Origin of the sequence: Massilia luteola (assembly GCF_034420155.1) — a bacterium.
In the GTDB taxonomy this organism is placed as follows: domain Bacteria; phylum Pseudomonadota; class Gammaproteobacteria; order Burkholderiales; family Burkholderiaceae_D; genus Telluria; species Telluria luteola.
This window is the reverse complement of sequence record NZ_JAXOFN010000002.1, coordinates 515,478-573,148: the sequence shown is the minus strand read 5'-3', so window position 1 is coordinate 573,148 and position 57,671 is coordinate 515,478. Positions and strand designations below refer to the sequence as shown.

The 57,671-nt window shown below is 68.8% G+C and carries 40 protein-coding genes (2 of these 40 cut by a window edge); 26 read left to right on the top strand and 14 right to left on the bottom strand.

Annotated features, from left to right (window positions below; translation table 11 throughout):
• Positions 1–863, bottom strand: partial view of an alanine racemase gene (gene alr / locus U9J41_RS05430; RefSeq protein WP_322400700.1) — the 5' portion only. It extends 271 nt beyond the left edge of the window; 863 of the gene's 1,134 nt are visible here — the first part of the coding sequence; its start codon is at positions 861–863; the stop codon falls past the left edge of the window.
• Positions 860–2,152, bottom strand: coding sequence for a D-amino acid dehydrogenase (locus tag U9J41_RS05425; protein ID WP_322400698.1), 1,293 nt, complete (start codon positions 2,150–2,152; stop codon positions 860–862). Before U9J41_RS05425 ends, alr begins: the two co-directional genes overlap by 4 nt.
• 107 nt (positions 2,153–2,259) lie before the next feature.
• Between U9J41_RS05425 and U9J41_RS05420 the strand changes: the two genes are divergently transcribed.
• Positions 2,260–2,745: a winged helix-turn-helix transcriptional regulator gene (locus U9J41_RS05420; protein WP_322400696.1), complete on the top strand. Its 486-nt coding sequence runs from the start codon at positions 2,260–2,262 to the stop codon at positions 2,743–2,745.
• A gap of 3 nt (positions 2,746–2,748) precedes the next feature.
• Here U9J41_RS05420 and U9J41_RS05415 read toward each other — a convergent pair whose 3' ends face one another.
• Positions 2,749–3,981, bottom strand: coding sequence for a cyanophycinase (locus tag U9J41_RS05415; protein ID WP_322400695.1), 1,233 nt, complete (start codon positions 3,979–3,981; stop codon positions 2,749–2,751).
• Positions 3,982–4,109: 128 nt separating this feature from the next.
• On the opposite strand from U9J41_RS05415, the gene U9J41_RS05410 reads away from it, so the two are divergent.
• From U9J41_RS05410 to U9J41_RS05400, 3 genes are all read left to right on the top strand, one after another.
• Entirely contained in the window at positions 4,110–5,078 is a 969-nt protein-coding gene (locus tag U9J41_RS05410; RefSeq protein WP_322400694.1) for an MYG1 family protein, read from the top strand.
• 416 nt (positions 5,079–5,494) lie between these two features.
• Positions 5,495–6,454: a chemotaxis protein gene (locus U9J41_RS05405; RefSeq protein WP_322400693.1), complete on the top strand. Its 960-nt coding sequence runs from the start codon at positions 5,495–5,497 to the stop codon at positions 6,452–6,454.
• A gap of 223 nt (positions 6,455–6,677) precedes the next feature.
• A complete protein-coding gene (locus U9J41_RS05400; protein WP_322400691.1) occupies positions 6,678–9,074 on the top strand; it encodes a putative bifunctional diguanylate cyclase/phosphodiesterase in 2,397 nt (798 codons plus the stop codon).
• Between the two features lies 1 nt (position 9,075).
• Here the strand turns inward: U9J41_RS05400 and U9J41_RS05395 are convergent, their stop codons facing one another.
• Positions 9,076–10,464, bottom strand: coding sequence for an MFS transporter (locus tag U9J41_RS05395; RefSeq protein WP_322400689.1), 1,389 nt, complete (start codon positions 10,462–10,464; stop codon positions 9,076–9,078).
• Positions 10,465–10,598: 134 nt separating this feature from the next.
• Between U9J41_RS05395 and U9J41_RS05390 the strand changes: the two genes are divergently transcribed.
• On the top strand, positions 10,599–11,507 hold the full coding sequence (locus U9J41_RS05390) for a LysR family transcriptional regulator (RefSeq protein WP_322400687.1): 909 nt from the start codon (positions 10,599–10,601) through the stop codon (positions 11,505–11,507).
• On the opposite strand, the gene U9J41_RS05385 is transcribed toward U9J41_RS05390, so the two are convergent.
• On the bottom strand, positions 11,504–12,871 hold the full coding sequence (locus U9J41_RS05385; protein ID WP_322400685.1) for an enolase C-terminal domain-like protein: 1,368 nt from the start codon (positions 12,869–12,871) through the stop codon (positions 11,504–11,506). The two genes, U9J41_RS05390 and U9J41_RS05385, sit on opposite strands and share 4 nt — an antisense overlap.
• Positions 12,872–12,985: 114 nt before the next feature.
• Between U9J41_RS05385 and U9J41_RS05380 the strand changes: the two genes are divergently transcribed.
• Both U9J41_RS05380 and U9J41_RS05375 read left to right on the top strand, forming a co-directional pair.
• A complete protein-coding gene (locus tag U9J41_RS05380) occupies positions 12,986–14,260 on the top strand; it encodes an SGNH/GDSL hydrolase family protein (protein ID WP_322400683.1) in 1,275 nt (424 codons plus the stop codon).
• 34 nt (positions 14,261–14,294) lie between these two features.
• On the top strand, positions 14,295–17,156 hold the full coding sequence (locus tag U9J41_RS05375) for a glycosyl hydrolase 115 family protein (protein WP_322400681.1): 2,862 nt from the start codon (positions 14,295–14,297) through the stop codon (positions 17,154–17,156).
• A 9-nt stretch (positions 17,157–17,165) separates the two neighbouring features.
• Here the strand turns inward: U9J41_RS05375 and U9J41_RS05370 are convergent, their stop codons facing one another.
• Positions 17,166–17,567, bottom strand: coding sequence for a hypothetical protein (locus tag U9J41_RS05370; RefSeq protein WP_322400680.1), 402 nt, complete (start codon positions 17,565–17,567; stop codon positions 17,166–17,168).
• A 111-nt stretch (positions 17,568–17,678) separates the two neighbouring features.
• Here U9J41_RS05370 and U9J41_RS05365 point away from each other — a divergent pair, with 111 nt between their 5' ends.
• From U9J41_RS05365 to U9J41_RS05345, 5 genes are all read left to right on the top strand, one after another.
• Entirely contained in the window at positions 17,679–18,956 is a 1,278-nt protein-coding gene (locus tag U9J41_RS05365) for a cyanophycinase (protein ID WP_322400679.1), read from the top strand.
• Between the two features lie 16 nt (positions 18,957–18,972).
• Complete coding sequence (gene arfB, locus U9J41_RS05360; RefSeq protein ID WP_322400678.1) at positions 18,973–19,371, top strand: alternative ribosome rescue aminoacyl-tRNA hydrolase ArfB; 399 nt, start codon at positions 18,973–18,975, stop codon at positions 19,369–19,371.
• Positions 19,372–19,608: 237 nt separating this feature from the next.
• The gene (locus tag U9J41_RS05355) at positions 19,609–20,316 is read left to right on the top strand and encodes a GH12 family glycosyl hydrolase domain-containing protein (protein ID WP_322400676.1); all 708 of its coding nucleotides are present in this window, start codon (positions 19,609–19,611) and stop codon (positions 20,314–20,316) included.
• Positions 20,317–20,382: 66 nt separating this feature from the next.
• A complete protein-coding gene (locus U9J41_RS05350) occupies positions 20,383–22,866 on the top strand; it encodes a cellulose binding domain-containing protein (RefSeq protein ID WP_322400674.1) in 2,484 nt (827 codons plus the stop codon).
• 21 nt (positions 22,867–22,887) lie between these two features.
• On the top strand, positions 22,888–23,475 hold the full coding sequence (locus tag U9J41_RS05345) for a PEP-CTERM sorting domain-containing protein (protein WP_322400672.1): 588 nt from the start codon (positions 22,888–22,890) through the stop codon (positions 23,473–23,475).
• A 38-nt stretch (positions 23,476–23,513) separates the two neighbouring features.
• Here U9J41_RS05345 and U9J41_RS05340 read toward each other — a convergent pair whose 3' ends face one another.
• The 4 genes from U9J41_RS05340 to U9J41_RS05325 form a co-directional block, all read right to left on the bottom strand.
• A complete protein-coding gene (locus U9J41_RS05340; protein WP_322400670.1) occupies positions 23,514–24,635 on the bottom strand; it encodes a GGDEF domain-containing protein in 1,122 nt (373 codons plus the stop codon).
• Positions 24,636–24,769: 134 nt separating this feature from the next.
• The gene (locus U9J41_RS05335) at positions 24,770–26,134 is read right to left on the bottom strand and encodes a glycoside hydrolase family 27 protein (RefSeq protein ID WP_322400668.1); all 1,365 of its coding nucleotides are present in this window, start codon (positions 26,132–26,134) and stop codon (positions 24,770–24,772) included.
• 106 nt (positions 26,135–26,240) lie between these two features.
• Positions 26,241–27,374 (bottom strand): endo-1,4-beta-xylanase, encoded by a 1,134-nt coding sequence (locus U9J41_RS05330; RefSeq protein ID WP_322400666.1) that lies wholly within the window; start codon positions 27,372–27,374, stop codon positions 26,241–26,243.
• Positions 27,375–27,426: 52 nt separating this feature from the next.
• On the bottom strand, positions 27,427–29,640 hold the full coding sequence (locus U9J41_RS05325) for an alpha-glucuronidase family glycosyl hydrolase (protein ID WP_322400664.1): 2,214 nt from the start codon (positions 29,638–29,640) through the stop codon (positions 27,427–27,429).
• 181 nt (positions 29,641–29,821) lie between these two features.
• Here U9J41_RS05325 and U9J41_RS05320 point away from each other — a divergent pair, with 181 nt between their 5' ends.
• The 7 genes from U9J41_RS05320 to U9J41_RS05290 all read left to right on the top strand — a co-directional run bounded on the left by U9J41_RS05320 (position 29,822) and on the right by U9J41_RS05290 (position 40,458).
• Positions 29,822–30,934, top strand: coding sequence for a LacI family DNA-binding transcriptional regulator (locus U9J41_RS05320; protein ID WP_322400662.1), 1,113 nt, complete (start codon positions 29,822–29,824; stop codon positions 30,932–30,934).
• 340 nt (positions 30,935–31,274) lie between these two features.
• Positions 31,275–33,665, top strand: a complete 2,391-nt coding sequence (locus U9J41_RS05315) for a glycoside hydrolase family 3 N-terminal domain-containing protein (RefSeq protein ID WP_322400660.1) — start codon at positions 31,275–31,277, stop codon at positions 33,663–33,665.
• Positions 33,666–33,681: 16 nt separating this feature from the next.
• Entirely contained in the window at positions 33,682–34,866 is a 1,185-nt protein-coding gene (locus tag U9J41_RS05310) for a fumarylacetoacetate hydrolase family protein (protein WP_322400658.1), read from the top strand.
• Positions 34,867–34,887: 21 nt separating this feature from the next.
• The gene (gene xylB / locus U9J41_RS05305) at positions 34,888–35,676 is read left to right on the top strand and encodes a D-xylose 1-dehydrogenase (RefSeq protein WP_322400656.1); all 789 of its coding nucleotides are present in this window, start codon (positions 34,888–34,890) and stop codon (positions 35,674–35,676) included.
• A complete protein-coding gene (locus tag U9J41_RS05300; RefSeq protein WP_322400655.1) occupies positions 35,673–36,554 on the top strand; it encodes an SMP-30/gluconolactonase/LRE family protein in 882 nt (293 codons plus the stop codon). The genes xylB and U9J41_RS05300 overlap by 4 nt, the downstream gene beginning before the upstream one ends.
• Positions 36,555–36,560: 6 nt before the next feature.
• Positions 36,561–38,345: an IlvD/Edd family dehydratase gene (locus U9J41_RS05295; RefSeq protein WP_322400654.1), complete on the top strand. Its 1,785-nt coding sequence runs from the start codon at positions 36,561–36,563 to the stop codon at positions 38,343–38,345.
• A 58-nt stretch (positions 38,346–38,403) separates the two neighbouring features.
• Positions 38,404–40,458, top strand: a complete 2,055-nt coding sequence (locus U9J41_RS05290; protein ID WP_322400653.1) for a glycoside hydrolase family 2 protein — start codon at positions 38,404–38,406, stop codon at positions 40,456–40,458.
• On the opposite strand, the gene U9J41_RS05285 is transcribed toward U9J41_RS05290, so the two are convergent.
• Positions 40,452–41,069 carry an NF038129 family PEP-CTERM protein gene (locus tag U9J41_RS05285; protein ID WP_322400652.1) on the bottom strand — a complete coding sequence of 206 codons (618 nt, stop codon included), beginning with the start codon at positions 41,067–41,069 and terminating at the stop codon, positions 40,452–40,454. The genes U9J41_RS05290 and U9J41_RS05285 overlap by 7 nt on opposite strands.
• A gap of 25 nt (positions 41,070–41,094) precedes the next feature.
• Entirely contained in the window at positions 41,095–43,212 is a 2,118-nt protein-coding gene (locus tag U9J41_RS05280) for a rhamnogalacturonan acetylesterase (protein ID WP_322400650.1), read from the bottom strand.
• 665 nt (positions 43,213–43,877) lie between these two features.
• Here U9J41_RS05280 and U9J41_RS05275 point away from each other — a divergent pair.
• The 5 genes from U9J41_RS05275 (at position 43,878) to U9J41_RS05255 (ending at position 50,699) form a co-directional block, all read left to right on the top strand.
• On the top strand, positions 43,878–46,625 hold the full coding sequence (locus U9J41_RS05275) for a glycosyl hydrolase 115 family protein (protein ID WP_322400649.1): 2,748 nt from the start codon (positions 43,878–43,880) through the stop codon (positions 46,623–46,625).
• A gap of 114 nt (positions 46,626–46,739) precedes the next feature.
• Positions 46,740–47,459, top strand: coding sequence for a GntR family transcriptional regulator (locus tag U9J41_RS05270; RefSeq protein WP_322400648.1), 720 nt, complete (start codon positions 46,740–46,742; stop codon positions 47,457–47,459).
• Complete coding sequence (locus U9J41_RS05265) at positions 47,456–48,154, top strand: GntR family transcriptional regulator (RefSeq protein WP_322400647.1); 699 nt, start codon at positions 47,456–47,458, stop codon at positions 48,152–48,154. Before U9J41_RS05270 ends, U9J41_RS05265 begins: the two co-directional genes overlap by 4 nt.
• 162 nt (positions 48,155–48,316) lie before the next feature.
• On the top strand, positions 48,317–49,687 hold the full coding sequence (locus U9J41_RS05260; RefSeq protein ID WP_322400646.1) for an enolase C-terminal domain-like protein: 1,371 nt from the start codon (positions 48,317–48,319) through the stop codon (positions 49,685–49,687).
• A gap of 178 nt (positions 49,688–49,865) precedes the next feature.
• Positions 49,866–50,699, top strand: a complete 834-nt coding sequence (locus U9J41_RS05255; protein ID WP_322400644.1) for a rhamnogalacturonan acetylesterase — start codon at positions 49,866–49,868, stop codon at positions 50,697–50,699.
• Positions 50,700–50,770: 71 nt separating this feature from the next.
• On the opposite strand, the gene nhaA is transcribed toward U9J41_RS05255, so the two are convergent.
• Positions 50,771–51,958: a Na+/H+ antiporter NhaA gene (gene nhaA, locus U9J41_RS05250; RefSeq protein ID WP_322400643.1), complete on the bottom strand. Its 1,188-nt coding sequence runs from the start codon at positions 51,956–51,958 to the stop codon at positions 50,771–50,773.
• Positions 51,959–52,435: 477 nt separating this feature from the next.
• Between nhaA and ggpS the strand changes: the two genes are divergently transcribed.
• Positions 52,436–54,754 (top strand): glucosylglycerol-phosphate synthase, encoded by a 2,319-nt coding sequence (ggpS, locus tag U9J41_RS05245; RefSeq protein WP_322400642.1) that lies wholly within the window; start codon positions 52,436–52,438, stop codon positions 54,752–54,754.
• Between the two features lie 189 nt (positions 54,755–54,943).
• Entirely contained in the window at positions 54,944–56,383 is a 1,440-nt protein-coding gene (locus U9J41_RS05240; protein WP_322400641.1) for a DUF389 domain-containing protein, read from the top strand.
• Between the two features lie 149 nt (positions 56,384–56,532).
• On the opposite strand, the gene U9J41_RS05235 is transcribed toward U9J41_RS05240, so the two are convergent.
• Positions 56,533–57,671, bottom strand: the 3' portion of a protein-coding gene (locus U9J41_RS05235; RefSeq protein WP_322400640.1) for an aldehyde dehydrogenase (NADP(+)). The gene runs 442 nt beyond the window's last position; 1,139 of the gene's 1,581 nt are visible here — the last part of the coding sequence; its start codon lies beyond the right edge, outside the window — the gene reads right to left on this strand; the stop codon is at positions 56,533–56,535.

Sequence of the window (57,671 nt, the reverse complement as noted above, 5' to 3'; positions counted from 1 at the left end):
TAGCCGATGGCGATGGTGGCGATGCGGCGCGTGCCGTCCGCCACGTAGCGGGCGCCGTAGCCGACGGCGTCGCCGGCCCCGATCGTCCGCACCTGCACGATGCGGGCATCCAGCGCCACCGCCCGGCGCAGCGGATTCGCCTGCCCCGGTTGCGGATTGATGCCATACAGCGCGGCGCCGGGACGCACGAGGTCATGGCGGAAGTCGGGTCCGAGGAAGATGGCCGACGAATTCGCGAGGCTCGCCGGCATCGCCGGGAGCCGTGCGCGGATGGCGTCGAAGCGCGCGCGCTGGCGCGCGTTCAGCGGATGGCCGGGCATGTCCGCGCAGGCCAGGTGGCTCATCAACAGGACCGGTTCGAATGCGGCGAGCCAGTCGCGTGGGTCGCCCAGCGCCTCCAGGTCGGCGGGCGCAAGCCCCATGCGCGACATGCCGCTGTCGACCTGCACCGCCGCCGCGAGGCGCCGGCCCGCGCGCACGCACGCGGCGCTCCACGCGCGCACCTGGCCCGGGTCGTTCAGCACCGGGATCAAACCGTGTTCGATGAAGTCGGCGGCGGTGCCCGGCGGCGGGCCGTGCAGCACGTAGATGGCGCTGCCTGGCGGGACGATGGCGCGCAGGCGGATGCCTTCCTCGACGTGGGCCGTGAAGAACACGCGGCAGCCCGCGCGCACGAGGGCCGGCGCCACGTGCGCCATGCCGAGGCCATACGCATCGGCCTTCATCACGCCGGCGACGACGGCGCCGCCGGCGCGTTCCACCAGCAGGCGATAATTGGCCGCGACGGCATCCAGGTCGATCGTCAGCACGGCGCCAGTGCGCGCAACCGGGGCCACGTGGGCGGGATGTGCGGCCGCGTTCATGCCTTGGCCAGCGCCGGGCGCATGGTGGGCGCGCGCGTGCCGGCGTAGCGGAACACGGCCAGGTCGTCGGCGTGGATCGCGGGGACCCTGCCGCTGACCAGGTCCGCGATGACGCTGGCCGAGCCGCATGCCATCGTCCAGCCGAGCGTGCCGTGGCCCGTGTTCAGGAATAGGTTCGACAGCGGCGTGGCGCCGACGATCGGCGTGCTGTCCGGCGTCATCGGCCGCAGGCCCGTCCAGAATTTCGCACGCGCGACGTCGCCGCCGCCCGGGAACAGGTCGTTCACGACCAGTTCCAGCGTCGCGCGGCGGCGCGGGTTCAGCGCGTGGCTGTAGCCCGCGATCTCCGCCATGCCGCCCACGCGGATGCGGTCGTCGAAGCGGGTGACGGCGATCTTATAGGTCTCGTCGAGGATCGTGGACACGGGCGCCCTGGCGGCGTCGACGATCGGCACGGTGATCGAATACCCCTTGAGCGGGTAGATCGGCACGCGGAACTGGCCCTGCAGCAGCAGGCGCGAATAGCTGCCCAGCGCCAGCACGTAGCGGTCGGCCGTCACGCGGCCTTTATCGGTTTGTACGCCGACGACCTGGCCGTTGGCGATGTCGAGGCGTTCGATCGCGGTGTCGAACTGGAAGCGCACGCCGAGTTCGCGCGCCATCTGCGCCAGGCGCGTCGTGAACAGCTGGCAGTCGCCCGTTTCGTCGTTCGGCAGGCGCAGGCCGCCGACCAGCTTGGCGCGCACGTGGCCCAGCGCCGGCTCGGCATTGGCCAGCTGGTCGCGGGTCAGCGCCTCGAACGGCACGCCGGCCTCCTTCAGCACCTCGATGTCCTTGGCGGCGCCGTCGAACTGCGCCTGCGTGCGGAACAGCTGCAGGGTGCCTTGCTGGCGGCCTTCGTACGCGATGCCCGTCTCGGCGCGCAGCGCACGGATGCGATCGCGGCTGTACTCCGCGAGGCGTACCATACGTTCCTTGTTGACGGCATAGCGGCCCGCGTCGCAATTTTTGAACATCTCCCACATCCATTGCAGCTGGAACAGGGAGCCGTCGGGCTGGATGGCCAGCGGCGCGTGGCGCTGGAACAGCCATTTGAAGGCTTTCAGCGGGATGCCCGGCGCGGCCCAGGGCGACGCATAGCCCGGCGAGATCTGGCCGGCGTTGGCGAAACTGGTCTCGAGGGCGGGACCCGGCTGGCGGTCGATGACGGTGACGTCGTGGCCGGCCCGGGCCAGGTAATAAGCGGTGGTCACGCCGACCACGCCGCTGCCGAGTACGATGACGCGCATAGCTTTCCCTGTGTCTCTGGTTGTTTAGGAATTAGAATATGTTTTCATTTTAGTTGTGGGACTGCCATAATAGTTTCGGTTTGCGATTTACTTTTTAGTGAAAAATCATGCGCGTGCAAAAAGACTCGAACCGTGTGCTGGACCGCATCGACCTGCACATCCTGTCCATCCTGCAGGACGACGGCCGCATCGTGATGAAGGACCTGGCGGAGCGCGTTGGCCTGTCGCTGACGCCCTGCATCGAACGGGTCAAGCGGATGGAGCGCGACGGCGTGATCGCCGGCTATCACGCGCACGTGGCGCCGCGCCTGCTCGGGCTGCAGATCCTCGTCTTCGTGGAGATCACGCTGCGCCAGAAATCGGAGCAGGCGTTCGAGCGCTTCCGGCGCGCGATGCTGGCGCTGCCCGAAGTGATGGAGTGCCACCTCGTGTCGGGCGATTTCGATTACCTGATCAAGGCGCGCATTCCGGAGATGACGGAATACCGCCGACTGCTGGGCGAGATCCTGCACGTGGCGGACGGCGGCCAGTCGAAGAGTTACGTCGTGATGGAAGAGGTCAAGGAAACGCTGGCCGTGTCGATCGCGCGCTGAGCGTCACTCGACGCGGTACAGCGGCAACGCCAGCCGCACCGGCCGCACGTCCATGCGCACGCGGTAGACGGAATAGGTGTCCGCCCGGTTCGACGCCCAGCCCTCGCTCTCCGGCGTGCGCGTGAAGGTGAATTCGAAACCGCGCTCGGGAGCGGCGCCCGCCGGGTCGCCGAACGCGATGCCGGTGGCCCGCACCTGGTCGCTGTCGCACAGCTTCATCAAGAGGTCGACGACCGCCGTGTTGCCGAGGATGTCCGGGGCGAACAGCGGGCCGCGGTACGTGGGGTCGGCCGCGTCGACGTGCTCCTTGTCCGGGCCTGGCGTGAAGCGGCCGCTGGCCGGGTCGTAGCGGTCGCCGCTGTCGAGATAGCTGATGCGGGCGCCGGCCACGTTGAAGCCGGCATGCGCCGCGTCGACGCTGGCCTGGCCGAGGTCGAGCAGCAGCGCGCCCTTGTAGCCGATGATCGCGATCGACCGGTCCGGCGCGACGACGGCCGCCGTGTTCTCGTCGATGCCCAGACCGAGCCGATAGTGCTTGGCCAGCATCGCGGGCAGCATGCGCGCGAAGCGGCCGCGGATGAGCAGGTGCTGGTCGACGAACACGTCGTCGCCGATGAAGCCGAGGCCCGGCGCGATGTCGCGGCCGTCCGTGACGCCGTCGCGCAGCGTGGGCAGGGGCGCGCGGCCCTCGTAGAACATCGTCGTGCTCATGATGGCGGCGCCGGCGCTCGTGCCGGCGATGACGCCGCCGCGCCGGTACATGTCCCACAGCGCGTCCAGCACGGCGCTGTCGGTGCCGTCGGCGTGGCGCAGCGCGGCCGTGATGCGGCCCTGGTCGCCCCCGACGAAGAACGCGCCGCCGGCCGCGCGCACGCTGGCCGCCAGCTGCGGATCGTCGGCGGCGCGCCGCACGTCGGTGCCGGCCAGGCGGGCGGACACCGGCACGACGAACGCCCTGGCGCCGTAGCCCGCCAGGATCTCGGCCGTGGCGCGGCCGGAGCGCTCCGGATTGGCGGACGCCGTCGGGAACACGGCGATGCGCGCGCCCGGGCCGCCGGCCAGCTCGACGATCTTGTTCCACACCGGGGCGTTGTCGGCGCGCAGGGCGCCGCCGGCGATCACGAGCGAGCCCTTCGCCGCGCCGGCGCCCGCCCGCGCGTCCGCGCGCGTGGCGGCGGGCGCCAGGCCGAACGCCAGCATGAAGGCAAGGGGCAGGACGGGTGAGCGGATCGGCATGGCGCCTCCTTTGCTGTCATCATACCCGTGCCCGGCGTTGCGGCCAAAGCCGGTATCATCTGGCATGCGGTGCGCATGCCGGGCGTGTGCACGACGGCGCGGTGCCGGGCATTCACACTGGAGCAAGCATGTTGATCGTGACCCATGGCGGCAAATTTCACGCGGACGACGCGTGGGCGGTGGCCGTCCTGATGTTGTTGTACCCCGAGGCCGAACTCGTGCGCACGCGCGACCCGGCCATCATCGCCACCGCCGACGTCGCGATCGACGTGGGCGGCGTGTGGGACCCGGCCGCGGGCCGTTTCGACCACCACCAGAAGGGATTCGACGGCGCCCGCGCCAGCGGCGTGCCGTACGCCAGCGCCGGCCTGGTGTGGCGCGAACACGGCGCGCGCTGCGTCGCCCTGCTGGCCGAGCGCCACGCGGGCCACAAGCTGTCGGACGAGGCGGCCCAGCAGATGGCGTATGCGATCGATGCCGACGTCGTGCAATACCTCGACCTGTCCGACGTCGGCGCGGCCCGCAACGCGCCCGGCAGCTACGGCCTGTCGGCCATCGTGTCCGGATTCAATCCGAACTGGATGGACGAGCAGCGCCTGGGCTATGGCGCCGCGGCGGAAGCGTATCGCGACGCGCAGTTCCGCCGCGTGCTGGGGCTGCTGACGGACCTGATGATCAATGCCGTCAAATACCGCGTGGGCGCGGTGCTCGCGGTCGAGCAGGTGCGCCATGCCCAGGTGCTCGAGGGCGGCCGCGTACTGTTCCTCAAGAATGCGGCCCTGCCGTGGACGGCCGTCGTGCGCAAGGAAATGCCCAAGGTCCTGTTCGTCATCAGCTACAGCCTGGCCGAGCAGCGCCACATGATCCACACGGTGCCCGTCAGCGCCGAGAGCTTCGACGCGCGCGCCGACCTGCCGCTGGCCTGGGCGGGCCTGCGCGACGCCGACCTGGCGGCCGTCACGGGCGTGCCGGACGCGGGCTTCTGCCACAACGGGCGCTTCATCGCGGCGGCCAAGTCGTTCGACGGCATCCTCGAGATGGCCCGCCAGGCGCTGCGCGAGGTCGACGCGGGCAGCGCCGTCGGGTCCGCGGCGTGACAATGTGGGCAACGCGACGTGGCGAACGCATTCGTCGCATCGGACGGGTTCAAGGCGACATACGCAGCGCTGACCAGCTACGCGGCGCTGGTCGGCCAGTTCTACGCCAACATCCTGCACCGCGCTGGACCAGCACCGGGCCACCGTCGCCGAGGTGCTCGTCAAGTTCAGCGAAAGCCCGGACAAGGTGGCGGCGCCCGTCGGCACCCTCGAAAGCGGCATCAGTTATCTGCCTTGCACGGGACATCGAGCGGAAAGCGGCTGCCGCCGCGCCGGCCCGTTACGATTTCGTCAAACGTCTGTGGTTTTTTGGAACGGAATCGCCAAAAAGTTACCAAGATTCAAGCTCGCATTTACACCGACGGCCGGTTCACGTCTAAAATTTCCCAAAAGAATCAACCATTTTAGGACGGGACATGAAATCGGTTCAGCAGGAAGTCGACGAGCGCAGCAACCTCACGGGCACGAACAAATTCGAGCTTTTGCTCTTCCGTCTCGGCGGCGACGCCAGCGGCGAGCACAGCGAGCTGTTCGGTATCAACGTCTTTAAAATCCGCGAGATCGTCGCCATGCCGACGATCACCAAGGTGGCCGGCGCGCCCGATCACGTGCTCGGCGTGGTCAACCTGCGCGGCCAGATCATCCAGGTCCTCGACCTGCCCGGCATCGCCGGCGTCACGCCCAAGACGGGCCTGAACATCATGCTGGTGACGGAATTCGCGCGCACCACGCAGGCGTTCGCCGTGGAAAGCGTGGAAGAGATCGTGCGCCTCGACTGGACCCAGGTGATGTCGGCCGAAAAGAGCGCCGGCAGCGGCATGGTCACGAGCATCGCGCGCCTGGAATCGGTGGACGGCCAGCCGGCCCGCCTCGCCCAGGTGCTGGACGTCGAGACGATCCTGCGCAACCTGAATCCGGAGGCGGACAGCGAGAACATCGAACAGGCCGTCGGCGCCAAGATGAAGCTCAAGCCGGGCGCCGTGATCCTGGCGGCGGACGATTCCGTCGTCGCGCGCGCGCTGATCGAGCAGGGCCTCGATGCGATGGGCCTGCCGTTCGTGATGACCAAGAGCGGCAAGGAATGCTGGGACCAGCTGAACCACATCGCCGCCGCCGCCGAGGCCGAAGGCAAGACCGTGCACGACAAGGTCGCGCTGGTGCTGACCGACCTCGAGATGCCGGAGATGGACGGCTTCACGCTGACCCGCAACATCAAGTCCAACGCGCGCTTCGGCAACATGCCGGTCGTGATCCACTCGTCGCTGTCCGGCACGACGAACGAGGAACACGTCAAGAACGTGCGCGCCGACGCGTACGTCGCCAAGTTCTCGGCCGAGGACCTGTCGCGCACGCTGCGCACGCTGCTGCGCCAGTAATCCTGTCCGTCACGCGGTGCCGGCCCCGGTGGCCGGGCCGCGCTTTTCCACGACGCCTCCCTCCGACCCCACGCCGTCGCGCCGGCGTGCGTCCGCGCGCCTTGCCTGTTGAGTTGTAGTCGGGCAACAGCTACCGCCGATTCTTGGTGAGAGTTTTCATGCGGCAACATCCCTGCCGCATAATGGTGGCTAAAACCTCCGGTTCCCACCTTTTTTGAATCCCATGGCACAGCCCACATCGTTCATCGCGAGCATCTGGACAACGGATCTCCACGGCATCTGCACGTCCGTCGTCGACCACGCACCGGACAGGTTGCCGCCGCTCGCTGCCGCGGCGAGCCTGCCGGACTGGCTGCGCGGCTGCGGCGACGCGGCCGGGGCCGAGGCCGCGCATGGCGTCGCGGATGCGCTGGCGCGGCATGCGCCGTTCCACCACGAAGTCCAGGTCCGGTGCGCGGACGGGCGCAGGCGCCGGGTCGTCGTGTCCGGCCTGCCGCGCGTCGCCGCCGACGGGCGTTGCGAGGGTTACAGCGGCGCCTTCGCCGACGTCACGGAACAGAAGGCGACGCTCGACCGCGCGCTCAGGAGCGAGGCGGAGCACCGGCTGATCGTGGACCACAGCATGGACCTGATCGCGCACTGCGGCGTCGACGGCCGCTACATCTACGTCTCGCCGTCGTACGAGACCGTGATCGGGCGCGAGGCGGCCGAGATGGTGGGGGAGCTGGTGACGTGCTTCCTGCATCCCGACGACCGGGGCGCGGCCACCGCGGCGCTCGCGCGCATCCTCGCCGGCGGCGACATCGACGACGTCATCGAGGTCCGCAAGCGGCACCGGGACGGCCACTATGTCTCGCTCGGCACGAAGGTGCGCAGGGTCACCGACCCCGCGACCGGCGCCGTGTTCGGCGCCGTGCTGGTCTCGCGCGACATCACGCGCGAACGGGAGATGCTGCACCGGGTCGAGCACGCGCACGCGCACGTGCGCACGGTCCTGGAAAGCATCGAGGACGGCTTTTTCTCCGTCAACCGCAACTGGGAGATCACGTACGCGAACACGCTGGCCGAGGTGTTCGCGGGGGTCACGCCCGGCACGTCGACGGGCCACGTGTTGTGGGACCTGGCGGAAGGACTTGCGGGCACCGAGATCGCCAGCACCTACCGGCGCGCGATGGAGCGGCGCGAGAACACGTCGTTCGAAGCGTTCTACGATCCCGCCGGCGTGTGGCTCAGCCTGCGCGTCTATGCCCGCGAGGACGGCCTGTCCGTGTTCTTCCACGATATCTCGGACCGCAAGCGCGCCGAAGAACGCCTCGAGCAGCTGGCCACGCGCGACGACCTCACGGGCCTGCCCAACCGGGCCTGGCTCAATGGCCACCTGAAGGCGATGCTGGGGCAGGCGCGCAGCCAGGCGGCGACGACCGTGATGTTCATCGACCTGAACCGCTTCAAGGAAGTCAACGATTCGCTGGGCCACGCGGCCGGCGACGTGCTGCTGCAGCAGGTGGGCCAGCGGCTGCAATCGTGCATGCGGCCGGGCGACGTGGTGGCGCGGCTGGGCGGCGACGAATTCGTCGTGGCCGCCCATTGCACCGGCCGCGACGCCGCCGCCGGCATCGCCCAGCGGCTGCTCACGACGCTGACCGTCCCGTTCTACATCGACGGCCTGGAGATGTGCGTCGGCGCCTCGATCGGCATCAGCCTGTCGGGCCAGGACGCCCCGACGCCCGAACTGCTGTTCCAGAACGCGGACACGGCGATGTACAAGGCGAAGGCGCTGGGCGAGAGCTCGTACCAGTTCTTCGAGCGCGAGATGAGCGTGGAAGCGAGGCGCCGACTGCAGATCGAGGCCGCGCTGCGGCGCGCGCTGGAACTGGGCCAGTTCGAACTCCACTACCAGCCGCGCATCGACGTGCGCACCCTGCGCCTGCGCGGCGTGGAAGTGCTGCTGCGCTGGAAGCATCCGGAGCTCGGCCAGGTGTCGCCCCTCGAATTCATCCCGATCGCGGAAGAGCGCGGGCACATCGAGGCGATCGGCAAATGGGTGCTGGCCGAAGCCTGCCGCGTGGGCAAGCGGCTCAGCGACAAATACGGCACGCAGCTGCACGTGTCCGTGAACGTGTCGGCCCGCCAGCTGCGCACGGCGAGCCTGGTGGGCGAGGTCGAGCAGGCGTTGCGCGATTCCGGTTTCCCGGCGCGCGCGCTGGAGCTGGAGCTGACGGAAAGCGCGCTGATCGAGGACACCGAGCAATCCGTCGACGTGCTGCGGCGCCTCAAGGGGCTCGGGCTGACGCTGGCGCTGGACGATTTCGGCACCGGCTATTCGAGCCTGTCGTACCTGAAGCGCTTTCCCGTCGACGTGCTCAAGCTGGACCGCTCGTTCTTCCTGGAGCAGTCGCAGGACGCCAACGGGGACGAAATCGTCGCGGCCCTCGTCCACATGGCCCACGCGCTCGGCCTGAAGGTGGTCGCGGAAGGCATCGAGACGGAAGAGGTGATGGAGACCCTGCGCGACTGCCGCTGCGACGAAGCGCAGGGCTATCTGTTCGCACGCCCGATGGCGCTGCCGGAATTCGACAAATTCCTGCAGTGCGAAATCCCGGGCAGCATGGCCGCCTGAGTCATTCCGCGCGCGCGCGCCGGCCCGGCCAGGCCGTGGCCAGCGCCAACAGCGCCAGCAGCGGTAGCAATGTCGCCAGCGCGAACGTCGCGTGGGTCGCGGCCGCGACTTCCACGGCCGTCCCGCGCGGACGGGCCGCGAACGCGGCGCCCAGCACGGCCGATCCGGCGATCATGCCCAGTTGGCGCGCGAGGTTCAGCAGCCCCGCCGCCACGCCGCGCCGCGCGCCGCCGGCGGCTTCCATCACGGTCGTGTTGTTCGCCGCCTGGAACAGGGCGTAGCCGGCCGTCAGCACGGCCAGCGGCGCGATCCAGCCGCCGACGCCTGTCCGCAGCGGCGCCAGCGCCAGCAGGCCAGCCCCCAACGCCATCGCCGCGAGCCCCGCCACGCACACCGCGTGCGCGCCGTGCCGGTCCACGAGGCGCCCGGCCGGCACGCCCGCCAGCGCCGCGACGAGCGGACCGGCCGCCAGCGTGAGCCCGACCCCGCCCGGCGCCAGCCCGAGCGCATGCCCGAGATAGAACGGGCCGACCAGCATCGTCGTCATCATCAATGCCATCGCCAGCGCGCTCATGGCGAAGCTCGGCGCCAGCACGCGGTCGCGTAGCAGCGCCAGCGGCACGAGCGGCGCCGCGGCGCGCGCCTCGGTCCGGACGAACAGCCCGGCGCCCAGCGCGGCGGCGCCGAACAGCCAGCCGCGCGCCAGCGTACCGGCGCCCGTGGCCGCGAGCGCGAACGCGAGCAGCGCCGCGACGAGCAGCAGCAGGCCGGCGAGGTCGAACGGGGGCCGCGGCGCGGACGCCCGGCCCGGCGCGTCGTCCGGCAGGTGCCGTACCAGCGCAAGGGCCAGCGCGGCCGGCGCCAAGGTCGCGGCGAACACGGCGCGCCAGCCCGGACCGGCCAGCAGCAGCCCGCCCAGCGCCGGGCCGAGCGCCGTGCCGACGGCCGACATGCTGCCCAGCAGGCCCATTGCGCTGCCCGTGCGGCCCTGCGGCAGGTTCGCGGCGGCCAGCGCCATGCCGAGCGCCAGCATCGCGGCGGCGCCCAGACCCTGCAGCGCGCGTGCGGCCACGAGCAGCGGCAGCGTGGGCGCCAGCGCGCACAGGCCGGACGCGGCAGCGAACAGCGCGATCCCGCCGCGCAGCACGCGGCGCCGGCCGATCATGTCGCCGAGGCGGCCCGCGCCCACGGCGGCGGCCGTCGCCGCCAGCAGGTAGGCGAGCACGATCCATTGCACGGCCGCGAAGCCGGTGCCGAACGCGTGCTGCAGCGCGGGCAGGGCGACGTTGGCGCTGCTCGCGCCGAACGACGCCAGCAGCACGCACAGCGCGAGGCCGGGCAGCGGCGTGCGTGTCCGCTCGGGCACGGAGAGGGTGGTCGATGTCGGCATATAGGCTCCTGGTCGGTGATGGCCTCCAGCGTAGGCCAGGCGGCGCGCGGGCGGAAGGCGCGCCGCACGCAATGACACCTTGCGCGCGGCGCCATGCCGCCGCCACGGCACCGCGGCTGTGCTATCGTGCGCGGATGACGATGCCCGACCTGAACCTGCTCGTGACACTCGACGTGCTGCTGTCCGAAGGCAGCGTGGCCGGCGCGGCGCGGCGCCTCAAACTGAGTCCGTCGGCGATGAGCCGCGCGCTGGCCCGGCTGCGCGCGGCGACGGGCGATCCGCTGCTCGTGCGTGCGGGCCGCGGCCTCGTGCTCACGCCGCGCGCGCTCGCGTTGCGCGACCAGGCCGCCCGCCTCGTGGAGGAAGCCGGCCACATGCTGCGGCCCTTCGACGACGTCGACCCGGCCACGATCGCGCGCGCGTTCGCGCTGCGCGTCACCGATGGTTTCGTGGAAAACTACGGACCGGCGCTGCTCGCCCGCCTGGAGCGCGACGCGCCCGGCGTGCGCCTGTGCTTCGTGCAAAAGGTGAACAAGGACAGCACGCCGCTGCGCGAGGGCCTCGTCGACCTGGAGATCGGCGTGATCGGGGAAGAAACGGGGCCGGAGATCCGCACCCGCGCGCTGTTCCGCGACCGCTTCGTCGGCGTCGTGCGGGGCGGCCATGCGCTGGCGAGCGGCGCGATGACGCCGGCAAGGTATGCGGCCTGCCGCCACGTCGCCGTGTCGCGCCGCGGGCGCGAGCGCGGCGCCATCGATGCGGCGCTGGCGCCGCTCGGGCTGGAGCGCCCGGTGGCCGTGATGGTCGGTTCGTTCGCGACGGCGCTCGCGCTGGCGCGCACGTCCGACCTCGTCGCCAGCGTGCCCGAACGGCACACGGCCCGCCTGCGCGACGGCATGCACACGTTCGGCCTGCCGGTGGCGACGCCGGCGGTCACCGTATCGATGATGTGGCACCCGCGCATGGAAGCCGACCCCGCGCACCGCTGGCTGCGGCGCTGGGTCTACGAGCTCTGTGCGGGCGGGCCGGCGGGCGAGTCCTAGCGCGCGAAGCTGGGCTTCTTGGGATCGTACGTCCAGCCGGGCACGAGGTAGCGCATCGCCATCGCATCGTCGCGCGCGCCGCCGGCGACCTTCTTGTACAACGCGTGCGCCGCCTCGATCTGCGCCATGTCCGGCGTGATACCCAGGCCCGGCGCTTCCGGCACGGCGACCTGGCCGCCGACGATCCGCAGCGGCTCGGTGGTGAGCCGTTCGCGGCCCTCCTGCCAGATCCAGTGCGTGTCGATCGCCGTGATGGCGCCCGGCGCGGCCGCGGCGCAATGCGTGAACATCGCCAGCGACACGTCGAAGTGGTTGTTCGAGTGCGAGCCCCAGGTCAGGCCCCAGTCGTGGCACAGCTGCGCGAGGCGCACCGAACCCTGCATGGTCCAGAAGTGCGGGTCGGCGAGCGGGATGTCGACGGCGCCCAGCAGGTGCGAATGGGCCATCTGGCGCCAGTCGGTGGCCACCATATTGGTCGCCGTGCGGATGCCGGTGGCGCGCCTGAACTCGGCCATGATCTCGCGGCCCGAGTAACCGTTCTCCGGTCCGCACGGGTCTTCCGCATACGCCAGCACGTGGCCCTGGCCCTTGCAGGCGACGACGGCTTCCGCCAGCGACCACGCGCCGTTCGGGTCGAGCGTCGCGCGCGCGTCCGGGAAGCGCCGCTTGATCGCCGCGACGGCCGCCACTTCTTCTTCCGGCCGCATCACGCCGCCCTTGAGCTTGAAGTCGCGGAAGCCGTATTTGTCGACGGCGGCGGACGCGAGGTCGGCGATCTGCTCGGGCGTCAACGCTTCCTCGTCGCGCGCGCGGTACCAGCCGTCCGGCGCGGCGCCGCCATCGTAGGGGAGGTCGGTGCGCGCGCGGTCGCCGATGTAGAACAGGTATGCGAGCATCGTCACGTGGGTGCGCTGCTGGCCGTCGCCGAGCAGTTCGCACAACGGCACACCCAGGTGCTGGCCCAGCAGGTCGAGCAGTGCCGCCTCGACAGCCGTGACGACGTTTTCCAGCCGCAGGTTGATCTCGTGCGGCTGCTTCATGACGGCTTCCTCGGCGCTCGACGTCACCTGGTGGCTGACGCCGGAGACGGCGGCGCGCAGCACGTTCAGCGTGCGGTTGTAGCGCGCCACCTCGGTGCCCGTGACGAGCGGCACGAGCCTTTCGAGCGTGCGCAGGATGCCGTCCGATCCGGGCACTTCGCCCATGCCGGTGTTGCCGGCGCTGTCCTTGAGCAGGACGAGGATGCGGGTGAAGTAGGGCGCGTGGGCGCCGCACAGGTTGAGCAGCATGCTGTCGCGGCCGGCCACGGGGATCACCCGCATTTCGGTGATGGTCGGGCTGGCGGCGCGCTGGATCGGGGTCATGGGGGTCTCCTGGGTAATAACCGGCATAAATGAGCGATATATCTGGTTGCTCGTAACATTTATCTACACTAGAATGGTAGCGCAACCATTTTTTCCCAGTGTGAAGGAATAACGATGTCGCGTCAATCGATTCTGGCCGCCAGCCTCCTCTCCGTGTCCCTCGCCGGCTGCGCCGCCGTCGCCGGCGGAACGGCTTCCCAACCACCCGCCGGCGAGCATTGGGTCGCCTCCTGGGGCAGTGCGCAACTGGTGCCGGAGGGCCAGAACGAGCTGCCCGCCGCGCAATGGCAGGATGCGAGCCTGCGCCAGGTCGTGCGCGTGTCGCTGGGCGCACGCCGTCTGCGCGTCAAACTCAGCAACGTGTTCGGCACGGCGCCCCTCGTGATCGACGCCGGCAGCGTCGCGCTGGCGACGGCGCCCGGCCGCGCCGACGTCGACGCGGCCAGCCTGCGCGCGCTGCGTTTCGGCGGCGCCGCGAGCGTGACGATTCCCGCCGGCGGCGAATACCTGAGCGATCCCGTCGACCTGCCGCATGCGGCCGGCGCCGACCTCGCCATCTCGCTGCACTTCGCCCAGGCGCCGGCGCGCCAGACCGGCCACCCGGGCGCCCGCGCGACGAGCTTCCGCGTGCCGGGCAACCAGGTGCAGGCCGCGAGCTGGCCGCATGCCGACACGTTCACGCGCTGGTACCAGATCGCTGGTGTCGAGGTGCTGGCAGGCGGCAGCGCGCACACGGTCGTCGCGATCGGCGATTCCATCACGGACGGCTACGGCGTCCAGCCCGATACCTATGCGCGCTGGACCGACGGCCTCGCCACGCGCCTGCGCGGCGCCGGCATGACGGACGTCGGCGTCGTCAACGCGGGCATTGGCGGCGGGCGCATGTTGCGCGACGGCCTGGGTCCGAATCTCGTCGCGCGCTTCGAGCGCGACGTGCTGGCGCGGCCGGGCGTGTCGCACGCCATCGTCATGATCGGCGTGAACGACTTCGGCGTGCAGCACCGCAGCAAGGAAGACACCCCGGCCGAACGGGCGCGCCTGGTGGGCGACCTGGAACAGGCGTACCGCCAGATCGTCGCGCGCGCCCACGAGCGCGGCGTGTGCGTGCTGGGCGCCACGATCACCCCGTACGGCGGCAGCGGCTATTACGCGCCCGGTCCGGACAACGAGGCCGACCGGCTCGCGTACAACCAGTGGATCCGCAGCGCGGGCGTCGTCGACGGCGTCGTCGACTTCGACGCGGCGCTGCGCGACCCGGCCCGGCCCGACCATCTGCGCAAGGCGCTGGACAACGACGGCCTGCATCCGTCGGCGCCGGCCGGCTACCAGGCGATGGCCGACGCCGTGCCGCTGGAGCAGCTCAAGGCATGCCACATCGGCGCGCGCTGACCGCAGCACGAACACTCATCACATCAGGAGACTTATGAAATCACTCGTCGCCGCCGCCGTGCTGGCCGTCGCCGGCGCGCATCCGGCCTGGGCGCTGGGGGAGCGCCCCTTCGTGACGTTCGCCGCGGCCAAGGACGCCATAGTGCTGGCGCGTGCCGGCCAGGCCGCGCGCATCGTCGTCGACCGCAACGATTTCCCGGGCGTGCGGCGGGCGGCGGCGGACCTGCAGGGCGATATCGCGCGCGTGTCCGGCGCCCGTCCCGCGCTGCTGGACGCGGGCGGCGCGGTCGCGCGCGGCGGCGACGTCGTCATCGTCGGCACGCTGGGCAAGAGCGCGCTGGTCGACAGCCTCGCGCGCGACGGCAAGATCGATGCGAAGCGCCTGCGCGGCAAATGGGAAGGCTATCTCGTGCAGGCCGTGCGCAATCCGCGGCCGGGCGTCGCGCGCGCCCTCGTCGTGGCGGGCAGCGACAAGCGCGGCACGATCTACGGGTTGTACACGGTGTCCGAGCAGATCGGCGTCTCGCCGTGGAACTGGTGGGCCGACGTGCCGGCGCCGCATCACGACGTGCTGGCCGTGGCGGCCGGCACGCGCGTGGCCGACGCGCCCGTCGTGCGCTACCGCGGCATCTTCCTGAACGACGAGGCGCCGGCGCTGTCCGGCTGGGCCAAGGAGAAATTCGGCGGCTTCAACCACAAGTTCTACGGCAAGCTGTTCGAGCTGATCCTGCGCATGCGCGGGAACTACCTGTGGCCCGCCATGTGGGGCAATGCGTTCTACGACGACGATCCGGAAAACGGCCCGCTGGCCGACGAGATGGGCATCGTGATGGGCACGTCGCACCACGAACCGCTCATGCGCGCCCACGCCGAATGGGCCAAGTACGGCAAGGGTCCGTGGGACTACAGCCGCAACGAGCAGGTGCTGCGCGACTTCTGGCAGCAGGGCCTGGACCGCTCGAAGGACTTCGAGAAGGTCATCACCCTGGGCATGCGCGGCGACGGCGACGAGCCGATGTCGGAACAGTCGAACGTCGCGCTGCTGGAAAAGATCGTGGGCGACCAGCGCGCCATGATCGCGAAAACGATGGGCAAGCCGCTGGCCCAGGTGCCGCAGGTGTGGGCACTGTACAAGGAAGTGCAGGAGTATTACGAGAAGGGCATGCGCGTGCCGGACGACGTCACCCTGCTGTGGTGCGACGACAACTGGGGCAATATCCGCCGCCTGCCGACGCCCGACGAGCGCAAGCGCAGCGGCGGCGCCGGCATCTATTACCACTTCGATTACGTCGGCGGCCCGCGTTCGTACAAGTGGATCAATGTCACGCCGCTGCCCAAGGTCTGGGAACAGATGCACCTGGCGTGGCGCCTCGGCGCGGACCGCCTGTGGGTGGTGAACGTGGGTGACCTCAAGCCGATGGAGGTGCCGACGGAATTCTTCCTCACGTACGCATGGAACCCGGCCGCGTGGCCGGCGGCGCGCCTGCCCGACTACCTGAAGCTGTGGGCGACGCGCGAATTCGGCGCCGACAATGCCGCGGAAATCGCCGACATCGTCGCGACGTACGCCCGCTACAACGGCCGCCGCAAACCGGAGCAGCTGGAGCCGGACACGTACAGCGCGACGAATTACCGCGAGTCCGAGCGCATCGTCGCCGACTGGCGCGACCTGGCCGCACGCACCGAGAAAGTGAAGGCGAAGCTGGCGCCGGCGCAGCGCGACGCCTTTTTCCAGCTCGTCGAACATCCCGTGCGCGCGGCCGGCACGCTCGGTGAACTGTATGCGACGGTGCAGGCCAACCGCATCCATGCCGCCCAGGGCCGCGCCGACACGAACGAGCTCGCGGCGCGCGCCCGCGACCTGTTCGCGCGCGACGCCGCGATCTCGCGCGAATACCATGAGATCAACGGCGGCAAGTGGAACCACATGATGGCGCAGACGCACATCGGCTACACCAGCTGGCGCGACCCCGCGACCAACATCATGCCGGACGTGCGCGAGATCACGCTGCCCGCCGCACCGGCGCTGGGCGTGGCGGTGGAAGGCAGCGAGGCCGCGTGGCCGGCCGCGGCCAGCCTGCGCCTGCCGGCGTTCGAGCCGTTCGACAAATCGGCGCGCTACGTCGAGGTATTCGACCGCGGCGCGGCGCCGCTGGCCTGGACCGCCCGCGCGGACCAGCCCTGGATCGTGCTGGGCGAGTCCGCCGGGACGACGGCCGGGACGAAGCGGATCCCGGTCGACGTGCGCTGGGACCAGGTGCCGGCCGGGGCGACGGCCGGCCACGTGATCGTGCGTGGTGCGGACGGGCAGGCCGCGACCATCGACGTCGCGCTGCGCCATGCGGAGGAGCGCGGCGCCAATGTGGCGGGCTTCGTGGAGACGGGCGGCACGGTCGCGATCGAGGCGGAGCACTACAGCCGCGCGTTCGCGCCGAGCGGCCGCGAATGGCTGCGCGTGCCGGGCCTGGGCCGCACCTTGTCCGGCATGACGACGCTGCCCGTCGATGCAGCCGCCGCGACGCTCGCCGACGGCATGCACCTGGAGTACGACGTGTACCTGTTCGAAGGGGGCAAGGTGAACGTGCAGGCGACGCTGGCGCCCACGCTGAAATTCCGGCCGGGCGCGGGCTTCCGGTATGCCGTCTCGATCGACGGCGACGCGCCGCGGATCGTCGACGTGCATGCCGACGAATCGTTGAAGCACTGGGAAACGATCGTGTCGGACGGCGTGGCCCAGTTCACGACGGCGCTCGACGTGAAGGCGCCGGGCCGCCACACGCTGAAGTTCTGGGCGCTCGACCCGGGCCTCGTGCTGCAGCGGCTCGTGATCGACGCGGGCGGCCTGAAGCCGAGCTATCTCGGACCGCAGGAGAGCCCGCGCGTCGGCGCGAATTGATCCGCGCGTTTAATCGGCATGCGCGATGCGCAGGCCGCCCTTGCGGTCGGGCAGCCACACTTCGCCGAGGTCGGAACTGACGTCGAAGAAGCCCAGTTCGTGCTTCGCCGCGAGGCGATGCACGGCTTCCCAGGCCGCGTCGACCCGGTCCCAGTCGACGAAGTTCATGTAGATCAGGCTCGGTGCGATCGTGTAGTCCGCCGCCCCGTCGGCATCGGTGCCGTCGTCGGGGATGGGTGGGAATTCGGCGGACAGGTCGGCGTAGAACGCCTGCAGGGCCGGCGTGGCGACGGCGGGATCGTCGTAGGCGAGATCGGCGTCCCACTCCGTCTGTTCGTCATACCAGTCGAGGAAGGCGGGGCGCTTCGACGGCGCGGCTTCCGGGGCAAATACCATCAGGTCGTAGCTCATCGTGTGGTGCTTTCGGTGAAAATGGGGCCAAACGTGACGATACATCGAAACGCTGGTTCCAGCGGTATGAAAAAGATAATATGCTGGGCCTGCCAACCACACGGAGCCCGCATGACATCCAATCTCAAAACGAAGGCAGGCCAGGCGTTGCTCGCGGCCGTGCCGTTCCTCGCCATCCAGCCCGCCGTCGCCGGCTCGACCTACACGTACAGCTATCTCGGCGCGCCGGCCGCGCCGGTGAGCGCGAAGCCGGCGTCGTGCTTCGACACGGCCTGCACCCCGTCGGTCGTGCTGATGGGCGGCGGCTACGACGTGGCCGAGGCGTTCCGCTGGATGATCGCCCGGGCGGGCATCACGCGCGCCACCGGCGGCAGGTTCGTCATCATCCGCGCGACGGGGACCGATGCGTACAATCCTTACGTCTACAGCCGGCTCGGGCAGATCGATACGACGACGCCCAGGCATTACGAGTCGGTCGGCGGCATCGACCTGGGCGTGACGTCCGTCGAAACGCTCGTGATCCCCACCCGCAAGGGGGCCGCGGACCCGTTCGTGCTGGGCGTGATCGCGAGGGCCAGCGCGATCTTCATCGCCGGCGGCGACCAGGCGGATTACTATGACAACTGGCAGGGCACCGCGCTGGACACGGCGCTGCAGCGGGCGGTGAACGCGGGCATTCCGGTCGGCGGCACCAGCGCCGGCAACGCGATGCTGGGACAGTACGCATTCGCCGCGTTGAACGGCAGCGTGACGTCGGACCAGGCGCTGGCCGACCCGTTCAACAAATACATGACGATCGATCCCCTCAATACCGCGTCGAAGAAGTTCGTCCAGACCGGGAGCTTCCTCGCCATTCCGACGCTGGAAAAGACGATCACGGACGACCATTTCAACACGCGCGACCGCCTGGGCCGGCTGTTCGGCTTCGTCGCCCGCATCGGCAACGGTTGTCCCGGCGGGCTGGAGGCGTCCGGTTCGGTGCTGGGCATCGGCATCGACGAGGAGACGGCCGTGCTGGTGTCCGGCCCGCGCGGGAGCGCGAAGGCGCAGCTGGTCGCCAACCCGTACAACGCGGAGAACACCACTGCGCCCTACACGCCGCAGAACTCCGCCTATTTCGCGAAGATCGTGCGGGCGCCGTCGCAGTGTGCCGCCAAGCTGCCCTTGAACGACAACGGCGGCATCCAGGTCTACCGCCTCAGCGCCCAGCCCACGCAGCCGTCGCCGTATCCGGCCGCGCCCCTGTACAGCTTCAAGGTGCAGGCGGCGTTCAACCTGTCGGACTGGGCGCGGCAAAGCGCGCAGACCTTCGGCGACGGCTCGTCGCTGAACGGCCCGTACGTCTACGGCACGGCGAACGGCGCGATCCTGGGCACGCAGGTCCGTTGACGCGGGGGAGCCGGGCATGGCCATCGTGATCGATCCGGACGACGTCGAGTTCAGCGCGATCCGTGCCCAGGGCCCGGGCGGCCAGAACGTGAACAAGGTGTCGAATGCCGTGCAGGCGCGCTTCGACATCGGCGCGTCGTCGCTGCCTTTGTTCGTGAAGGAGCGCCTGCGCGCGCAGGCGGACGCGCGCATCACGCGCGAGGGCGTCGTCGTCATCAAGGCGCAGCGCGCGCGCAGCCTGGAGCGCAACCGCGAGGACGCGCTCGCGCGGCTGCAAGCCATGGTCGACGCGGCCGCCGCGGTGCCGACGGTGCGCAAGCCGACGCGTCCCACACGCGGCTCGCAGCGGCGCAGGCTCGAGGCCAAGTCGCGCAGCGGCGAGGTCAAGGCGCTGCGCGGCAAGGTGCGCGAGTAACCGTTCCATTCAGCCATATCGAAATCCGCATTTGCCATACGAAGATGGCATGTCTCGATGATAGCGGTTAACAAAACTGTTAGTTCGATTGACTCCCCGTATCAGTGTCCTTACGATGAAATCGATATCATAAGAATGCGGCGTCAACGCCCCCGGCGCCGCCCGCGGACACCGGCACGCCCGGCCCGCCCTATGCGGGGCGAACATCAAGGAGACTATATGAAGAAGACATTTTGCATGTCCGCTGTAGCACTTGCAGCAATCCTGGCCGCCCCGGCGCAGGCGGCAACCTGGGCGACCTCCGCGCAATACGGGTCGACCACGATGGGCGCGTACAGCTTCAACAACGACGTGTGGGGCGCCGGCGCCGGTCCGCAGACGTTGTGGGTCAACTCGCCCAGCGACTGGGGCGTGTGGTCGAACCAGCCGAACACCGGCGGCATCAAGTCCTATCCGCATATCGGCTACTACGTCGGCAAGTCCCTGGGTTCGCTGTCGCGCCTGACGTCCGTCGTGTCGGCCACGACGCCGTCCGGCGGCGCGTGGGAATCGACGTACGACATCTGGGACTCGAACCACGCCAACGAGATCATGCTGTGGCTGAACTACACGGGCACGTCGGCCGGCTGCGGCAACGTCAAGCCGGTGTCGTACAACTGGACGGCGCAAGGTTGTGCGATCCCCGTGTACACGAACGTGAACGTCGGCGGCGCCACGTGGAATGTCTATCGCGGCAATAACGGCGGCAACATGGTGTTCTCGTTCCTGCGCACGTCGAAGACCAACAACACGACCGTCGACGTCCTGGCCATCATGCGCTATCTGCAGAACCTCGGCTGGATGGGCAACGTCACCGTCGGCGACGTCCAGTACGGGTTCGAGATCACGTCGTCGTCGGGCGGCATGGATTACGCCGCGCGTAATTTCTCGGTCACCGCCTATTGACCGGGCCGGGCGGCGCGGGCCAGGCCGTGTCGCCCATTCAAAAAATACAATAAACAAGGGGACAGGATGAAATCGAAACGGATCGCGGCGTTGCTGGCGGCGGGGTTGTTGTGCAGCGGAGCCGCCATGGCGGAAAACTACCACTGGGGCAGCGTGGCCATCGGAGGAGGCGGATACGTGACCGGCGTGGTCGCCAGCAAGGCCGAGCGGGGTGTCGTCTACGCCCGCACCGACGTGGGCGGCGCCTACCGGCGCGATGCCGGTGGCAACCGGTGGGAACCCTTGCTGGACTGGGTGTCCGACGGTGAGACAGGCTACCTCGGTGTCGAATCGCTGGCCGTCGATCCGAACGACGCCGCCAACGTGTACCTGCTGGCCGGTACCAGTTATCTCAGCGGCGGCAAGACGATCGTCCTGCATTCCACCGACTACGGCAAGACGTTCGCGAAGACCGACGTCTCGGCACAGTTCAAGGCGCACGGCAACGGCATGGGACGCCAGTCCGGCGAAAAACTGCAGGTCGATCCGGGCGACGGCACCGTCGTCTATGCCGGCACGCGGCGCGACGGCCTGTTCCGCAGCACGGACGCCGGTGCCACGTGGGAGCTGCTGGCCGGACTGCCCGTCACCAGCACGCCGAACGACAACGGCATCAGTTTCGTGCTGCTCGATCCGACCAGCGTGGACAGCGGCCGGGCCCAGCGCATCTTCGTGGGCGTGTCGCGCTACGGCTCGGTCGGCCCGAACCTGTATTTCAGCTATGACGGCGGGGTCACGTTCGACCCGGTCGAAGGCGGACCGTCCGGCCTGATGCCGCAGCGTGCCGTGCTGTCGCCGGACGGCCTGCTCGTGGTCACCTACGCGAACGGCGCCGGTCCGTACGGCACCGGGTCGGAACCGATGGACCAGGGCCAGATCTGGGCCTACGACGCGGCCGGCGGCAACTGGACCAATATCACGCCGCCCGGCATCACGAGCGCGTTCGGCGGCGTGAGCATGGATCCGAACGATCCGAAACACCTGGTCGCATCGACGATCAACACGTGGCGGCTACAGCACGACAGTGCATACGGCGACCGTATCTACAGCACCCGCGACGGCGGACAGACGTGGAGCGACGTCGTGCAGCGCGGCTTCAGCATGGACAGCCAGGGCGCCGACTGGATCCGCACGGAAGCGATCCACTGGGCCGGCGACATCGAGTTCGATCCGTTCGACACGCGCCAGGTCTGGGTCACGTCCGGCAACGGCCTGTTCAAGAGTGCCGACATCGACGCGGCCACGCCGACCTGGACGTTCGACGTGAAGGGCCTGGAGGAAACCGTCCCGCTGAACGCCGCGAGCGTGGCGGGCGCGCCCCTGGTGTCGGCGATCGGCGATTACGACGGCTTCATCCACCCCGACGTCGATACCTATGGCGCGATCCACACGCCGCGCATGGGGACCACGTCCGGCCTCGCGGTGGCCGCGCTGAACCCGCAGGTGATGGCGCGCGCGGGCAACGCCTTGTATTACACGACCAACGGCGGCGCCAGCTGGAACCAGGCGGGGACGATGAATGGCACCCAGGGGCAGCTCGCGCTGTCCGCCGACGGCTACGTCCTGCTGCACAGCCCCGCCAACGGCACGACGACGTACCGTTCGACGAATTTCGGCACGAGCTGGACCCCGGTCGCGGGCCTCACGGCGAACAGCGCCCGCCCGGTCGCGGACGCGGTCAATCCGGCGAAATTCTATGCCTACGATAACGGCAAATTCCTCGTCAGTACGGACGGCGGCGCCTCGTTCGCCGTCGCGTCGGCGCTGGCAGGCGGCGGCTCGAACGTGATCCGTGCGGTACCTGCGCACGAAGGCGACGTCTGGGTGTGCCTGAACGGTGGCGGTCTCGCGCACACCGTCGATGGCGGCGCCAACTTCGCCAAGGTGGATACCGTCGCGGCATGCGGTGCGATCGGCATCGGCAAGGCGGCGCCGGGAACGAATTATCCGGCGCTGTACATGTGGGGCACGGTCGGGACGGTGCACGGCATGCTGCGCTCGACGGATAAAGGCGTGACGTGGGTCCGCGTCAACGACGACGAGCACGAATACGGCGGTCCGGGCAACGGCCAGTTCGTCGTCGGCGACATGAACACGTACGGCGCGGTGTACATGGGCACCTCCGGCCGCGGTCTCGTGTACGGCATGACGGCCGAGGGCGGCGAGGTGCCAGTCGTGCCGGTGACGTCCACGACGCCGCCGGCCACGGGACCCGTCAACCGGTGCGACTACGTCGTGACGGCGTCCTGGAGCGGCGGCTACAACGCGGCGATCCGGATCACGAACAACGGCACGGCCCCGGTCAACGGCTGGACCGTGAACTGGACCTACACCGACGGCTCCGTCGTGCAGAGCTCGTGGAACGCTCTGGTGACCGGCACGCCGCCCACCTATACCGCGACCGCGAACCAGAGCTGGAACACGGTCATCTACCCCGGCTCGACGGTGGAATTCGGCATCACCGTCAGCGGCAGCGCGCTCCCCGTCGTCACCGGCGACGTCTGCAACTGAACCACGCACCCAAGGAATGATATGAAAGTACGCTATTTCGCCACGCTCGCCACCCTCGCCGTCGGCGTCCTGATGGGCGTCCAGGCCCACGCCACCGTACTGGGCTTCGACGATCTCGATGCCAAGGGCAAGCTCGCATCCATCGGCGCCAACAATCCGTACGGTGGCCTCACCTGGGACAAGAACTGGTTCCTGGGTGTGACTACGGTCGGCGGCTACGACAACGGGGCCCATTCCGGCAGCAATTTCGTCAACAACGGCTTCAGCGTGAAAAGCGTGGCCGTGTCGAGCAGCGCCGGGTTCGACTTTGCCGGCGCCTGGTTCGCGGCGCCGGACATCAACGGCACCCGCGCCACGTCGATCAATATCAGCGCCTACGACGCAGCCAATCAGCTGATCGGCACGACGGGCGACGTGGGCATCACGAACAGCATGGCGTTCGTCGCGGCCCGGTTCGACGACGTGGCGCGCCTCGTGATCACGCGCGACAAAGGCTTTTTCGTGATGGACGACTTCACACTGGCCGATACGGCGCTGCCGGAACCGGGCGGCCTGTTCGCACTCGGCCTCGGACTGGTCGGATGGATGGGGCGGCGCCGCGCGGCGTGAGCCTGAGCGTCCGGCGCGAGAGCATCGCGCCGGAAAAATCAGCCTAGTTGCAGCGCGCGGACGCAGTCACGTCCCGCACGCTTGGCGTCGTACATGAGCTTGTCGGCGACCGCGATCAGGTCACGTAGCGCGTGGCGCATGTCCGGCGCCACGTGGAGGCAGGCCACGCCGAAGCTGGCGGTCGTGGCCACGTTGCCCAGACCGTCCGGGGCCGGGATGCTCGTGGCGGCGACGTGGGTACGCAGGCGTTCGGCCAGCCGGACGCCTCCCTCGAGGTCGGTGCCCGGCAGGACGACCAGGAATTCCTCGCCGCCATAGCGCACGACACGGTCGACCTCCTCGCGCGTCATCCGGCCGAGGGCCGCCGCGAAGCTGCGCAACACCGCGTCGCCGCACGCATGGCCATAGGTATCGTTGATGCGCTTGAAGTGGTCGATGTCGCATAACACCACCGTCAACTGGCCGTCCGGCATCTGTTCCGGCCGCATCAGGTTCTCGTGCAGGTAGCGCCGGTTGAAGCAGCCCGTGAGGTGGTCGCGCGCGGCCGCGTGCTGCAACTGCGTGCGCGCCTCGAATTCTTCGCGCGACACCTGGTTGAAGCGCCGCGCCGCGAGCGCGCCGAAGGCGTTCGCCAGCACCAGCAGCATGATCATCGTGACGACGTCGGCCGCCGTCAGCCGCCCGTATTTCAGGGCCAGCGCGAGAAAGGTGGCCGTTGCGACCGCGGCCAGCGCGAAGGCGCCCATGAAACTGTTCGGGATGTACAGGTAGATCACGATCAGCATGATCGCGAGCGACATCGCGTGCCAGTGGAATTCGCCGGGCCGGTGCACGGCGATGAACATGAAGCACGCCAGCGCGACGGCTTCCGCGGCGGATGCCGCGCGGCGCGTCGCGGCGACGGAGAGCGGCCGCCGGTAGGCGAGCCACGCGCAGGTGCCGGCCGTCGCGGCGACGACCGCGCGCGCCGCGCACAACCGCAGGAAGGCGGCGCCGTAGCCCAGCGCGGCCAGGTCCGAGGCGGCGAATGCCAGGTAGAACACCGTGCAGAACACGAGCGTGAAGCCGAGCAGGGCGCGGGTCTGCGGCAGTTTGTGGACGAGGAACGCGGCTTCGTTCGCGGGCAGCGCGAACTCGCCGGAGAGCGGGTGGAATCTCATGAGTCGACGGACGGAACGGTGATGGCCGGCTGATCTTATCAGGGGACGGTGTCCCGCACAGCCATCATGTTCCAGTTTTTATACCGTCGCTATTCTCGCATGATCATGCGGTGTGAATAGTCACCCTTTCTCACTCAAGCCGTGATGCCCAGCAGCGTCGACCCGTGCGGCGGCAGGGTCGCGCGGATGGCGCCCTTGACCGTGCCATGGTCGTGCCGCGCCCACAGGTCGCGCACATTGACGGTGCGGTCGCCGAGGTCGAGGCGCGACAGGTCGAACACGATGTCGGCCGGCGCATCCGCCGTGTTGAACAGCGCCAGGTACTGCACGCCGCGCTTGTCGGCGGGCCGTGCGCTCCAGATGCGCGTGCCGGCATCCGCGCGGTGCGGACGGTTGTCGCGGCTGCGCTGGTTCACGGCCAGCACCTCCGGGTTCGTCAGCAAGGCGAGCGTCTTCGCGTCCAGGTGGCGCAGGTCGCCGCCCATGATCAGCGGCGAGCGGGCGATGCTCCACAGGGTCATCAGGGTCTGCTGCTCGTCGGGCGTGAACTTGGTGTCGCGCGCGCCGAGCGCGAGACGGCCGAGCGGCAGCATGTCGGCGTCGGGCCACGCGTTCTCGCGCATGGTCGGGTTCCAGTTTTCCAGGCGCTGGAACTGTTCGGCGAGCAGGCGCCACTCGTCCCAGAAGTCGTCCGAGATGCGCCACATCTGGGCGTAGTGCGGCACGTGGCTGGCCCAGCGCAGGTCGGTCTCGCCCGGCGACAGCGACAGGACGATGGGACGGCCGCTGGCCACGATGGCCTTGTGCGCGCCCTCGATCTCGCGCCAGTTCTTTTCGTAGGGGCGCGACATGTCGTCCATCTTGACGAAGTCGACGCCCCACGCCGCGAACTGCTTGAACACCGAGTCGTAATAGGCCTGCGCGCCCGGCTTCGTCATGTCGACGCCGTACATGTCGCCGTTCCACGCGCAGACGGATTCGGTGTCGGCGATGTCGCGCGCGTGCAGGTTCGTGCCGAGGATCGGCGTGTTCAGGCGCACGGCCTGGCGCGGGATACCGCGCATGACGTGGATGCCGAACTTCATGCCGCGCGCGTGGATCTGGTCGGCGAGCTTCCTGAAGCCGGCGCCGTCGCGCGCCGACGGGAACCGGTTCGGCGCGGGCAGCAGGCGGCCGTACTTGTCCATCGTCAGCTCGGCATCCTTGCGGTATTCATAGCTGGTCGCATTCGGCTCGTACCACTGGATGTCCACGGTCAGCACGTTGTACCCGAACGGCAGCAGCTTGGCGGCCATGATGTCCGCGGTCTCCAGCGTCTGCGCTTCGGTGATCGTCGTGGCGAACGAGTTCCAGCTGTTCCAGCCCATGGGCGGCGTGGGCGCGAGGCCCGCGCCGGGTGAAGCGGTCCTGGACGCCGCGGCGGCGGCGAGGGAGGGCACGCTCGCCGCGGCGGCGGTGGCGAGGGAGGCGGTGAGCAGGCGGCGGCGGTTGGAATCCATAGGTAGGTCAGGTGGTTGAAAGGGTTCGCGCGAGTATAGGGATGGGTCGGCCGGCGCACCAATCACTTGTTTGCGCCGACCGATCCCGAAACCGGTATCGCTCCGCTCACGCCTGGCGCGCCGGCGCCGCCTTGATCGCGTCGATGATCGCCTGGCGCATCGGCTTGGCCTTGAGGTGGTCGTCGAACGGCGTCGGGCGCATCGGCAGCTTGTCCTTGCGCGGCGCCTCGTCCCAGGTCTGGAGCCAGCTGACGTTGTCGGCGAGGCCCCACACGAGGATGTCGTGCAGGCGCGGGTAGGACAGCGTCACGTCCAGGTAGTCGCGGGTGGCGGCGGCCACGCCGGCGTCGCGCTTGGCGATGTCGGCCGGCAGGCGGCGGTCGTTCACGTCCAGCTCCGTGATCAGGAGACCGTAGCCCATGGCGCTCACCTCGTCGAGGAATTTGCGCCATTCCACGAGGTCGGCGCGGCCCCGGTCCGTTTCATCCCACGAGCCGATGTGGCTCTGCAGGCCCAGCGCCCCCACGGGCGTGCCGCGCTTTTTCAGCGCCGCCAGCAGGGACAGGACGCCCGCGCGATGGCGCGCGCTGCCGGCGTCGCCGCGCATGTAGTCGTTGTAGACCAGCTGCGCCTGCGGCGCGTACTCGCGCGCCAGGCGGAATGCGAGGTCGATCTGTTCGACGGCGCCCAGCGGCCGCGTGAGCGCGTTCTGGCGCAGCTTGCCGTCGGCCGGGTCGACGGCTTCGTTGACGACGTCCCAGCTCTGGATCGCCTTGCCGAAGTGGCCGCACACGGTGCTCACGTGCGTGCGCATCAGCTGCTCGACGGCCTTGCCCGGCTGGGGGCCGAAGTTCTGCTTCGCGACCCACGCCGGCAGCCATTTTTCCGCCTGCCAGAACAGGTTGTGGCCGCGCACGGCGATGCCCTTGTCCTTGGCCCATGCGATCACGTCGTCGGCCGCGCCGAAGTTCGGCTTGCCCGGCGCCGGCTCGACGGCCTGCCATTTCATCTCGTTTTCCAGGACGATCAGGTTGCACTCGCGTTCGACGAGGGCGCGGTAGGCCGGGTCGCCGAACTGGTTGCGGCCGTGGCTGATGGCGGTGCCGAAGCGCATGCCCTTGTGGGCGGCGGCGTCCTTCAGCGTCTCGCCCGCGGGCCCCTGCGCGCGCGCGAAGGGCGCGGCGGCGGGCAGCAGGGCGGCGCCGGCGAGCGCCTTGATGATCTCTCGTCTCGATGTCATTGTGTGTAGTCCTTCTGTTTTGTGTGGTGGTATGACGGTGGCAATTGCGTGTTTATCCGTGGCCGGGCGCGAACGGGAATTCCAGCTTGCGGTAATAGTCGAGCGATTGCGCCGGCGCGCGCACGCCGGCCGGCAGCGGCAGGCCGGACTGGTGCTGGAAATAGGCGATGCACGCGTCGCGCCACCACTGCGCTTCGCGACGCTGCTGGGCCAGGCGCTGGGCGACGTCGTCGAAGCGGCGCGCGTCGACGAACGGGCGCAGGCGCTGCCACTCGGCCTGCATGGCATCGACTTCGGCCACGCCGTGGTCGTAGTGCGCGACCAGCTCGTCCCACAGGGTGCGGCCGGACGGCATGCGGTAGTCCCACGGCAGGTGATGGAACCACAGCAGCAGTTCGGGCGGCGTGGTGGCCGGGTCGGCGAAGCGGCGCGCGACTTCCGGCGCATATTGGGCCACGGCGTTGCTGCCCGTGGCGGTGCGGTCGAAGCCGATGCCGTCCTTGCCCGCGCGGTGGTAATACACGGGGTTCCAGTCGGCGCGCGCCAGGTCGTCGACCCAGGGCGCGGGGCCGTAGTGGTGGCCGGTACCCATCATGTGGTGCAGGCCGAGGGGCGTCATGTAGTCGACGGCCGCCTCGCGCGAGCGCATCATCATGTCGACGACCGGATCGACCACGCGCGCGTCCGGCGCGAACGTCTGGCCCGCCCATTCGCGCGCGATGGCGCGGCTGTCGAGGTCCGGGTTCCAGGCGAGGCGGCCGTAGGCATACCAGTTGGCCTGGTCGAACGTCGACCCCGTCCAGTTACGGCTGCTGCCGATGTTCGCGACACCGGCGATGCCGCCCACGCGGCCGGCCTGGGCGCCTTCCAGCACGCGCGCGACCGTCATCGGCTTGTTCCCGGCGCGGGTGTCGAAGCGCAGCGTTTCCTGGAACAGGGCGCCGAGATAGACGAGGTGCGTGGCGAAGCCGAGGTATTCCTTCGTCACCTGGAATTCCATCATCAGCGGCGTGGCGGGCATGGCGCCGAACAGCGGATGCGCCGGTTCGCGCGGCTGGAAGTCGATGGCGCCGTTCTTCACCTGCACGAGCACGTTCTTGTCGAACTTCCCGTCCAGCGGCTTGAACTGGTCGTAGGCCTGCGCGGCGCGGTCGCTGACCTGGTTCGGTTGCGCAGGCGGGCTGTAGACGAAGGCGCGCCACATGACGATGCCCTTGTGCGGCGCGAGGGCGCGCGCCAGCATGTTGGCGCCGTCCGCGTGGTTGCGGCCATAGTCCTGCGGGCCGGGCTGGCCCTCCGAATTGGCCTTGACGAGGAACCCGCCGAAGTCGGGAATGCTGCGGTAGATCTCGTCGGCCTTGCGCGCCCACCAGGCGGCGACCGCCGGATCGAGCGGATCGGCCGTCTTCGTCTCCTTGAGTTCCAGCGGCGTCGACCAGCGCACGGACAGGTACACGCGGATGCCGTATGGCCGGAGCACGGCGGCGATGGCGGCCGTCTTGGCGATGAACGCCGGGCTCAGGACCTCGGCTTTCGCGTTGACGTTGTTCAGGACCGTGCCGTTGATGCCGAGCGACGCGTTGGCGCGCGCGTAATCGGTGTAGCGCGGATCGATGATGTTGGGGAGTTCCCACCAGTTCCAGATCGATTCGCCCGCGTAGCCGCGTTCGACGGTGCGGTCCAGGTTGTCCCAGTGGTCGAGCACGCGCAGCGGCAGCGCGGGCTTCTCCAGAAGGGTGATGTGCTCGGGCGCGACGCCGAGCTGCAGCTGGCGCAGCAAGGCGAAGCTGCCGTACAGCAGGCCGATGTCCGTGTTGGCCGCGATCAGGGTGACGGGCGCATCCCCGATGCGCGCGGGGCGCACGATATAGCCATCGGCGCCGAGTGTGGCGAGCTCGCGGCGCACGGCGCTCGCGTCGGCCAGGCCGGCCGGCAGCCTGGCGCGGGCCAGGACGATGGTGCCGGCACGCGGCTGCGTGGCGGCCGGTATCGCGTCCTGCGCGCGCGCCAGCAGGCCGGCCAGGCCGCGCCGCAGTTCGTTGGCAGCGGCGTGGACGGTCGGGGTGTCGTCCGGCGCATCGATGCCGGTGGCGGACGCCGCCAGCGCGGCCCGCCCGGCGGCGGGCAGGGGCCGGTAACGCAGCCACAGGTCGTAGCCGTCTTCGTCGGCGGCATGGGCGAGATGGGCGCAGGACAGCCCGAGGAGGGCGGTCAGCGCGAGCGCCGCCGTCAGCCGTGCGCGGGCATGCCGCAGGAAATGCTGCATCGTAGTCTCCGTTGTATTTATGGTTGCCGGCTGCGGCGGCCCGCCCGGCGCAGGAATGTTAGCGCAAACTTTGGAAATGGGAAATCGATTTCTGGGTGTTTACGTCTATCTTTACAGCTATCCTTGCATGCCTGTGAAGTGCTAAGATAGCGCAAACAAAAGGATGGGGAACCGGGAGAACATGACCAAAGCCAAAGTAGAGTCCGTCCAGGAAGAGGCGGAACGCCGGGGTCAGCCGACGATGGCCGACGTCGCCAAGCTCGCGGGCGTGTCCGCGATGACGGTGTCGCGCGTCATGAACGGCAAGGGGCTCGTGCGCGAAAGTACGCGGCGCAAGGTCGCGGAAGCCGTGGCGGCGCTGAACTACACGCCGAACCAGGAAGCGCGCAACCTCGCCGGTTCCAAGCCGATCCGCGTCGGTTTCTTGTACAGCAACCCGAGCGCGGCCTACCTGAGCGAGTTCCTCGTCGGCCTGCTGAGCCAGTCGGGCCTGAACAACGTCCAGCTGTTCGTGGAAAAATGCGAGGCCGGCGAGCACGAGGCGGAGCAGACCCGGCGCCTCGTCGAGAATGGCCTGGACGGCATCATCCTGCCGCCGCCCCTGTGCGACAGCGAAGAGGTGCTCGCCGCCATCGCGGGCGCGAACATCCCGGCCGTCGTCGTGGCCTGCGGCCTGCCGGACAGCCGCGTCGGCGCCGTCAGCATCGACGACTTCGAAGCGGCCCACGCGATGACGCGCCACATGATCAACCTGGGGCACCACCGCATCGGCTTCGTCGTCGGCCATCCGAACCAGACGGCCAGCGCGCGCCGCCTCGAGGGCTATCGCGCGGCGATCGCGGAGCAGGGCGCGGACGCGTCGGCGGAGCTCATCGTGCAGGGCATGTTCACCTACCGCTCCGGCCTCGACGCCGCGGAACACCTGCTGGCGCTGGAAGAGCGTCCCACCGCCATCTTCGCCAGCAACGACGACATGGCGGCGGCCGCCGTCGCCGTCGCGCACCGCCTTGGGCTCGACGTGCCGGGCGACCTCACCGTCACCGGCTTCGACGACACGGCGCTGGCCACCACCATCTGGCCGGAACTGACGACGGTGCGCCAGCCGATCGCCGGCATGGCGCGCGAAGCCGTGCAGTCGCTCGTGCGCCGCGTGCGTGCGCTGCGCGAGGGCGAGGTCGCGGAACCGGAACAGGTGCGCATGGATTTCGAACTGGTGCGCCGCCAGTCCGACGCCGCGCCGCGCACCCGTCCGTCGGCGCTGCTGCCGCTGGCCGCAGGCAAGCGCGCCGGCTGATTGCCGGGCCGGCGGCGCCCGGCCCGGTCCTGTCGCACCCATCCCGCATGACGCGCCGCGCCCGCCCGGGCGTTGCGTCTTGTTCACGCTAACATCCCTTTTCCCCGCGTTCCCACCCGATTCTGCCATCGCGCGGGCCGCTGCGCGCCTGTATTGCACCCATCGCGGCGCCTCTGCCGGACATCTTCCGAATAATTGATTGACAAGGGCTAAATGTGCCGATTAGACTGGAATGGTTGCGGTAACATTTCTGTTATTGGAATGTTGAGCACATGCCAGGCAAACCAGTCCGCCGGCGTCGACGGCGGCACCTACAAAAACAAGCAGGAGATATAAGTCGATGGGTATCAAACGCAGGGAGTTTCTGGCCACCGTGGGCGGTGCGGCCGGCATGGCCGTCGTGCCGGGCGCGATGGCGGCGAAGGCCGCGAAGGGTGGCGCGGCGGTGTACAAGCAGGCGGGCGCGCCCGTCGCGGCGCGCGTGGATGATCTGCTGGGCCGCATGACGCTCGACGAAAAGATCGCGCAGATGCAGTGCGTGTGGCTGACCAAGAAGGACCTGCAGAACCCGGACACGAGTTTTTCGCACGAGAAGGCCAGCCGCGTGCATCCGAACGGCATGGGCATGTTCGCGCGCCCGTCCGACCGCCAGGTCGGCGCCGACAACAACGCCGGCAACTCCGGCGCCGTGGGCAACCGCGGTCCGAAGGAAACGGCGGAATACGTGAACGCCGTGCAGAAGTGGGCGCTGGAGCAGACGCGCCTGGGCATCCCCGTCTTCATGCACGAGGAATCGCTGCACGGCTACGTGGCGCCGGAGGCGACCAGCTTCCCGCAGGCGATCGGCCTGGCCTCTACGTTCGACCCGGAACTGGTGCAGCAGATCTTCTCGTTCGCCGCGAAGGAAATGCGCGCGCGCGGCGCCAACCTGGCGCTGGCGCCCGTCGTCGACGTGGCGCGCGAGCCGCGCTGGGGCCGCATCGAGGAAACCTATGGCGAGGATCCGCACGTGTGCGGCACCATGGGCAAGGCCGCCGTGCTGGGCTTCTCGGGCGACACGCTGCCGCTGGCCAGGGACAAGGTCTACGCCACGCTGAAGCACATGACGGGCCACGGCCAGCCGGAAAGCGGCACCAACATCGGCCCTGCGAACGTGGGCGAGCGCGCGCTGCGCGAGGACTTCTTCCCGCCGTTCGAAAAGATTATCAAGGAAACCAAGATCGCGGCCGTGATGCCGTCGTATAACGAGATCGACGGCATCCCGTCGCACGCCAACCGCTGGCTGCTGACCGACGTGCTGCGCCGCGAATGGGGTTTCCAGGGCCTGACCGTGTCCGACTACATGGCCATCGCCGAATTGGGCAGCCGCCACCACCTGGTCGCATCCGTGAAGGAAGCGGGCCTGCGCGCGTTCAAGGCGGGCGTCGATATCGAGACGCCGGACCCGGCGGGCTATGCGGCGCTGGGGCAACTGGTCAAGGAAGGCAAGATCACGGAGCGTGAGATCGACACGGTGGTGCGCCGCATCCTGCGCCTGAAGTTCGAGGCGGGCCTGTTCGAGAACCCGTACGCCGACGCCGCCCAGGCCGACGCCCGCACGGCGACGCCGGCGGCCATCGCCCTCGCGCGCAAGGCTGCCCAGCGCACCGCCGTCCTGTTGAAAAACGACCAGGGCCTGCTGCCGCTCGCGCCGCAGAAGGTCGGCAAGCTGCTGCTGGTCGGCACGCATGCGAGGGACACGCCGATCGGCGGCTATTCGGACAAGCCGCGCCACGTCGTCTCGGTCTACGAGGCGTTGCAGAAGGAGGCGCAGACCCACGGCTTCCCGCTCGCGTATGCGGAAGGCGTGCGCCTGACGGAAGGCCATGTGTGGGGCCAGGACGAGATCGTGTGGACCAAGCCGGAAGTCAACGCGCGCCTGATCGCCGAGGCGGTGGAAGCGGCGAAATCGGCCGACACCATCGTCATGGTCCTGGGCGACAACGAACAGACGGCGCGCGAGGCCTGGGCCGACAACCACCTTGGCGACCGCACCACGCTGGACCTGATCGGCCAGCAGAACGACCTGGCGCGCGCCATCTTCGCGCTGAACAAGCCGACCGTCGTGCTGCTGCTGAACGGCCGTCCGCTGTCCGTGAACCTGCTGGCCGAGCGCGCCGGCGCGCTGCTGGAATGCTGGTACATGGGGCAGGAGACCGGCAACGCCATCGCCGACCTGATCTTCGGCCGAGTGAGCCCGGGCGGCAAGCTCCCGGTGACCATCGCGCGCGACGTCGGCCAGCTGCCCATGTTCTACAACCGCAAGCCGAGCAGCCGCCGCGGCTACATCGACGACGTGACGACGCCGCTGTACCCGTTCGGCTACGGCCTGTCGTACACGCGCTTCGAGATTTCCGCGCCGCGCCTCGAGAAGGACCGGATCGCGGCCAACGGCAGCACCCGGGTGCAGGTCGACGTGCACAACACGGGCGCGGTGCGCGGCGACGAAGTCGTGCAGATGTATATCCGCGACGACGTCAGTTCGGTCACCCGTCCGCTGCTGGAACTGAAGGGCTTCGAGCGCGTGACGCTCGAACCGGGCGAAAAGCGCACGGTCACGTTCGACATCCAGCCTTCCGACCTGTGGTTCTACAACGCCGACATGAAACGCGTCGTGGAACCGGGGACATTCACCATTTTCGCAGGACCGAACAGCGTCGACCTGAAAAAAACGACGCTGACGGTGGCATAACCCTAGAGAGAACAACATGACAGCTATCCAAGCCAATCCGCTGCCCCAGGACCTGGACCAGGCCCTGATGGTCGGCCGTGTCTGGCGCGCGGCCCAGAACGACAACGGCACGGCGGGTCCCGCCGTGGTCGCCGTGCGCAAGGGCCGCGTGATCGACATCACCCGCCACGCCCCGACCGTGTCCGAACTGCTCGAACGCGACGACCTCGTCGCCATCGTGCGCGGCGCGGAAGGCGAGGACCTGGGCGACGTGAACGCGCTGGTCGCGGCCGCGCTGCGGGGCGACGACGGCGCGCCGGTGCGCCTGCTGGCGCCGTGCGACCTGCAGGCAGTCAAGGCCTGCGGCGTGACGTTCGCCGTCAGCCTGCTGGAGCGCGTGATCGAGGAACAGGCCAAGGGCGACCCGGCCCGCGCCAACGCGCTGCGCGCGCAGTTGCAGGCGACGATCGGCACCAACCTGTCGGAACTGGAACCGGGCGGCGAGGCCGCGATGCGCCTGAAGGCCGACCTGTCGGCGCGCGGCATGTGGTCGCAATACATGGAAGTGGGCATCGGCCCGGACGCGGAAGTATTCACCAAGTCGCAGCCGATGTCGGCGGTCGGCCACGGCGCGGCCGTCGGCCTGCATCCGAGTTCGCACTGGAACAACCCGGAACCGGAGATCGTCCTGGCCGTGAACAGCCGCGCGCAGGTGGTCGGCGCCACGCTGGGCAACGACGTCAACCTGCGCGACATCGAAGGCCGCAGCGCGCTGCTGCTCGGCAAGGCGAAGGACAACAACGGTTCCTGCGCCATCGGCCCGTTCATCCGCCTGTTCGACGGCGACTTCGACATCGACACGCTGCGCGGCGCGGAAGTGCGCATGCTGATCGAAGGCGTCGACGACGGCTTCGAACTGGAGGGCCGCAGCTTCATGCGCGAGATCAGCCGCGATCCGCTCGACCTGGTCAGCCAGACCTGCGGCAAGCATCACCAGTACCCGGACGGCTTCATGCTCTTCCTCGGCACGATGTTCTCGCCGATCAAGGACCGCGATGCGCAAGGCGGCGGCTTCACGCACCACCCGGGCGACCGCGTGAGCATCTCCACGCCGTCGCTGGGGACCCTGGTCAACACCGTCCACCGCAGCGACGCGATCGCACCGTGGACCTTCGGCGTGCGCGCGCTGTACGCCAACCTGGCCCAACGCGGCCTGCTTTGAACCGAATATAACGAGAACTACATGTCTGAACAAAACCAAGCATTCGTCTACGCGACGTACCCGGACCTCGCCGGCAAGCGGGTCGTGATCACCGGCGGCGGCAGCGGCATCGGCAGCGAATTGACGACGGCGTTCGCCGGCCAGGGCGCCCGCGTGTACTTCCTCGACATCGCCGAGGAAGCGTCGCGCACGCTGGAAGCCGCGCTGGCGAATTCGCGCCACGCGCCCAAATTCATCAAGTGCGACCTGACCAACATCGACGAGCTGAAGGCCACCTTCGCGCGCATCGAGCAAGAGGCGGGCGGCGTCGACATCCTGCTCAACAACGCCGCCAACGACGACCGCCACGACATCGAGAACGTGACGCCGGCGTACTGGGAAAGCCGCATGAACGTGAACCTGCGCCACCAGTACTTCTGCGCGCAGGCCGTGATCCCGGGCATGAAGGAGCGCAAGTACGGCGTGCTGCTGAACTTCGGTTCGATTTCCTGGCACCTGCCGCACACGCAACTGGGCCTGTACATGATGGCGAAGGCCGCCATCGAAGGCATGACCCGCAGCCAGGCGCGCGAATTCGGCCCGCACGGCATCCGCGCCAACACGGTCGTGCCGGGCGCCGTCGTGACGCCGCGCCAGAAGGCGCTGTGGCACAACCCGGACGAAGAGGCCCGCATCCTGGCCGGCCAGTGCATCCCCGAGCGCGTGGAAATGGAAGACGTGGCCGCGCTGGCGCTGTTCCTGGCATCGAACAACGCGCGCCACATCAGCGGCCGCGAATACTTCGTCGATGCGGGCTGGTACGGCGCATGAGCGGGATCGCCACCGCACCCACGCCGCTGTGGGAAGTCGAGGCCACGCTGGGCGAGGGCGTCCTGTGGGATGCCGAACACCAGTTGGTCTGGTTCGTCGACATCAAGGGCCGCCGCCTGCACTGCTGCGCGCCGGACGGCAGCGCGCGCCGCAGCTGGGCGGCGCCAGGCCAGGTGAGCTTCGTCGTGCGTGCCGACGACGGCGGCCTCGTGGTCTCGCTCGAGGACGGACTGTACCGCTTCGTCGAGGCGAGCGGCGAATTCGTCCCGTTCGCGAAGGTCGAGGCCGACGTGCCGGGCAACCGCTTCAACGACGGCCACGTCGATGCGCAGGGCCGCCTGTGGTTCGGTTCGATGGACGACGGCGAGGCCGAACCGACGGGTGTCCTGTACCGTTTCGACGGCAAGCGCGTCGTGCGCATGGACGACGGCTATATCATCACGAACGGCCCGGCCGTGAGCCCGGACGGGCGCACGCTGTATCACACCGACACGCTGGATAAACGGGTGTATGCTTTCGATCTGGGGCTCGATGGCAGCCTGTCGAACAAGCGCCTGTTCGCAGACATCACGGACGGCGGCCATCCGGACGGGATGGCGGTCGACGCCGACGGCCACGTATGGATCGCGGTGTTCGGCGGCTGGCGCATCGAGCGCCGCGACGCCGCCGGCCGCAAGGTCGGGGAAGTGCGCTTCCCCTGCTCGAACATCACCAAGCTGGCCTTCGCCGGCGACGACCTGCGCACCGTGTACGCGACGTCGGCGCGCAAGGGCCTGTCGGCCGAGGCACTGGCCCAGCAGCCGCTCGCGGGCGCGCTGTTCACCTTCCGCGCCGAAACGGCCGGATTGCCGCACCACGTGCTGGCGCTGCAGGAGTAATACGGAATGACACAACAGAACAGCAAACCGAAGCGCTTCCGGTCGCAGGACTGGTTCGACAACGAGGAGCGCATCGACATGACGGCGCTGTACCTCGAGCGCTTCATGAACTACGGGATCACGCCCGAGGAACTCCGCTCCGGCAAGCCGATCATCGGCATCGCCCAGAGCGGCAGCGACATCTCGCCGTGCAACCGCATCCACCTGGACCTGGCCAAGCGCGTGCGCGACGGCATCCGCGACGCCGGCGGCATCCCGATGGAATTCCCGCTGCACCCGATCTTCGAGAACTGCCGCCGCCCGACCGCCGCGCTGGACCGCAACCTCGCGTATCTGGGCCTGGTCGAGATCCTGCACGGCTACCCGATCGACGCCGTCGTGCTGACGACCGGCTGCGACAAGACGACGCCGGCCCAGCTGATGGCCGCCGCCACCGTCGACATTCCCGCCATCGTGCTGTCCGGTGGTCCGATGCTGGACGGCTGGTTCGAAGGTGAACTGGTCGGCTCCGGCGCCGCGATCTGGAAGGGCCGCCGCCGCCTGGCCGCCGGGGAGATCGACGAGAAGAAATTCATCGACATCGCCACCGCGTCCGCGCCGTCCGCCGGCCACTGCAACACGATGGGCACGGCATCGACGATGAACGCCGTCGCGGAAGCGCTGGGCATGTCGCTGACCGGCTGCTCGGCCATTCCGGCGCCGTACCGCGAACGCGGCCAGATGGCGTACGAAACGGGCAAGCGCATCGTCGGCATGGCGTTCGAGGACCAGCGCCCGTCGCAGATCCTCACGCGCGAGGCGTTCATCGACGCCATCGTCGTCAACGCCGCGATCGGCGGCTCCAGCAACGCGCAGCCGCACATCGTGGCGATGGCGCGCCACGCCGGCGTCGAGATCACGACCGAGGACTGGATGGACTACGGCTACGACGTGCCGCTGCTGCTGAACATGCAGCCGGCCGGCAAATACCTCGGCGAGCGTTACCACCGCGCCGGCGGCACGCCCGCCATCATGTGGGAGCTGGAGCAGAAGGGTATGCTGCGGTCGCAGCGCCCGACCGTCACCGGCAGGACGATGGCCGAGAACCTGGTCGGCCGCGAAAGCATCGACCGCGAGATGATCTACCCGTTCGACGCCCCGCTGAAGGAAAAGGCCGGCTTCATGGTCCTCAAGGGCAACCTGTTCGACTTCGCGATCATGAAGACGAGCGTGATCTCGGAATCGTTCCGCCAGCGCTACCTGTCGGCGCCGGGTTCGGAGAACGCATTCGAATGCAAGGTCGTCGTGTTCGACGGTTCGGACGATTACCACCACCGCATCAACGATCCGGCCCTGAACATCGACGAGCGCACGATGCTCGTGATCCGCGGCTCCGGCCCGGTGGGCTGGCCCGGCTCGGCGGAAGTCGTCAACATGCAACCGCCCGATGCGCTGATCAAGAAGGGCATCACGGCGCTGCCGACCCTGGGCGACGGCCGCCAGTCCGGCACGTCGGACAGTCCGTCGATCCTCAACGCGTCGCCGGAAAGCGCGGCGGGCGGCAACCTGGCGCTGCTGCGCACGGGCGACGTGGTGCGCGTGGACCTGAACACGGGCCGCTGCGACGTGCTGATCGCCGACGCCGAACTGGAAGCGCGCCGCAAGGACGCGCCGCCGGCGATCCCGCCGAACCAGACGCCGTGGCAGCAGATCTACCGCGCCACCGTCGGCCAGCTGCACACGGGTGCGTGCATGGAGCTCGCGCTGCCGTATCGCGGCGTCGGGCACGACATGCCGCGGCATAACCACTGATCGTCCTGTTCAACACCAGGGCCCGTTCGCGGGCCCTTTTTTTATATCGGATACACGCATGCGCGCTTTCGCGATTCGCATCTGCCGGCTCCTCGCGCTGACGCTGGCCTGCACCTGGATGGCCGCGGCCCACGCGGCCGCATCGCCCCGCGCGACGGTCGCGCTGGACGACGGCTGGGAATTCATCAAGGGCGATGCGCCGGACGTGGTCGCGCCGGCGCAGGGCGGCTGGGCCAAGGTAACGCTGCCGCATACCTTCAACGCGGAAGACGGCACGGCGCCGCATCCGTACCGCGGGCCCGGCTGGTATCGGCGCACGATCGTGGCACCGGCCGCCGGGGCGGGCCGCGTGTACCTGGAATTCGACGGCGCCGCGCTGACGACGGACGTCTGGCTGAATGGTACGCACATCGGCCGCCACGAAGGCGGGTTCGCGCGCTTCCGCTTCGACGTCACGGCGCACCTGAAGCCGGGCGCCAACGCCTTGTCGGTACGGGTCGACAATGCGCGCCAGCCGGACGTGGCGCCGCTCGGCGGCGACTACACGCTGTACGGCGGGCTGTATCGCAGCGTGCGGCTCGTGACGACGTCCGACGTCCACATCGACATGCTGGATGCGGGCGGACCGGGCGTCTATTTCAGCACGCCGGACGTGACGGACAAGCAGGCGCACCTGCACTGGCGCGCGCGCGTGGCCAACGAGCGCGGACGGGCCGAGCGCGTGGTCGTGACGGCGCGCCTGCGCGACGCCGCCGGCGCCGTCGTGGCGACGGCGCGGCAGGCCGTCGCGGTGCCGGCACGCGGCGTGGTGCCGGTGGAGATGGACGCCGTGCTGGCCGCGCCGCACCTGTGGCAGGGCGTCGACGATCCGTATCTGTACACGAGCGACGTGACCGTGGCGCGGGCGGGCGGCGGGGCGCCGCTCGATCGCGTGGACGACGAGGTCGGCGTGCGCACCGTGCGGCTCGACCCGGAGCGCGGGCTGCTGCTGAACGGCCGTCCGTACCGCGTCCACGGCGTCAACGTGCACCTGACCTGGGCGCCGGGCAAGGGCACGGCGGTGGCGGACACGGACATCGATGCCGACTACCGCATCCTGGAAGACCTCGGCGTGACGGGCCTGCGCTTCGCCCACTACCAGCACAACGCGCACAGTTATGCGCTGGCCGACCGCAAGGGCATCCTGGTGTGGACGGAGCTGCCGCTGACGTCGGAGGTCGGTGCAAGCGCCGCGTTCGCGGCCAACGCCGCCCAGCAGGCGCGCGAACTCGTGCGCCAGAACTTCAACCACCCGTCCGTATTCGTCTGGGGACTCGGCAACGAGATCTACAAGGTGGACGACGTGAGCGTCCGCCTGCTCGACGCGATGCAGAAGCTCGTGCACGACGAGGACGCCAGCCGGCCGACGGTGTACGCGAACTGCTGCGCGCCGCTGGACGGACCGCAGGCGATGCACACGGATGCCATCGCGTCGAATGTGTATTTCGGCTGGTACGACAAGGCGTTCGCGGACCTCGCACCGTTCCTCGCGTCCAATCACGCACTGCGCCCGCACACGCCCGAGGCGCTGAGCGAATACGGTGCCGGCGGCAGTAGCCGGCAGCAGGAAGACCCGCCGCGCCGCCCGGTGGCGAACAGCCGCTGGCATCCGGAGCAGTACCAGGCCCTGTACCACGAAGCGGCGTGGCGCCAGATCGAAGCGGCGCCGTGGCTGTGGGCGAGCTTCGTGTGGACGGGTTTCGATTTCGCGTCCAGCGGCCGCAACGAGGGCGCGGCGACCGGCATCAACGACAAGGGCCTGGTCAGCATGGACCGCCAGGTCAGGAAGGATGCGTATTACTGGTACCAGGCCAACTGGTCGAAGAAGCCGATGGTGTACATCACGTCGCGCCGGGCGGTGCGGCGCACCGCGGCCGACGTCGAGGTCAAGGTGTACAGCAACCAGCCGGCCGTGCGCCTGCGCGTGAACGGCGTCGACCTGGGCGAGAAGCCCGTCGACGGCCGCATCGCGCGCTGGCAGGTACGCCTCGGACCGGGTGCGAACCGGATCGAGGCGCAGGCCGGCGCGCTGGTCGACGACGTCGCGTGGACCCTGGCGCCGGCCGGTCAGTGACGCCGGCAGGACGAACGCCGGCGTACGAGCCCCAGCACGCCCAGTGCGGTCAGCGCCAGCAGCGGTGCCGACGGCTCGGGCACTGCCGCGGCCTGCGTGACGTTCGCCAGCCCGGTCGGGGACGACGCCAGAACCTGGCCGGGAATACCGTCCAGCTGCGGCACGAGGACGAATTCCGCGAAACTGCCGGTGCCGCCGAGGTAGGCGGTGAGGTCGTCGTTGTAGAGCGTCGCGTCGAACTGCGATTCGTCGATCGTTTCGGTGGTGGCGAAATCGCCGTCGAAGCGGACGTCGAAGCTGAACAGGCCACCCAGGTCGACGAACTGCGTCAGGTAGTCGCCGCCGTTCTGGTTGCCCAGGACGATGCCGTCCGGGATGCCGCCCGCGGCGCCGGGCGAGCGATCGAACGCCGCGCCGAAGGCCCCGCTGAAGTTGTTCAACACGGCGGTTGCCGGCGTCGCGCCGGCGTTGGCGAGAAAGGTAAAGTCCATCAGTCCGCGGCCGGCCAGGCCGGCCGTGTCGATGCTGACGTGATAAGTGGGAACGGCGTGGGCCGCATGACCCGCGAGCAGGGCGAGCCCGCAGCAGCATTGCGCCAGGAGAGTCTTCACATTGAACATGGTCTGCGTCCCGATCTCAAAAAGTACCGACAAATATCGTGTTCGTGTAACCGACCGCAATCTTGTTGGGATTGCTGTAGGTAAGCGGCACGGTGACTGAGGCGCCGGCGGCGACCGGCGCGCCGGCGATGGTGAGGTAAGGTGTCCCGGCGCGCATGCCGCTGGCATTGTCGAGCGTGACGCCTGCCGTGAGGTTGTCGAAGACCAGCTGGAACGGCCCGTCCAGCGTCGCGCCGCTGGTGTTGGTCAGGGTGATCGACGCGCTGTATTTGTTCGTGATACGGTTCCAGGCCAGGCCGGAACGCAGCAGCGAGAAACTGGACGTGGCGTCGACGACAGTGGGCGTCGACTGTTTGCTGGTCGCGCTGCCGGACACCGTCACACCGTAGACGGCAAGCGTTTTGCCGGTGACGCCAGCCGAATTCCACGGATAGACGCGGACATACAGGGTGGCCGCCGGGGGAACCTGGACGACGACAGGGTAGCTCAGTTTCGCCGTGAACGTATCCTTCACAAACGATAACGGACTGGTATTCAGCCTGGTCGAGCCGGAAAAATCCGGATTCAGCGAATACGCGATATCCGCCACCACCGTCGAGCCGCCGCTGCTGGTGAGATAGGCCGAAATCGTGTCGACGGACAGGGTCGCCGTGCCGGCGTGGACGGCGAACTGCAGGTACTGGTTGTTGTCGCGCGTCGGGGAATTCGCCACGTAGCGGGCTACCGTCGTGTCCTGCCCGTCGACCGCAATGACCTTCGCCGTCGACGGCACCAGTCCGTGCACGACGGCGTCGTCCGCAGTCACCAGGCCATCCGTCGCCGGCGCCAATGCGAATCCCGCCTTGAACCAGCTCGCATACGACGCGATGCCGCCGGCAGCCGACACGCCTTCTCCGTGCAGGGCGATCGTCGTGGGAAGCGTCGTGCTGCCGATCGCGAAGCTGACCTTGCCGCTATAAATCGTCGCCGTGCGCGGGGTGAACCGGACGTACAGCGTCCGGGTGAAAGCACCGTTCGTGAAGTCGACGGTCACGTTGCGCGACCAGATCGTGTTGTCGAGCGAGAGCGCGAAATCGGCCGGGGCGGAGATGGTCATCGCCCCTTGCGCCGGCACCAGGTCGAACGCGGACAATGTGACGGTCTTGGTCGTCGGCATGCCCACGTAGCGGGTCGACCAGTCGAGCGTGCCCGGGCTGGGAATGAGCGAGGTGACGGGCACCATATGGTCGGCAAGGATGTTCAGCGCGCGCATGCCTTCCACCGCGCGCTTGGCGATCAGGTTCGCGAACAGCACTTGCGGATGCGTGCTGTCCGCGGCGATGTACAGGTCCGCCGTCGCCGCCGCGTTGCCGTAGCTTTCCACGATCGCCTTGGTCTCGGCCGTGATGTCGACAAAGGGCACCGCATACCTGGCGGCGACGGCCTTCATCGCCGCGACGTAATCGCCGCGGGGGACCGTCTCGCCTCCCGTGATCCCGACATTGTGCTGGCCCTGCGGCGTAATCGTCGTGCCGCTGAAGTATTTGCGCACGATCGGCGACATCAGGATCGGATTCGCCCCCCTGGCGCGCACCTGCAGGACGTATTTCTTCAAGAACTGGTAATACGAGTGTTCCGAAATATCGACGGTCGGGTCGACCTTGTCCGGACGTCCCATGCATGCCTCGCCGTCGTTCGACCCGTCGCTGCAGAACGCATAGGTACCGAACTGCGCGTAATCGCCGCCGGCCTTCTGGTCGTTGTGGGCGAACTGGATGATGACATAATCGCCGGCGGCGATCTTCGGCAGGATGGCGGGCCAGCGCGTCGCCTCGTAGTAGAAGCTGCGCGAGCTGCGCCCGCCCAGCGCCCAATTGTCGACCTTGACGCCGGCGTCGAAGAACTGGGGCATCGCTTCTCCCCAGCCCATTTGCGGCCGCCGATCTTCCGTGTAGGCCGTCATGGTCGAGTCGCCCAGCATATGGATCGTCGGGATGGCCGGCGCCGCGGTCGTGGCCGACTCCTGCGCCGACAGCAGCCTGGTGCCGCTCATGGCACCGCTCATGGCACCGCTGTCCGCGGCGCCCCCGCCGCATGCCGCCAGACCGCTTGCGAGCATCAGCGTACCGATCCAGGCGGATAACAAATGTCTCATCTCTTCTCCTTTTTATTTCTGATGGATGGAGGCACCCGCGCCGGGGCGGAACGTGTACCCGGCGCGGGTTCCGTGCGGCCTGGGGCGTCGACCAGCTTCCAGCGTTGAAAAGTGGTCGGACCTGGCGTATGAATTGGTCCGACAAGATAATTGCACCATTTAACAAAAACGGCAATTGGTCCAGCCAATGATGGTTGTTAATTCGTTACGTCGGCGTAAGGATCGTGCAAGCAAATCGTGCCAGGTGGCCGGGATAGGGCGTAAGGACCCCGCCGCCAACGCCGATGGCTGCGTCACATCCCCGAAAACCGGCGTCCGGCTTCCGGGCGGGGGGCGGCTCGGGTGTGCCATGTCGGATCTCCTCGGCCGGAATGGACTGGCCATCGCCGCCTTGTTGTCGTGTCGTCCACGGCCGCGGCAAGCGGCCGGTTCGAGCTTCACGCTGCCGGCCGACAGCAGCAGGAGTGAATGACTGGGTAAGGTACACTAATACATTACGACTCGCATATTCCTTTTTGGTATGCAGGCATGCGATTTTCGGCATTGGCCGCCGGCTCGTAATATTTTAGTATCCTGATTCTGGGCGCCGGCCGGCGCCGAACACCAAGTCACTCTCCATCATGCCGATATCACTCAGGATTCTTGCTCTGCTTGCAGCATTCGCCGTGACCCGCGCCGGCGCGGCGCCCTTCCTCCTGGCTGCGCCGGGAGAGCCGCCCGCCATCGTGCACGACGGCGGCAGGACCCTGGAACTGGCGGCGGGGCTGCTGCGCCACGACCTGCGCGCGGTGGCCGGCGTCGAGGCGGCGACGTCGACTGAACTGTCGGACTGCCGGCGCGTGTGCGTCGTCGTCGGGATTGCCGGTTCGCCCATGGTGACGGCGCTGGCGGGGCAGGCCGGCGTCGACCTGGCGCCGTTGCAAGGTCAGTGGGAGCGTTATCTGCGGGTTGCCGTCCGCGACGGTGCGGGGCGGCGCATCCTGTTGATCGCCGGTTCCGACCCGCGCGGCGCCGTGTATGGCGTGGTCGACCTGAGCCGTGAACTGGGCGTGTCGGCCTGGGAATGGTGGGCCGACGTTGCCCCGCGCCGCAACGAGCGTCCGCAGGTGGATGGCGCGCGCCGGCTGTCGTCCGCACCGTCCGTCCAGTACCGCGGGATCTTCCTGAACGACGAGGACTGGGGCCTGCAGCCCTGGGCGGCGGCACACGACCTTGCCGGGGACATCGGGCCGGCGACGTATGCGCGCATCTTCGAACTGATGTGGCGCCTCAAGGCCAACCTGATCTGGCCGGCGATGCACGATTCGACGAAGCCGTTCTACCAGATCGACGGCAATGCCAGGACCGCCGCCGATTACGCTATCGTGGTGGGAACGTCTCATGCCGAGCCCATGATGCGCAACAACGTGCGCGAATGGGACAGCGCCAGGAACGGCCCTTTCAACTTCTTCACCAATCGCGACGCGATGGCGGACTACTGGCGCCGCCGCGTGGACGAGGTGAAGAATGGGGAAAACATCTATTCGGTCGGCCTGCGCGGCGTGCACGATTCGGCGATGGAGGGCGCCGGGTCGATCGAACAGGCGCGCGCCGGCACGGAGGATGCCATCCGCCTGCAGCGCGACATCCTGGCGCGCAGCCTGGGGCGGCCGGCAGCCGGCGTGCCGCAGGCGCTCACGCTGTACAAGGAAGTCCTGGACGTCTACAAGGCCGGCCTGAAGGTGCCGGACGACGTCACACTGGTCTGGCCGGACGACAACTACGGCTACCTGCACCAGCTGAGCAACGCGAGCGAGCGCCGCCGGGCGGGTGGGGCCGGTATCTATTACCACATCTCGTACTGGGGCCGGCCGCACGATTACCTATGGTTGGGCACGACGCATCCGGCGCTGGTCCGCGACCAGTTGCAGCGGGCCTGGACGACTGGCGCGCGCAAGCTGTGGGTCGTGAACGTGGGCGACATCAAGCCGGCGGAGTACCTCGTCCAGTACTTCCTCGACAGCGCATTCGACGCGTCCCTGCTCGATGCCGACCCGGCGCGGCACCTGGCCGCCTGGAGCAGCGCCCAGTTCGGCGTCGAAGCGGGCGCGGAGATCGCCGGGATTTTGCGCGGCTATTACGACCTGGCCTGGGAACGCCGTCCCGAATTCATGGGCTTCGGGCAGGTGGAACCCATCACGCCGAACCGCCGCACGGACTATATGGCGTCCGGCGGCGAGGAGGGCGTGCGGCGGGTGGAGCGCTACGCTGCGCTCGTGGCCCGGGCCGAGGCGCTGGCGCCGCGCATTCACGCCGCGCTGCGCGACGCCTATTTCGAGCTCGTGCTGTATCCCGTGCGCGGCGCGGCGAACCTGAATGCGCGTGTGCTGAAGCTCGACCTCGCGGCCGAATCGGCGCGCCAGGGCCGGCCGTCGGCCCGTCACCTGGTGGATGAGGCGCGGCTGGCGCATGCGCGGATCGTGACCGACACGGCCGCCTATAACGGGCTCGCGGGCGGCAAATGGCGCAACATCATGAGCATGGCGCCGCGCCGCCTGCCCGTGTTCGCGGAGCCGGCGTGGCCGACCTATCCGGCGGACCAGGGCCGGGGGTGCGGCATCGTCTACCCGTTCCCATATTCGGCGGACGGCGATCGCCTGGCTTTCGTCAAGGGCGAGCCTGCGACGCAGGTCGTCACCCTCGCGGCGCACGGCGGCCAGGCCGCGGACTGGCGCATGGGCGACGGGGCGCGCGGCATGACGGCGGCGGTCCAGTCGGGCACGCTCGATGCCGCCAACGGTTACGAGCAGCGCATCGCCATCCGCTACGACGGGAGCGACAAGCCGGCGTTCACCCTGCAGTGCGGCGGACGCGAGCTGCGCGCGAACGTGCGCCTGGACCCGCCGGCGGCGGCCGGCGTGCCGGGCGAGCACGCGCACATCGTCAGCATCGCCGCCGGCAGCGCCGCCCCGAACCCCGACTGGGAACGCCAGCCGGGCCTGGGCACGAGCGGCGACGCCTTGCGCGCGCGCCTGGACCTGCGGTCGCGCGCGCCGAACGATGTCGGCAAGGCCCCGGCCCTGACCTATGCGTTCGACACCACGACGGATGGAGGTGCGACGCTGCGCCTCGTGGCCGTGCCCGTGCATCCGCTGGCGGGCGACGGCCGGGTGCGCGTGGCGTACCGGCTGGACGGCGGCCCCGTCCAGGTGGCCGATTACGGGACGACCGGCCGCAGCGATGAGTGGAAGCGCGACGTGCTGACCAACACGGCGGTGCGGTCGACCACCGTGCCACGATTGAAGCCGGGGCGGCACACGGTCCGGGTGGTGGCGCTGGACCCCGGCGTCGTGCTCGACCGGATCGACATCGTGCTGGACGGCGCCCCCGAGCTCTATGGCGCAGCCCTCGACCGGCTGGACCAATTTCGGTAATGTTCTTGATGCGCAGGATACGTCCTGGGCGACAACGTGGTAAGATTCCTACAAGATACTAAAGTTTTACGTCTTGCCGATCTATCCGTTGTCCTCCCCCGCATCTACATTGCCATGAACAAGTTCGAGCTCGCCGGCGCCTTTGCGCTCGATAAGTCGCAAGGTGCGGCGCAGCAAATCTACGCTTACCTGCGCACGGCGATCGTCAGGTTGAAGTTCGTGCCCGGGATGGACCTGGACCGGGCCGAACTGGCGCGCTACTTCGGCGTGTCCGTGACACCCGTCCGCGACGCCTTGCTGAAGCTGGAGGAAGACGAGCTGGTCGACATCTTTCCGCAGCACGGCACGCGCGTGCGCGTCGTCGACCTCGAGTCGGCCCGGAATGCCCACTTCCTCCGCCTGACCCTCGAACTGGAAATCGCGCGCACGCTGGCGCAGCGCGAGGAGCCGACCCTCGTCCAGGAATTGCTGGGCATCGTGGAGCAGCAGCGCGCCTGCATCGGGCGGGGCGACCTGGATGCCTTTGCCCAGGCCGACCAGGCATTCCACGAGCGCCTGTACGCGGCTGCCCAGGCGGAACAATTGTGGCGCCTCATGCGGGGCAAGAGCGGCAACATGGATCGCCTCCGGCGGCTGCATCTGCTGGAGAGCGGCAAGGCCGAATCGGTCGTGCAGGAACACGCGGACATCGCGGCGGCGATCGCGCGGGGCGACCCGGCGCTGGCGGAAGCGAGCGTGCGCAAGCACCTGGGCGACACCCTGTCGCAATTGACGGGCTTGCGCGAACGCCATCCCGATTACCTGGTCGGGCAAGCGGGGACGGGCAGGCCATGACGCAGCTCTTCATGCCAGGCAGTTTCCGGCTGGACCGGATGCGCAACGCCTCGGTCCAGGTCTTCGACCATTTGCGTGAACGCATCATTTCCCTCGACCTGAAGCCCGGCGCGCAACTGCAGCGCGATGAGCTGGCCGCGTATTTCGACCTGTCGTCGACGCCGGTCCGGGACGCGCTGACCCGGCTGGGCGAGGAGGGTCTCGTCGACATCGTGCCCAAGCAGAGCACGGCCGTACGGGCGATCGACGTCGATTCGGCCCGGCAAGCCCACTTCCTGAGATTGTCCCTGGAGCTGGAAATCGTCCACATCCTCGCCCACGCGCCCGACCGGCAACTGGTCACGAGCCTGGAAAATATCGTGTCGCAGCAGGCGCTCGCCTTGTCCCACCGCGATTTCGCGACGTTTGCGCAGGCGGACCAGACATTCCATCGCCAGATGTTCGCGGCGGCGCAGGCCGAAACCCTGTGGCACTGGATGCGTCGGCAAAGCGGCCAGCTGGACCGGCTGCGCCGGCTGCACCTGCCCATCAAGGAGCAGGCGGCGAACATCCTCGCCGACCACGCGGGCATCGTGGCCGCGATCGCGGACGGCGACCCCGGGCAGGCGCAGCGCAACATCCGCGCTCACCTGTCCGGCATGTTCACACAGCTGGACGCGATACGCGCCGAACATCCGGACTGGCTCCTGCCATAGCGGAGGCGGGCGATGTCTCGTCCAGGTACAGTCCGCCCGTCGTAAAATATTAGTGCAATAGTGCCTCGCCTCGGGTAGCATGCTCGAGCGTGTGCCAGCCTGACGCATTAGTGCGTCGTTGGCCTGCGACGCCATTCCCTTTTCGATGACGAGACGACGACCATGACACCCTTCACGACCACCAGCACGCCCGTGATCACCTCGATGCGGGCGATCCCCGTCGCGGGGCGCGACAGCATGTTGCTCAACCTTTGTGGCGCGCATGCGCCGTTTTTCACGCGAAACCTGGTCTTGTTGACCGACAGCGCCGGCCATGTGGGCATCGGCGAAGTCCCCGGCGGCGAGGGCATCCTGAAAACGCTGGAGCGCGTGGTTCCGCTCGTCGTCGATACCGACCTCGCGCGCTGGCAGCGCACCCTGAACGCGGTCCGCACGGCGTGCGGCGCGCCGCGATACCAGGTGAGCAATGCGGCCGAGGAGGCGGTGCTGCGCCAGCCACACGAAATCAACCTGCGCCTGGAGAATGTCATCACGGCCGTCGAGGCGGCGCTGCTCGACCTGCTCGGCCAGCACCTGGGCGTACCCGTCTGCGAACTCCTCGGCAACGGCCGCCAGCGCGACAGCGTGCCGATGCTGGCCTATCTGTTCTACGTGGGCGACGCCGGCCGGACGGACCTGCCCTACGAGCGCGCCGCGCAGGACGGCGGCTGGTACGGCTTGCGCGACCGCGAGACTTTGACGCCGGACGCCATCGCGGATCTCGCCGGCGCCGCCGTCGATCGCTATGGTTTCCGCGATTTCAAGCTGAAGGGCGGGGTGATGGCGCCGGAACGGGAAGTGGAGGCGGCCGCCGCCATCAAGCAGCGCTACCCGGACGCCAGCGTCACCGTCGACCCGAACGGCGCCTGGTCGCTGGCGCAGGCGATCGCCGCCTGCAAGGGCCAGGGTCACGTGCTGGCGTATGCGGAAGACCCGTGCGGACCGGAGAACGGTTATTCGGGCCGCGAGATCATGGCCGAGTTCAAGCGCGCCACCGGCATCCGCACGGCGACCAATATGGTGGCCACCGACTGGCGCCAGATGGCCCATTCGCACCTGCTGGGCGCCGTCGACATCCCGCTCGCCGACCCGCACTTCTGGACCATGCAGGGTTCGGTGCGCCTCGCGCAGCTGTGCCACGACTGGGGCCTGACCTGGGGCTCGCACTCGAACAACCACTTCGACGTGTCGCTGGCGATGTTCACCCATTGCGCCGCGGCCGCGCCGGGCGCCATCACGGCGATCGACACGCACTGGATCTGGCAGGAGGGCCGCGAACGGCTCACCACGGAACCGCTGCGGATCGTCGGCGGCCGGGTCGCCGTGCCGGAAGCGCCGGGCCTCGGCATCACGCCGGACATGGCGCAGATCGAGGCGGCGCATGCGTTGTACAAGAAGGTCGCCGGCGGCGCGCGCGACGATGCGATGGCGATGCGCTACCTCGTGCCGGGGTGGACGTACGATCCGAGGAAGCCGAGCCTGGCGCGCGGCTGAGCCAAGCAAACCGATATACGAAACCCCGGAAAACGTATAGATCCGGGGCTAATGTATTAGTGTATTCTCGCCATGCATGATGAAATGCTCAGGCGAATGATCAACAGGTTTCCCCACGTCAGCCGGCGCCGCGGGCGCTGTCGGGCTCGGCGTGGTGCAACGACGAGAAAGGAGCAGTATGCGTAAGACACTTGCAATCGGACTGGCGTTGGGCCTGTCCATCGTGGGCGGCAGCGCCGGTGCCGGAGAAATCAGGCCCGTGCGCTTCATCCTCGTCGGCGATTCCACCATGGCGAAGACGAGCGGCTATGGCGATGCGTTCTGCGAGCGGGTGCTCGTCGCGGACACCTGCCTCAACCTGGCGCGGGCGGGACGCAGCTCCGCCAGCTTCCGCAGGGAAGGGCGCTGGGACGAAGTCGAGGGGCTGCTGCGCGGCGGCGGCGCCTACCGGGCGACCTATGTGCTGATCCAGTTCGGCCACAACGACCAGCCCGGCAAGCCCGGAAGCAGCACGGACCTGGTGCGGGAATTCCCGCTGAACATGGAGCGCTATGCGCGCGAGGTCAAGGCGCTGGGCGGGGTGCCCGTCCTGGTAACGCCGCTGACGCGCCGCACGTTCGTCGCAGGCAAGGTCGACAACAACCTGCGCCCATGGGCGGACGCCATCGTGAAAGTGGCGCGGCAGGAACACGTGGCGGTGCTGGACCTGAATGCCGACAGCAACGCGGCCGTCCAGGCCATGGGGCAGGACGCGGCCGACACGCTGGCCGTCGAACCACGGCCCGCGGGCTGGGTCGGGCCGGCGGTCCTGCCGGGGGCGGCCGGCTTTGGGGTGGGCACGCCGGAACACGTCCAGCGGCCGTCGACGCCCAGGACAGCATTCGACCGCACGCACCTCGGCCATCAAGGCGCGGCCTATTTTGCCCGCATGGTCGAGTCGGAGTTGAAAAAGGCATTGCCCGGACTGGGGACGGAGTTTTCTCCGGAAAGCATGAATAAAAGCGCGCGCTAATTAGCCGGTTTCATTTATTTCGCGCGGCGCTTCGGGCAGTGGCGCAGTGAGCCCGGCGCGACCGTCGCCGGTCATGCGCGGGCGTCGCGATCGGCGTCGGCGGCCAGCGGCGCGCCGTGCCACTTCAGCCAGGCGAATCCCGCCAGGCCGGACGCCAGCGACGCCAGCAGGATGGCCATCTTCGACGCGGTGACGACGCCGGCCTGGCTGTCGAAAGCCAGGTTCGTAATGAAGATCGACATCGTGAAGCCGATACCGCCCAGCAACCCGGCCCCCAGCACGTGGCGCCACGCCAGGTCGGACGGCAGGCGGCACAAGCCCGTCGCGACCGCCGCGGCGGTGGCGGCCACGATGCCGATCGGCTTGCCGACGGCCAGGCCGAGGACGATGCCGAGGCTGTTGGACGAGGCCAGCGCCTGCGCCCAGCCGGGGCCGATGACGACGCCGGTATTGGCGAGCGCGAAAATCGGCAGGATCGCGAACGCGACCGGCTTGTGCAGGACGTGCTCGAGGCGATCCGACAGCGAGTGGCCGTCGTCCGTGACGGCATCGGGCAGCGCGAACGCCAGCAGCACCCCGGCGATCGTCGCGTGCACGCCCGACTGCAGCATGAAGAACCACATCAGCGCGCCGCCGAGGAGATAGAGGGGCAGGGACCGGACGCGGCCCAGGCGGCTCAACCCGATCAGCAGCAGGAACACGACCAGCGCCGCGGCGAGATAACCGATCGACAGCTGTGCCGTGTAGAACAGCGCGATCACGACGATGGCGCCCAGGTCGTCCATGACAGCGAGTGCGGTGAGGAAGATCTTCAGCGACGCCGGCACCCGATTGCCCAGCAGGGCGAGCACGCCGAGCGCGAAGGCGATGTCGGTCGCCATCGGAATGCCGAGTCCGGCCTGCGCCGGCGTGCCGTGGTTCAGGCTGAAATGAATGCATGCCGGTACGGCGATGCCGCCCGCGGCCGCCACGATCGGCAGCGTCGCATTCTTCAGGTCGGACAACTCGCCGTTGCGCAACTCCCGTTTCAGTTCGAGCCCGATCAGCAGGAAGAACACGGCCATCAGGGCGTCGTTGATCCAGTTTTCGATGCTCAGGCCGGCGAGCGGCAGATGCCAGACGTGGAGGTAGGCGTGCCCCAGCGGTGAATTGGCGAGCACCAGCGACGCGAGCGTGCAGAAGATCAGCACGGCGCCGCCGGCCTTGCCCGACGCGGCGAATTCCTTGAAGGCTTCCGATAGCGGGAGGTCAATCGCCATGGCGGCTCCCCGTGAAAAACGTGGAGCGCGGTCCCGGACGGGAAGCGGGTGACTGGGCAATGAGTGAGTGAAAGGTGGGCATGCGGTCGTGTTCAAGCCGCGTGGCGGCCCGACCAGCGCAAATCCTGTCATACCCGAACGGTATGATCACCCTTGCAACATTGTATCGCATCGCCCGGCCCGCGGGAAGGCGGCGCCGCGCCCACGCCCTTGCCGCGGTGAATGTTATATGCATGAATGTTATATGCATTTGTGCAAATGCTATTAACTTGCTATAATCCAAGCTTCTAACCGGGAATCATGTTCCCGCCCGGATGCGGCGGCGTTGTCCTTCGCATCCATCTCCCCTGGCAGTCGCTGGTGCCGGCGCAACCGCGCCGTCCCGCACCCGACTGTGTTCGCCTTGTGCCGGCGCCGCCGGCACCCACCAGGTCGGCGCAGCAGCGCCGAGCACATCGATCCGAAAGGCCGAAGACGATGACTCTTCCATTTCCGCCCAGGCTGGCCCAACGCCTGTCTCCCGATAACTTTGTTCTTGCGACCGATCTTGACGGCACCTTGCTGGCAGGTGGCGTCGAGGCGCGGCGCCGCGTGCGCGAGCTGTTTTCCGCCGCGGAATCGACGCGCGGCGCGCGCCTCGTGTTCGTGACCGGCCGCGGCCTCGAATCGATCCTGCCGCTGCTGAGCGACCCCACGATCCCGGCGCCGGACTACATCATTGCCGACGTCGGCGCCACGATCGTGCGGGGCGACCTGAGCCCGGTCGACGAATTGCAACAGGAAATCGCCGCACGCTGGCCGGGGTCGCAAGCCGTGTTGAAAGCGCTGGCCGGCTTTCCCGGCCTGCGGCGCCAGAGCGTGCCGCAGGAGCGGCGCTGTTCGTTCCTCGTCAGCGAGGGCGACGTCACGCCCGAGTTGCATGCCGCGGTCGACGCGCTCGGCTGCGATCTGCTGCTGTCGGCCGGCTGCTACCTCGACGTGCTGCCGCGCGGCGTCGCCAAGGGCCAGGCCGTGCTGCGCCTGGCGCAGGCGGCGGGGATCGCACCCGCGAACATCGTCGTCGCCGGCGATACGCTCAACGACCTGTCCATGTTCGAGACCGGCCTGCGCGGCATCGTCGTCGGCGGGGCCGAGCCCGCACTCGTCGAGCGCGTGCGCAAGCGCCCGCTCGTCCATATCGCGGCGGGGGAAGGCTGCGACGGCATCCTGGAAGGCCTGGCCCACCACGGCGCGTTGCGCGCAGCGCGGGACGAGGCCGCCGCGCCGGTCCCGTCCGGCAAAGCCGAGCTCGTCATGGTCTACCACCGCCTGCCCTACGACGAAGCGGTCGAGGACGGCGTGCTGCACCACCGCCGCCCGAAGAGTCCGAACGGGATCATCCCGACGCTGCTGCGCTTCTTCGCCGGCAGCCGCGCCGGCTCATGGGTCGCCTGGTCGCAGCAGGACAGCAGGAGTCCGGAAGGCTTCGTCTCCCACGTCCATGTCGACCGCGAACGCTACCCGAACCTGGAAGCGGCGCGCATCGCCCTGACCGCCGACGATATCGACGTGTTCTACAAGAAGTTCTCCAAGGAAGCCTTCTGGCCGATCATCTTCTCGTTCCCCGACAAGGCCGAGTTCCGGCAGGCGCACTGGGAGCGTTTCCTGGAGGTGAACCGGCTGTTCGCCGAGCAGACCGCGCGCGAGGCCGCCGACGGCGCCGTCGTGTGGGTCCACGACTACAACCTGTGGATGGTGCCGGCCTTCCTGCGCCCGCTGCGCCCGGACCTGCGGATCGCATTCTTCCACCACACCGCATTCCCGTCGAGCGACGTCTTCAATATCCTGCCGTGGCGGCGCGACATCATCGGCAGCCTGCTCCAGTGCGACTACATCGGCTTCCACATCCCGCGCTACGTCGAGAATTTCGTCGACGCGGTGCGCTCGTTCGCGCCGGTCGAGGTGTGCGGGACGGCCGCCTGCGCGCCGCGCTTCCTCACCTATGGCTGCGCGCTCGGCGTCGACACCATGACGACCGCCGTGGAAGTGGGCGGACGCCGCGTGAGCCTGGGCGCGCATCCGGTCGGCACCGATGCCGCGATGGTCGCGCGCGTCGTCGCGACGCCGGACGTGCGGCAGCGCACGGCCGCCATCCGGGACTACCTGGGCGGCGCCACCGGCATCGTGTCGATCGAGCGGCTCGATTACGTCAAGGGCACGCTCGAGAAGCTCCAGGCCTTCGAGCGCCTGCTCGAGTCGCACCCGGAACATATCGGCAAGGTCACCCTGCTCAACATCATCACGCCCGCCGCGCAAGGCATGGAAATCTACGCAAGCCTGCGCGAGGAAGTGGACCGCACCGTGGGCCGCATCAACGGCCGCTTCTCGACGCTCGACTGGGTGCCGGTACGCTACTTCTACCGCTCGCTGCCGTTCGACGAGGTCATCGCCCACTATGCGGCATGCGACGTCGCCTGGATCACGCCCCTGCGCGACGGCCTGAACCTGGTGGCGAAGGAATTCGTCGCCGCGAAGAAGGCGGCCGGCACCTCCGGCGTGCTGGTCCTGTCCGAGTTCGCGGGCGCGGCGGTCGAACTGCACGGCGCGCTGCTCACCAACCCGTACGACGCGAACGCGATGACGGCGACGCTGCACCAGGCGTTGACGATGGGCGCGGACGAGCGCGCCTATCGCACGGCGCGCATGGGCATGATCGTGGCCGAGCACGACGTCGCCCGCTGGGGCGACGACTTTCTGGCGGCCGTTGCCGCGGCCGGACCGGAACCGGAAAGCGTGCTGCGCGAACGCGAGGCGTGACGCCGACATGGACGGGCAGGGTGCCGGGATTCGCGCTGTCGGTGCGGGAAATGATGACAAAATGGCTGTGGCGCGCATGCGGCGCCATTTGCCCGTGGGCACGAAAACGTTTGTGCCCCTGCGGAATCTCGGTGAAAATTGCCGCTTAACGACTCCTCGGTTGAATTTTTCAGCCGCCAACCGACGTTCATGAACGCACCCGAGCACTCGACCAAGCCCAGTCCCCCGTCCCTCCGTGCCGCCATCGCGCACCGCTTCAGCCTCCTCGACGACAAGGCCGACGATGCCGACATCGACCGCAGCCTGCGCGCCGGCGTGGAGCTGAGCGGCGCCACGCCCTGGATCCTGATGCTCGCGATCGTGATCGCGTCCGTTGGCCTGAACACCAATTCGACGGCCGTGATCATCGGCGCCATGCTGGTGTCGCCGCTGATGGGCCCTATCGTCGGGGTCGGGTATGGCATCGGCATCTTCGATTTCGCACTGATTCGCCGTTCGCTCGCGAACCTCGCGATCGCGGCCGGCATCAGTCTGCTGACGTCCACCCTGTATTTCATGGTGACGCCCCTGGCCGAGGCCCAGTCCGAACTGCTGGCACGGACCACGCCGTCGCTGTGGGACGTGCTGATCGCGCTGGCCGGCGGCCTCGCCGGCATCATCGGCCAGACGCGCCGCGAAAAATCCAACGTCATTCCCGGCGTGGCCATCGCGACGGCGCTGATGCCGCCGTTGTGCACGGCGGGCTTCGGGCTGGCGAACGGGAACTGGGCGGTGTTCGGCGGGGCGTTTTACCTGTTCTCGATCAACTGCGTCTTCATCGCCTTCGCCGTCGTGATCGTCATTGAATTCCTGCGCCTGCCGAGGCACGAATTCGTCGATGGCACCAAGGGGCGCCGGGTCAAGCGCGCCTTGTTGTGCATCGTGTTGCTGACTGGCCTGCCAAGCATATTCCTGGCCGCGCGCCTGGTCGACAACGAATTGTTCAGCAGCCGCGCGCGCGACTTCGTGCGCAGGGAATTCAAGGCGGTCCCCCAGGTGCATGTGCTCGAGACGCGCGTGGTCCCGGGGTCGCGCGACATCGAGGTCACCCTGATCGGCGCACCCATGCCAACGGCGGCGATCAAGGCCATCGAAGGGCGGCTCGGCGCGGGCGGATTGCCGCAGGCGCGCCTGCGCGTGCACCAGGCCGAGCCCGGCGACACCAACAAGATCGACGTCGGCAGCCTCAAGGCGGATATCCTCGCCGAGATCGTACGCAACAGTCAGCAGACGGTGCAGGACAAGGATGCGGAAATCGCCGCCCTCGAGGCCAAGCTGACTGTCCGGCAGGATCACGTGCGGCAGGCCGCCGCCGTGACGCGTGAATTCGAAGCCCAGTATCCGCAGTGCGGGAACGTGCTGTTCGGCACAGCCGTACCGCCTGACGCCAAGGAGGGCGGGGTGCCCATCCTCAGTGCCGACTGCCGCCGGCTGCCGCGGGCGAGCGAGGTGCGGCGCCTCGAAGAGTGGCTCAAGGTGCGGACCGGCAGCGCCACGGTGCGCCTGGCCCTTGCCGCCAGCCGCGGCAAGATCGTTCACCTGGCCGACGCCGCGCCGGCAGGCGCTGTGGCGCCGGGCGCCGTGCACTAGTTCCTTCCGGCCGACTGGTTTCGCCGGAAGCAGGACCGTCGCCCCTGCGAAGGCAGGGGCCCAAGGCAGCTGCGTCTCGCGGCATCCCGGGATGCCGCGCCGCGCGTCACGCCACCGCGCCGACGGACGGCGTCACGCGCGCAGGCGCCTCAGCGCGCGACCTGCAGCGTCCCGTCCACCATGCGCGCCAGCCCCAGCGGATTGTCGTCGCGCAGCGCGTCCGGCAGCAGCTCGGCCGGCACGTCCTGGTAGCACACCGGCCGCAGGAAGCGCTCGATGGCGGTGGCGCCCACCGACGTGGTGCGGCTGTCCGACGTGGCTGGGAACGGGCCGCCGTGCACCATCGCGTGGCACACTTCGACGCCGGTCGGGAAGCCGTTGAACAGGATGCGGCCGGCCTTGCGTTCCAGCGTGCGCATCAGCTTGCCGGCCAGCGCGCGGTCGGCGGCCGTCGCGTGGATCGTCGCGGTCAGCTGGCCCTCGATGTGGCGTGCGACTTCCAGCAGTTCGTTCTCGTCCTTGCACGCGACGATCAGCGAGGTCGGGCCGAAGATCTCTTCTTCCAGCGCGCTGTTGGCGAGGAAGGTGGCGGCGTCGGTCTGGTAGAGGGCCGCCTGGGCGGCGCAGCCGCAGCCGTCGGAGCTGCCTTGCGCGACCAGTTCCACGCCGGCGAGCCCGGAACGGCGCGTCACCGCGTCGACATAGGTCTGGTGGATGCCGGCGGTGAGCATCGTGCCCGCGCCCTTGGCGGCCATGGCTTCGGTGGCGGCGGTGCGGAACACGTCCAGTCCGGCGCCGGCCAGGCCGATCACGAGGCCCGGGTTCGTGCAGAACTGGCCCACGCCCATGGTCAGCGAATCGACGAAGCCCTGCGCCAGTGTCGCGCCGCCGGCGGCGAGGGCGCCAGGCAGCAGGAAGAACGGGTTAATGCTGCTCATCTCGGCGTAGACCGGGATCGGTTCCTTGCGCGCGCCCGCCGCGTTCACGAGCGCGAGCCCGCCCGCGCGCGAGCCCGTGAAGCCGACCGCCTTGATGGCCGGGTGCGACACGAGGGCCTGGCCGATCTCGAAGCCGGTGCCGATCAGCATGGAGAACGTCCCTTCCGGCATGCCGCAATCGACCACGGCCTGGCGGATCGCCTTGGCGACCAGCTCCGACGTGCCCAGGTGGGCGTTGTGGGCTTTCACGACGACCGGGCAGCCGGCCGCCAGCGCGGACGCCGTATCGCCGCCGGCGACCGAGAACGCGAGCGGAAAGTTGGAGGCGCCGAACACGGCGACGGGGCCCA

Excerpts from the sequence above, each read along its gene's own strand:
- U9J41_RS05425 (WP_322400698.1), bottom strand. The coding sequence starts at position 2,152 with ATGCGCGTCATCGTACTCGGCAGCGGCGTGGTCGGCGTGACCACCGCT.
- U9J41_RS05420 (WP_322400696.1), top strand. The coding sequence starts at position 2,260 with ATGCGCGTGCAAAAAGACTCGAACCGTGTGCTGGACCGCATCGACCTG.
- U9J41_RS05415 (WP_322400695.1), bottom strand. The coding sequence starts at position 3,981 with ATGCCGATCCGCTCACCCGTCCTGCCCCTTGCCTTCATGCTGGCGTTC.
- U9J41_RS05410 (WP_322400694.1), top strand. The coding sequence starts at position 4,110 with ATGTTGATCGTGACCCATGGCGGCAAATTTCACGCGGACGACGCGTGG.
- U9J41_RS05405 (WP_322400693.1), top strand. The coding sequence starts at position 5,495 with ATGAAATCGGTTCAGCAGGAAGTCGACGAGCGCAGCAACCTCACGGGC.
- U9J41_RS05400 (WP_322400691.1), top strand. The coding sequence starts at position 6,678 with ATGGCACAGCCCACATCGTTCATCGCGAGCATCTGGACAACGGATCTC.
- U9J41_RS05395 (WP_322400689.1), bottom strand. The coding sequence starts at position 10,464 with ATGCCGACATCGACCACCCTCTCCGTGCCCGAGCGGACACGCACGCCG.
- U9J41_RS05390 (WP_322400687.1), top strand. The coding sequence starts at position 10,599 with ATGACGATGCCCGACCTGAACCTGCTCGTGACACTCGACGTGCTGCTG.
- U9J41_RS05385 (WP_322400685.1), bottom strand. The coding sequence starts at position 12,871 with ATGACCCCGATCCAGCGCGCCGCCAGCCCGACCATCACCGAAATGCGG.
- U9J41_RS05380 (WP_322400683.1), top strand. The coding sequence starts at position 12,986 with ATGTCGCGTCAATCGATTCTGGCCGCCAGCCTCCTCTCCGTGTCCCTC.
- U9J41_RS05375 (WP_322400681.1), top strand. The coding sequence starts at position 14,295 with ATGAAATCACTCGTCGCCGCCGCCGTGCTGGCCGTCGCCGGCGCGCAT.
- U9J41_RS05370 (WP_322400680.1), bottom strand. The coding sequence starts at position 17,567 with ATGAGCTACGACCTGATGGTATTTGCCCCGGAAGCCGCGCCGTCGAAG.
- U9J41_RS05365 (WP_322400679.1), top strand. The coding sequence starts at position 17,679 with ATGACATCCAATCTCAAAACGAAGGCAGGCCAGGCGTTGCTCGCGGCC.
- arfB (WP_322400678.1), top strand. The coding sequence starts at position 18,973 with ATGGCCATCGTGATCGATCCGGACGACGTCGAGTTCAGCGCGATCCGT.
- U9J41_RS05355 (WP_322400676.1), top strand. The coding sequence starts at position 19,609 with ATGTCCGCTGTAGCACTTGCAGCAATCCTGGCCGCCCCGGCGCAGGCG.
- U9J41_RS05350 (WP_322400674.1), top strand. The coding sequence starts at position 20,383 with ATGAAATCGAAACGGATCGCGGCGTTGCTGGCGGCGGGGTTGTTGTGC.
- U9J41_RS05345 (WP_322400672.1), top strand. The coding sequence starts at position 22,888 with ATGAAAGTACGCTATTTCGCCACGCTCGCCACCCTCGCCGTCGGCGTC.
- U9J41_RS05340 (WP_322400670.1), bottom strand. The coding sequence starts at position 24,635 with ATGAGATTCCACCCGCTCTCCGGCGAGTTCGCGCTGCCCGCGAACGAA.
- U9J41_RS05335 (WP_322400668.1), bottom strand. The coding sequence starts at position 26,134 with ATGGATTCCAACCGCCGCCGCCTGCTCACCGCCTCCCTCGCCACCGCC.
- U9J41_RS05330 (WP_322400666.1), bottom strand. The coding sequence starts at position 27,374 with ATGACATCGAGACGAGAGATCATCAAGGCGCTCGCCGGCGCCGCCCTG.
- U9J41_RS05325 (WP_322400664.1), bottom strand. The coding sequence starts at position 29,640 with ATGCAGCATTTCCTGCGGCATGCCCGCGCACGGCTGACGGCGGCGCTC.
- U9J41_RS05320 (WP_322400662.1), top strand. The coding sequence starts at position 29,822 with ATGACCAAAGCCAAAGTAGAGTCCGTCCAGGAAGAGGCGGAACGCCGG.
- U9J41_RS05315 (WP_322400660.1), top strand. The coding sequence starts at position 31,275 with ATGGGTATCAAACGCAGGGAGTTTCTGGCCACCGTGGGCGGTGCGGCC.
- U9J41_RS05310 (WP_322400658.1), top strand. The coding sequence starts at position 33,682 with ATGACAGCTATCCAAGCCAATCCGCTGCCCCAGGACCTGGACCAGGCC.
- xylB (WP_322400656.1), top strand. The coding sequence starts at position 34,888 with ATGTCTGAACAAAACCAAGCATTCGTCTACGCGACGTACCCGGACCTC.
- U9J41_RS05300 (WP_322400655.1), top strand. The coding sequence starts at position 35,673 with ATGAGCGGGATCGCCACCGCACCCACGCCGCTGTGGGAAGTCGAGGCC.
- U9J41_RS05295 (WP_322400654.1), top strand. The coding sequence starts at position 36,561 with ATGACACAACAGAACAGCAAACCGAAGCGCTTCCGGTCGCAGGACTGG.
- U9J41_RS05290 (WP_322400653.1), top strand. The coding sequence starts at position 38,404 with ATGCGCGCTTTCGCGATTCGCATCTGCCGGCTCCTCGCGCTGACGCTG.
- U9J41_RS05280 (WP_322400650.1), bottom strand. The coding sequence starts at position 43,212 with ATGAGACATTTGTTATCCGCCTGGATCGGTACGCTGATGCTCGCAAGC.
- U9J41_RS05270 (WP_322400648.1), top strand. The coding sequence starts at position 46,740 with ATGAACAAGTTCGAGCTCGCCGGCGCCTTTGCGCTCGATAAGTCGCAA.
- U9J41_RS05265 (WP_322400647.1), top strand. The coding sequence starts at position 47,456 with ATGACGCAGCTCTTCATGCCAGGCAGTTTCCGGCTGGACCGGATGCGC.
- U9J41_RS05260 (WP_322400646.1), top strand. The coding sequence starts at position 48,317 with ATGACACCCTTCACGACCACCAGCACGCCCGTGATCACCTCGATGCGG.
- U9J41_RS05255 (WP_322400644.1), top strand. The coding sequence starts at position 49,866 with ATGCGTAAGACACTTGCAATCGGACTGGCGTTGGGCCTGTCCATCGTG.
- nhaA (WP_322400643.1), bottom strand. The coding sequence starts at position 51,958 with ATGGCGATTGACCTCCCGCTATCGGAAGCCTTCAAGGAATTCGCCGCG.
- ggpS (WP_322400642.1), top strand. The coding sequence starts at position 52,436 with ATGACTCTTCCATTTCCGCCCAGGCTGGCCCAACGCCTGTCTCCCGAT.
- U9J41_RS05240 (WP_322400641.1), top strand. The coding sequence starts at position 54,944 with ATGAACGCACCCGAGCACTCGACCAAGCCCAGTCCCCCGTCCCTCCGT.